At 67.5% G+C, this 56983-nt stretch carries 53 protein-coding genes, 1 tRNA gene and 1 pseudogene (1 of these 55 cut by a window edge); 27 read left to right on the top strand and 28 right to left on the bottom strand.

Translation table 11 applies throughout. The features are described from left to right. Positions 1-511, top strand: a pseudogene (locus AC1DES_RS15605) (DUF320 domain-containing protein); the annotation flags it as partial. Positions 512-823: 312 nt separating this feature from the next. Here AC1DES_RS15605 and AC1DES_RS15610 read toward each other — a convergent pair. From AC1DES_RS15610 to AC1DES_RS15625, 4 genes are all read right to left on the bottom strand, one after another. Beyond that, a complete protein-coding gene (locus AC1DES_RS15610; RefSeq protein WP_476896620.1) occupies positions 824-3154 on the bottom strand; it encodes a glycoside hydrolase family 65 protein in 2331 nt (776 codons plus the stop codon). Between the two features lie 71 nt (positions 3155-3225). Further along, the gene (locus AC1DES_RS15615; protein WP_476896621.1) at positions 3226-3969 is read right to left on the bottom strand and encodes an HAD family hydrolase; all 744 of its coding nucleotides are present in this window, start codon (positions 3967-3969) and stop codon (positions 3226-3228) included. Positions 3970-4167: 198 nt separating this feature from the next. Beyond that, a complete protein-coding gene (locus AC1DES_RS15620; RefSeq protein ID WP_476896622.1) occupies positions 4168-5178 on the bottom strand; it encodes a LacI family DNA-binding transcriptional regulator in 1011 nt (336 codons plus the stop codon). Positions 5179-5336: 158 nt separating this feature from the next. Beyond that, positions 5337-5954, bottom strand: a complete 618-nt coding sequence (locus AC1DES_RS15625) for an alpha/beta hydrolase (protein ID WP_476896623.1) — start codon at positions 5952-5954, stop codon at positions 5337-5339. A gap of 302 nt (positions 5955-6256) precedes the next feature. On the opposite strand from AC1DES_RS15625, the gene AC1DES_RS15630 reads away from it, so the two are divergent. The 7 genes from AC1DES_RS15630 (at position 6257) to AC1DES_RS15660 (ending at position 12443) form a co-directional block, all read left to right on the top strand. After that, complete coding sequence (locus AC1DES_RS15630) at positions 6257-6520, top strand: DUF6458 family protein (protein WP_476896624.1); 264 nt, start codon at positions 6257-6259, stop codon at positions 6518-6520. Positions 6521-7189: 669 nt separating this feature from the next. Next, entirely contained in the window at positions 7190-7996 is an 807-nt protein-coding gene (locus AC1DES_RS15635) for a DeoR/GlpR family DNA-binding transcription regulator (RefSeq protein ID WP_476896625.1), read from the top strand. Beyond that, the gene (locus AC1DES_RS15640) at positions 7993-8979 is read left to right on the top strand and encodes a 1-phosphofructokinase family hexose kinase (protein WP_476896626.1); all 987 of its coding nucleotides are present in this window, start codon (positions 7993-7995) and stop codon (positions 8977-8979) included. The genes AC1DES_RS15635 and AC1DES_RS15640 overlap by 4 nt, the downstream gene beginning before the upstream one ends. Before the next feature lie 2 nt (positions 8980-8981). Beyond that, entirely contained in the window at positions 8982-11060 is a 2079-nt protein-coding gene (locus AC1DES_RS15645; protein WP_476896627.1) for a PTS fructose transporter subunit IIABC, read from the top strand. Positions 11061-11132: 72 nt separating this feature from the next. Beyond that, on the top strand, positions 11133-11411 hold the full coding sequence (locus tag AC1DES_RS15650; protein WP_476896628.1) for an HPr family phosphocarrier protein: 279 nt from the start codon (positions 11133-11135) through the stop codon (positions 11409-11411). 244 nt (positions 11412-11655) lie between these two features. Beyond that, positions 11656-12159 (top strand): SRPBCC family protein, encoded by a 504-nt coding sequence (locus AC1DES_RS15655; RefSeq protein ID WP_476896629.1) that lies wholly within the window; start codon positions 11656-11658, stop codon positions 12157-12159. A gap of 2 nt (positions 12160-12161) precedes the next feature. After that, positions 12162-12443 (top strand): DUF7218 family protein, encoded by a 282-nt coding sequence (locus AC1DES_RS15660; RefSeq protein WP_476896630.1) that lies wholly within the window; start codon positions 12162-12164, stop codon positions 12441-12443. Positions 12444-12475: 32 nt separating this feature from the next. Here AC1DES_RS15660 and ku read toward each other — a convergent pair whose 3' ends face one another. Beyond that, entirely contained in the window at positions 12476-13441 is a 966-nt protein-coding gene (gene ku / locus AC1DES_RS15665; protein ID WP_476896631.1) for a non-homologous end joining protein Ku, read from the bottom strand. A gap of 40 nt (positions 13442-13481) precedes the next feature. Between ku and AC1DES_RS15670 the strand changes: the two genes are divergently transcribed. Next, positions 13482-16019: an ATP-dependent DNA ligase gene (locus AC1DES_RS15670; protein ID WP_476896632.1), complete on the top strand. Its 2538-nt coding sequence runs from the start codon at positions 13482-13484 to the stop codon at positions 16017-16019. A 37-nt stretch (positions 16020-16056) separates the two neighbouring features. On the opposite strand, the gene AC1DES_RS15675 is transcribed toward AC1DES_RS15670, so the two are convergent. After that, positions 16057-16317, bottom strand: coding sequence for a hypothetical protein (locus AC1DES_RS15675; RefSeq protein ID WP_476896633.1), 261 nt, complete (start codon positions 16315-16317; stop codon positions 16057-16059). 85 nt (positions 16318-16402) lie between these two features. Continuing rightward, positions 16403-16660: a hypothetical protein gene (locus tag AC1DES_RS15680; protein WP_476896634.1), complete on the bottom strand. Its 258-nt coding sequence runs from the start codon at positions 16658-16660 to the stop codon at positions 16403-16405. 408 nt (positions 16661-17068) lie between these two features. Here AC1DES_RS15680 and AC1DES_RS15685 point away from each other — a divergent pair, with 408 nt between their 5' ends. Then, the gene (locus tag AC1DES_RS15685) at positions 17069-18670 is read left to right on the top strand and encodes an MFS transporter (protein ID WP_476896635.1); all 1602 of its coding nucleotides are present in this window, start codon (positions 17069-17071) and stop codon (positions 18668-18670) included. Between the two features lie 169 nt (positions 18671-18839). Continuing rightward, on the top strand, positions 18840-19901 hold the full coding sequence (locus AC1DES_RS15690) for an FUSC family protein (protein WP_476896636.1): 1062 nt from the start codon (positions 18840-18842) through the stop codon (positions 19899-19901). Between the two features lie 33 nt (positions 19902-19934). Here the strand turns inward: AC1DES_RS15690 and AC1DES_RS15695 are convergent, their stop codons facing one another. The 8 genes from AC1DES_RS15695 to AC1DES_RS15730 form a co-directional block, all read right to left on the bottom strand. Beyond that, complete coding sequence (locus AC1DES_RS15695; protein ID WP_476896637.1) at positions 19935-20717, bottom strand: SDR family NAD(P)-dependent oxidoreductase; 783 nt, start codon at positions 20715-20717, stop codon at positions 19935-19937. A gap of 35 nt (positions 20718-20752) precedes the next feature. Beyond that, entirely contained in the window at positions 20753-21559 is an 807-nt protein-coding gene (locus AC1DES_RS15700) for a hypothetical protein (RefSeq protein WP_476896638.1), read from the bottom strand. A 115-nt stretch (positions 21560-21674) separates the two neighbouring features. Beyond that, positions 21675-22019, bottom strand: coding sequence for a GNAT family N-acetyltransferase (locus tag AC1DES_RS15705; protein WP_476896639.1), 345 nt, complete (start codon positions 22017-22019; stop codon positions 21675-21677). After that, the gene (locus AC1DES_RS15710; protein WP_476896640.1) at positions 22016-23347 is read right to left on the bottom strand and encodes an acyltransferase family protein; all 1332 of its coding nucleotides are present in this window, start codon (positions 23345-23347) and stop codon (positions 22016-22018) included. Before AC1DES_RS15710 ends, AC1DES_RS15705 begins: the two co-directional genes overlap by 4 nt. Positions 23348-23489: 142 nt before the next feature. Next, positions 23490-24365 (bottom strand): class II fructose-bisphosphate aldolase, encoded by an 876-nt coding sequence (locus AC1DES_RS15715; protein ID WP_476896641.1) that lies wholly within the window; start codon positions 24363-24365, stop codon positions 23490-23492. Next, complete coding sequence (locus tag AC1DES_RS15720) at positions 24365-25831, bottom strand: GntP family transporter (protein ID WP_476896642.1); 1467 nt, start codon at positions 25829-25831, stop codon at positions 24365-24367. The genes AC1DES_RS15715 and AC1DES_RS15720 overlap by 1 nt, the downstream gene beginning before the upstream one ends. An 87-nt stretch (positions 25832-25918) precedes the next feature. Continuing rightward, the gene (locus AC1DES_RS15725; protein WP_476896643.1) at positions 25919-26818 is read right to left on the bottom strand and encodes an NAD(P)-dependent oxidoreductase; all 900 of its coding nucleotides are present in this window, start codon (positions 26816-26818) and stop codon (positions 25919-25921) included. 45 nt (positions 26819-26863) lie between these two features. Continuing rightward, positions 26864-28366, bottom strand: a complete 1503-nt coding sequence (locus AC1DES_RS15730) for a four-carbon acid sugar kinase family protein (protein ID WP_476896644.1) — start codon at positions 28364-28366, stop codon at positions 26864-26866. Between the two features lie 160 nt (positions 28367-28526). Between AC1DES_RS15730 and AC1DES_RS15735 the strand changes: the two genes are divergently transcribed. After that, positions 28527-29237: a FadR/GntR family transcriptional regulator gene (locus tag AC1DES_RS15735; RefSeq protein ID WP_476896645.1), complete on the top strand. Its 711-nt coding sequence runs from the start codon at positions 28527-28529 to the stop codon at positions 29235-29237. 20 nt (positions 29238-29257) lie between these two features. Here the strand turns inward: AC1DES_RS15735 and AC1DES_RS15740 are convergent, their stop codons facing one another. After that, complete coding sequence (locus tag AC1DES_RS15740; protein ID WP_138767747.1) at positions 29258-29515, bottom strand: metal-sensitive transcriptional regulator; 258 nt, start codon at positions 29513-29515, stop codon at positions 29258-29260. Between the two features lie 404 nt (positions 29516-29919). On the opposite strand from AC1DES_RS15740, the gene AC1DES_RS15745 reads away from it, so the two are divergent. From AC1DES_RS15745 to AC1DES_RS15765, 5 genes are all read left to right on the top strand, one after another. Continuing rightward, a complete protein-coding gene (locus AC1DES_RS15745; RefSeq protein WP_476896646.1) occupies positions 29920-30708 on the top strand; it encodes an SGNH/GDSL hydrolase family protein in 789 nt (262 codons plus the stop codon). Between the two features lie 52 nt (positions 30709-30760). Then, positions 30761-30970, top strand: a complete 210-nt coding sequence (locus AC1DES_RS15750; protein ID WP_463900988.1) for a dodecin — start codon at positions 30761-30763, stop codon at positions 30968-30970. A gap of 80 nt (positions 30971-31050) precedes the next feature. Next, positions 31051-32022, top strand: a complete 972-nt coding sequence (locus AC1DES_RS15755; RefSeq protein ID WP_476896647.1) for an aldo/keto reductase — start codon at positions 31051-31053, stop codon at positions 32020-32022. 136 nt (positions 32023-32158) lie between these two features. Continuing rightward, on the top strand, positions 32159-32422 hold the full coding sequence (locus AC1DES_RS15760; protein WP_476896648.1) for a GlsB/YeaQ/YmgE family stress response membrane protein: 264 nt from the start codon (positions 32159-32161) through the stop codon (positions 32420-32422). A 107-nt stretch (positions 32423-32529) separates the two neighbouring features. Then, entirely contained in the window at positions 32530-32952 is a 423-nt protein-coding gene (locus AC1DES_RS15765) for a hypothetical protein (protein WP_476896649.1), read from the top strand. 38 nt (positions 32953-32990) lie between these two features. Here AC1DES_RS15765 and AC1DES_RS15770 read toward each other — a convergent pair whose 3' ends face one another. Next, positions 32991-33842 (bottom strand): putative protein N(5)-glutamine methyltransferase, encoded by an 852-nt coding sequence (locus AC1DES_RS15770; protein ID WP_476896650.1) that lies wholly within the window; start codon positions 33840-33842, stop codon positions 32991-32993. A 255-nt stretch (positions 33843-34097) separates the two neighbouring features. On the opposite strand from AC1DES_RS15770, the gene AC1DES_RS15775 reads away from it, so the two are divergent. After that, positions 34098-35135: a lactonase family protein gene (locus tag AC1DES_RS15775; RefSeq protein WP_476896651.1), complete on the top strand. Its 1038-nt coding sequence runs from the start codon at positions 34098-34100 to the stop codon at positions 35133-35135. Between the two features lie 85 nt (positions 35136-35220). On the opposite strand, the gene AC1DES_RS15780 is transcribed toward AC1DES_RS15775, so the two are convergent. The 3 genes from AC1DES_RS15780 to AC1DES_RS15790 all read right to left on the bottom strand — a co-directional run bounded on the left by AC1DES_RS15780 (position 35221) and on the right by AC1DES_RS15790 (position 36374). After that, on the bottom strand, positions 35221-35388 hold the full coding sequence (locus tag AC1DES_RS15780) for a hypothetical protein (RefSeq protein ID WP_476896652.1): 168 nt from the start codon (positions 35386-35388) through the stop codon (positions 35221-35223). A gap of 259 nt (positions 35389-35647) precedes the next feature. Then, entirely contained in the window at positions 35648-36148 is a 501-nt protein-coding gene (locus AC1DES_RS15785; protein ID WP_476896653.1) for a MarR family winged helix-turn-helix transcriptional regulator, read from the bottom strand. 153 nt (positions 36149-36301) lie between these two features. Continuing rightward, positions 36302-36374: transfer RNA gene (locus AC1DES_RS15790), tRNA-Lys, on the bottom strand. Between the two features lie 183 nt (positions 36375-36557). On the opposite strand from AC1DES_RS15790, the gene AC1DES_RS15795 reads away from it, so the two are divergent. From AC1DES_RS15795 to AC1DES_RS15805, 3 genes are all read left to right on the top strand, one after another. Next, positions 36558-37214 carry a hypothetical protein gene (locus AC1DES_RS15795; protein ID WP_476896654.1) on the top strand — a complete coding sequence of 219 codons (657 nt, stop codon included), beginning with the start codon at positions 36558-36560 and terminating at the stop codon, positions 37212-37214. Positions 37215-37550: 336 nt separating this feature from the next. Beyond that, a complete protein-coding gene (locus AC1DES_RS15800) occupies positions 37551-38168 on the top strand; it encodes a DUF47 domain-containing protein (RefSeq protein WP_476896655.1) in 618 nt (205 codons plus the stop codon). A 1-nt stretch (position 38169) separates the two neighbouring features. Next, positions 38170-39189, top strand: coding sequence for an inorganic phosphate transporter (locus tag AC1DES_RS15805; RefSeq protein ID WP_476896656.1), 1020 nt, complete (start codon positions 38170-38172; stop codon positions 39187-39189). Between the two features lie 15 nt (positions 39190-39204). Here the strand turns inward: AC1DES_RS15805 and pstB are convergent, their stop codons facing one another. The 4 genes from pstB to pstS form a co-directional block, all read right to left on the bottom strand. Next, the gene (gene pstB / locus AC1DES_RS15810) at positions 39205-39984 is read right to left on the bottom strand and encodes a phosphate ABC transporter ATP-binding protein PstB (protein ID WP_476896657.1); all 780 of its coding nucleotides are present in this window, start codon (positions 39982-39984) and stop codon (positions 39205-39207) included. Positions 39985-40033: 49 nt separating this feature from the next. Beyond that, on the bottom strand, positions 40034-41143 hold the full coding sequence (gene pstA, locus AC1DES_RS15815; protein ID WP_476896658.1) for a phosphate ABC transporter permease PstA: 1110 nt from the start codon (positions 41141-41143) through the stop codon (positions 40034-40036). Further along, positions 41144-42076 carry a phosphate ABC transporter permease subunit PstC gene (gene pstC, locus AC1DES_RS15820; protein WP_476896659.1) on the bottom strand — a complete coding sequence of 311 codons (933 nt, stop codon included), beginning with the start codon at positions 42074-42076 and terminating at the stop codon, positions 41144-41146. A gap of 197 nt (positions 42077-42273) precedes the next feature. Next, positions 42274-43395, bottom strand: a complete 1122-nt coding sequence (gene pstS, locus AC1DES_RS15825) for a phosphate ABC transporter substrate-binding protein PstS (protein WP_476896660.1) — start codon at positions 43393-43395, stop codon at positions 42274-42276. Between the two features lie 253 nt (positions 43396-43648). On the opposite strand from pstS, the gene AC1DES_RS15830 reads away from it, so the two are divergent. The 5 genes from AC1DES_RS15830 to AC1DES_RS15850 all read left to right on the top strand — a co-directional run bounded on the left by AC1DES_RS15830 (position 43649) and on the right by AC1DES_RS15850 (position 50436). Next, positions 43649-44776 carry an FUSC family protein gene (locus AC1DES_RS15830; RefSeq protein ID WP_476896661.1) on the top strand — a complete coding sequence of 376 codons (1128 nt, stop codon included), beginning with the start codon at positions 43649-43651 and terminating at the stop codon, positions 44774-44776. A 44-nt stretch (positions 44777-44820) separates the two neighbouring features. Further along, positions 44821-46194, top strand: a complete 1374-nt coding sequence (radA, locus tag AC1DES_RS15835) for a DNA repair protein RadA (protein WP_476896662.1) — start codon at positions 44821-44823, stop codon at positions 46192-46194. A 205-nt stretch (positions 46195-46399) separates the two neighbouring features. Continuing rightward, positions 46400-46747: an SHOCT domain-containing protein gene (locus tag AC1DES_RS15840; protein WP_476896663.1), complete on the top strand. Its 348-nt coding sequence runs from the start codon at positions 46400-46402 to the stop codon at positions 46745-46747. After that, entirely contained in the window at positions 46747-48261 is a 1515-nt protein-coding gene (locus AC1DES_RS15845; protein ID WP_476896664.1) for a multicopper oxidase family protein, read from the top strand. Before AC1DES_RS15840 ends, AC1DES_RS15845 begins: the two co-directional genes overlap by 1 nt. Before the next feature lie 90 nt (positions 48262-48351). Then, positions 48352-50436, top strand: coding sequence for a heavy metal translocating P-type ATPase (locus AC1DES_RS15850; RefSeq protein WP_476896665.1), 2085 nt, complete (start codon positions 48352-48354; stop codon positions 50434-50436). Positions 50437-50977: 541 nt separating this feature from the next. Here the strand turns inward: AC1DES_RS15850 and AC1DES_RS15855 are convergent. After that, complete coding sequence (locus AC1DES_RS15855) at positions 50978-52180, bottom strand: fatty acid desaturase family protein (protein WP_476896666.1); 1203 nt, start codon at positions 52178-52180, stop codon at positions 50978-50980. Between the two features lie 13 nt (positions 52181-52193). Next, positions 52194-53267 carry a ferredoxin reductase gene (locus AC1DES_RS15860; protein WP_476896667.1) on the bottom strand — a complete coding sequence of 358 codons (1074 nt, stop codon included), beginning with the start codon at positions 53265-53267 and terminating at the stop codon, positions 52194-52196. A gap of 97 nt (positions 53268-53364) precedes the next feature. On the opposite strand from AC1DES_RS15860, the gene AC1DES_RS15865 reads away from it, so the two are divergent. Beyond that, positions 53365-54567 carry a PucR family transcriptional regulator gene (locus AC1DES_RS15865; protein ID WP_476896668.1) on the top strand — a complete coding sequence of 401 codons (1203 nt, stop codon included), beginning with the start codon at positions 53365-53367 and terminating at the stop codon, positions 54565-54567. A 107-nt stretch (positions 54568-54674) separates the two neighbouring features. Here the strand turns inward: AC1DES_RS15865 and AC1DES_RS15870 are convergent, their stop codons facing one another. Together AC1DES_RS15870 and AC1DES_RS15875 are read right to left on the bottom strand one after the other, a co-directional pair. Further along, positions 54675-56048, bottom strand: a complete 1374-nt coding sequence (locus AC1DES_RS15870) for a protein kinase domain-containing protein (RefSeq protein ID WP_476896669.1) — start codon at positions 56046-56048, stop codon at positions 54675-54677. Between the two features lie 181 nt (positions 56049-56229). Then, positions 56230-56983, bottom strand: partial view of a peptide chain release factor 3 gene (locus tag AC1DES_RS15875; protein ID WP_476896670.1) — the end only. The gene runs 860 nt beyond the window's last position; only the last 754 of its 1614 coding nucleotides appear in the window; its start codon lies beyond the right edge, outside the window; it ends in the stop codon at positions 56230-56232.

Raw genomic sequence — 56983 nt, forward strand, 5'->3', positions numbered from 1 at the left:
CACCGGCTCCGACGGTGTGCTCTCCGGCACCCAAATCGTGGCACCGGTAACCGCACCGGTCACCCCCGGCGCGACCTCGGTAGGCGTACTCGGCGCCCCGACCGCACAAACCAACGGCACGGCAGGGACCGCCGGACAGCCGGCAACCGACCCGGCCCAAAACCCCGGCACCGACGGTGTGCTCTCCGGCACCCAGGTCGAGGCGCCGATCTTCGTTCCCATCTCCGCCGGAGCGGCATCGGTGGGTGTGCCAGGTGATTCCGCGGCCGCCGTTGCCGCGCCTCCGGTGGTCACTCCCACAGTGGTGAATCCTTCGGTGGTCGCTCCCCTTGTATCTGCCCCGTCGATCGCCTCTGCGGGATATGAAAAGGCTGCGATGGTGGCGTCCGCTCCCCTTCGTGCGGCGACACTTGCCTACACGGGTGCCAGTACGGGCATGGTGTGGGTGGCCTTCGTGCTCCTGGGCGCGGGTCTACTCGTGACGCTGGGTGTGCACAGGAAGAAAGCCTAGCCGCAACGGTGTCCGGCGGGACGGAGCTTCCGGTCCCGCCGGATCCTGGCGCGATACCGAGCTGTTCGCCTTCGACATAGGACTAGGCGGCCTGGTTCGAGGCCTCACGCCCGGGGCGGGTCCGGGCATGAGGTACCGGACCAGGGCGCCCTAGTTGCGTCATCGTCGATGAACGCACCGACGGTAGTGTGCGCACGGCGCAGCAATTACCGCGTGCACAGATGGCGACCCGGTTCAGGGGAAACCTCCGTCTCCGGTCCCCCTCCCAGCCAACCAAAGCGTCAGAGCGAAGCGAGCCAAACCAGACGCGGCTCAGACGCGGGCGCGTACTACCGGGATCGACGCCGTCGGAAGTCCGCTGGGGAAGACCGTGGGTTCGGGGGCGGCCACGGGGGCCAGCGGTATCCGGACGGGTTCGGCGCCCACGGTGACGAGTTCGCCGCGCACGTCGATCTCCAGCGGTGCGCCGTCCTGGATGCGGAGGGTGATGGATGACGGGTCCAGTTCGACACGCAGGAGCCGGCCCTGGATTTTGAGGTGGAACTCGAGTCCGTCCCATTCGGCCGGCAGCCGCGGGTCGAAGTACGGCACGGCGCCCTGGTCCCGCAGCCCGGCGAAGCCGCTGACCAGCGAGCTCCACACCCCTCCGGTGGAGGCAATGTGCACGCCGTCGATCGTGTTGCCGTGGGTGTCGTCCAGATCGATGAACAACGCGTGGGTGAAGTGGTCCAGCGCGGCCTTGCCGTAGCCGACCTCGGCCGCCATGATGCCCTGGACACACGCGGAGAGGGTGGAGTCGCCGGTGGTGATGGGATCGTAGAAGTCGAAGGCGCGGCGCTTTTCCTCGGCCGTGAAGTCCTGCCACTGCAGGAACATCGCCAGCACGGTGTCGGCCTGCTTCAGGACCTGGTGCCGGTAGATCACCAGCGGGTGGAAGTGGAGCAGCAGCGGGTACTTGGACCGGGGCGTGGTCCAGTCCCACGGCTCCAGGGTCATGAAGTCGTTGTCCTGCGAGTGGACCTGGAGGTCCTCGTCATAGGGCAGCTGCATCCGGTTCGCGGCCTGCTCCCAGAACTCGCGTTCGGCGTCGTCGATCTCGGGGTGATCCAGCGCGGCCGCCGCGCGCAGGTTAAAGCGGGCCATGACGTTGGTGTACAGGTTGTCGTTGACGACGGCGGTGTACTCGTCCGGGCCGGTCACGCCGTGGATGTGGAAGAGTCCGTCCTTGCCGAAGAAGCCCAGGGACACCCACATCCGGGCCGTTTCGATCAGCAGCTCCGAGCCCAGGGTGTCCTGGAACTCCCGGTCCCCGCTGGCCCAGATGTAGCGGTTGGTCGCGAAGGCGATCGCGGCGGCGATGTGGAACTGCGCGGTGCCGGCCGCATAGTAGGCGCTGGCCTCCAGGCCGTTGATGGTGCGCCAGGGGAAGAGGGCGCCGTCGACGCTGAGTTCTTTGGCACGGATCTTGGCCTCGGGCAGCAACGCGTGGCGGAATTCCAGGACCTGCCGGGCGTTGCCCGGGTTCGTGTACGTCAGGTACGGCAGCAGGTACACCTCCTGGTCCCAGAAGTAGTGGCCCTCATAGCCCGAGCCGGAGACGCCCTTGGCCGGGATGCCGGCGACGTCGGCGCAGGCAGTGGCCTGGGCGAGCTGGAAGAGGTTCCAGCGGATCCCCTGCTGCAGCCCGGTCTGGCCGCGCAGCACGATGTCGCTCGTGGTCCAGTACCCGCGGTAGTGGGCCTCGCTTTCGGCGAAGATCTCACCGACCGGCATGAGCCCGGCCTCCGCGGCGTCGGCCAGGTCCTCAACGGCCTGTCCCACCGCGTAGCTGACGCTCTTTTCCAGCAGGAACGGCTCATCCGGGCCGACGGCGAGCACGTAGCGGACACTGCTGTCGTCCTGGTCCACCCGGGTGTCGAAGGGCTGGACCCCCGCCGAGGTCCAGTGGTCCACGGCCATGCCGAGCCGCTGCCTGGACTCGGCAGCCTCCCAGGACAGGCGCAGCGAGCCGTCGCCGCCGTCGAGCCGCACCGGCAGGAGCACACGGCCGGCGTGGCGGCCGGCGCGGCGCGGATCATGGGCGGAGTGGTCCTCCACCGGCTGGTCCTGGCGGTTGATCACCGAAGACGTGACGTCGGCGGAGATGTCCCGGTCCGCGGCGAGTTCCAGGGAAATGCCGAGGGCGCCGCGGGACTCGTAACCAACGGCACGGCGCTCGGTGGTGGTCACCGTGGCACCGGAGCGGCACTGCCAGGTGATCCGGCATTCATAGACGCCGGTCGCGAAGTCGACCGAGCGCCGGTAATCCAGCACGGTGGATTCATCGAGGCTGAGCGTCTCGCCGTCGATGATGACCGTGAAGTTGTTGGCGTCCGGGACGTAGAGGATCCGCTGCCCGGTGCGGGCGAAGCCGTACGCGTTCTCGGCGTGCTTGATGTCCCAGGTCTCGTGGAAGCCGTTGATGAAGCTGCCCGGAAGTTCGGCGTCGGCGGCCGCCCAGTGGGCGCCGCGGATGCCCAGGTGTCCGTTGCCGAGGCTGAAGAGGGTTTCGAGCGTGCCGGCATTCCCGGGGAGGTGGACGGTTTCCACGAGCTGCCACGGGTCGTTGGGGAACCGGGCGCGGTCCGAGGTGATGAGAGCCATGGTGGAGGGGTTCCTTCGGGCAGGTGTTGTGCGGCGGTTGACGTGGCGGGGCGGGGCGCGGGTGCGGAGGGTTAGAGCAGTTCGGCGAGGTCGTTGACCACGACGGTGGCGCCGGCGGCAAGCAGGGTCTGCCGGCCCGCGCCCCGGTCCACGCCGATCACCGAGTGGAAGCTCCCCGCGCTGCCGGCCTGGACACCCGAGACGGCATCCTCGACGACGACGCATTCCTCGCCGGGCAGGCCCAGCAGCCGCGCGGCGTATTCGTAAGTGGCCGGGCTCGGTTTGCCGGGCAGCCCTTCCGCGACCGCGACGACGCCATCGACCACGACCGGGAAGTAATCGGACAGTTCTGCGGCCTTGAGCACTGCCGGGGCATTGCGGGAGGAGGAGACGACGGCGAGCTTCAGTCCCCGGGCCAGAGCGGCCTCGATGAACCTCACGGATCCCTCGTACGGCTTCACGCCGCCGGCCTCGACGATGTCGTTGAAGACCTTGTTCTTGCGGTTGCCCAGCCCGTGGACGGTGTCGTGGGCGGGATCGTCGTCCAGCGGTCCTTCCGGCAGGACAATGTTGCGTGAGGCCAGGAAGTCCCGGACGCCGTCGAACCGGGGCTTGCCGTCGATGTGGTCGAAGTAGTCGCTTTCGCGGTAGGGCGCCGCCTCGGGGACCGAGCGCAGGAAGCCGTCGAAGAGATCCTGCCACGCGCGCTCGTGCACGATCGCCGTGGGCGTCAGGACGCCGTCGAGGTCGAAAAGGATGGCTGAAGCGCCCGCCCAGCCCGGACGGGAAGCGGTGCTATTGGAAAGCTCAGTCATGGAACAAAGTCCTTTCAGACGGTGGGCAATCAAGTCGGTGGTCTTCTGCAGTGGAGGTTCTGGGCGACGGCGGGCGGCCGGGCCGGGCGGTGCGGGGCCTGCTGGCGCTGGCGTGCTGCCGGGCATGTGCCGGGCTCGGCGAGCGTTCGGTTCAAGGAGCATCGGGTTCAGCGACAGTCCGTTTCAACGAGCGCCCGTTCAACGACGGCGTCGGGTGCTCTTGCGCTCCACCAGCCTGGTATCGAGCACGTGGCTTGACGGGGGATTCGGTAGCCCCGAGCTGTGGAGTCTTTCGATCAGCAGGTTGGCGGCGAAGGCCCCCTGATCGGCCACCGGCTGGGCGATTGTGGTCAGTCCCAGGAACCAGCTCATCTGATGATCGTCTATTCCTATGATGGACACGTTCTTCGGCGCTGACAAACCGAGATCCCTCAGGGCCATGAGTGCGCCGAAGGCTGTTTCGTCGCAGCCGGCGAAGATTGCGGACGGCATCCTGCGGTTTTCGACCAGCTCGGTCATGGCCCGGCGGCCGCCTTCGATACTGAAGCCGGCGTCGATCACCAGGTCCGGATCAACCGTCAGATCGTGCTCGACGAGAGCGCCTTCAAAGCCCCTCAGCCGCTCGCCGGCCGTGATGTCGGAGGGCTGGCCGGCCTCGCTCCCGGACAGGATGGCGAGGTCCCAGTGGCCCAGCCCCAGAAGGTGGTTGGTGGCGGCGCGGGCCGCTTCCTCGTTGTCGATGCCTACGTTGTCCCACGGCACGTCGTCCATGCCCACGCTCGCCACGGCAAGACCGGAGCCGGCCAGGGCGGCCATTTCGGCTTCGCTGAGGGCGATGTTCAGGAGCAGGACACCGTCCACGCGCTGAGAGAGCCCCGCGACGTCGTCGAAGAGCTTCCGGTGCACGCTGGGCTGGTTCCGGAGGCTGATGAGCACCGTGTCAAAGCCGCTGTCCGCAAACACTTCCTCGGCAGCTTCCACAGCCTGGGCAAAAAACCAGGCGGTCGCGGTGGGGGCGATGATGGCCACGGAGCCGGTTTTTCCGCCGGCCAGGCGCGACGCCGCCGAGGATGCCTTGTAGCCGAGCTTGGCGGCCGCATCCCCGACCCTGGCCTGGGCCTGTTCGGAGACATTGGGCAGGTTCCGGAGCGCCCGGGAGACGGTGCAAATGGAGAGTCCGGCGAGCGCCGCGACATCCTGGATGGTCACGCGCGTGGTCCTGGCCTGCATCTCGGGCCCAGCCCTTTCTTCCCCCGGAAGTAGTAGGCCGGTGAACATGGCCGAAGTCGAGTGTAAACGCTTACAAAATTGGTATGCAAGTGGATTAATAGAGAAACTCCGTCCGGCCTGGCCGAAGGGCCGCCGGTTCAGCGCAGCACGTAGTGCCGAAGGAACGCGCTGACGTCCACCAGCTCGGCTTTTGAGATCGCATGGCCCATTCCCGGGTAGGTCCGCGCCGTGAGCTGGGTGTTGTGGTGCAGCCATTCTTCAGTGTGCTCCGTGGCGGCGTCGTTGATCACGACGTCGTCCTTGTCCCGGCCCCAGAAGAACGGCGGCCGGGACCCGAAGGATTCGCTCATGGCCAGGAGCTCGTTGTCCAGGACGAAGCCGGAGAGCCCGACGACGGCACGGAACTGCTCCGGCCGGAGCCGCAGCAGGGTGCTGGCCATGGCCATGCCCTGCGAATACCCCAGCAGGCTGACACTGCTGTGCCGGGCCTTGACGGAGTCGATCCACGCCAGCACGCCGGTGGTGCTGGAGATGACGTCGGCAAAGTCGTGGGTCAGGAAGTAGTCCAGAAGGAACCACCCGTAGTGGTCCCCGATCACCTTCGGCCCGCGCAGAGCGGCGCAGCTGAAGTCCGGCGGGAGGGAACCGAACAGGTCGGTCATCCGGGATTCGTCCGTGCCGTAGCCGTGCATCATGACCAGCAGCGGCGTGCCGGCGCGCTCATTCTCCGGCCGGGACCAGACGACTGTCTCCATGGGCACAGCCTAGCCAGTCGCCGGACCCGGGCACCGGCCATCCCTCCTCCGATTCTGTGCCCCGTCCGCGCACTATCCGGTGATCCGCTACGGAATCAGACCGCCGCGGCGTGGATCCGCGCCGCCGTCGTCCGAAAACGCCGCGGAATCGTCGCCCTGAGGGCCGCGGGGCGCACGGGGCGTGGAAGTTTCCCGGCGGGGCGTGGGCCGTTTCGTTGAAACAGCGCGGGCCGGGCTGTAGCGTGACGCTGGACAGCATGCTTAGCATTTCCTACCCGTGCACAGACACCAAGGAGCAAGACATGAGAATCGGTTCCGCCATCTTCCTCATCGCCATCGGCGCCATCCTGGCCTGGGCCATCGCGCCCGGCCTGATCCCTAACGTGGACCAGACCATGATCGGCTACATCCTCATGGTTGTCGGAGTCATCGGGCTGGTCGCCTCCCTGGTCCTCGCCAACCCCGGCCGCGGCCGCACGCGCCGCGTCAGCGAGACCCGATCAATCGTGGACCCCAACACGGGCGAGACCATCACCCGCAATGAGAGCCGCGACGCGGGCTTGTAGGCCGCCGCTCTCCGGAGCCATCATCCCGGAAGCCGGGCCTGACCAGTAGGGTCGGGCCCGGCTTCAGTCATTTCATGGGGCCCCCGCCAGCCCGGCCCGCCGCACGCCCGGCCGGCCACTGGACATGCCCACCCCGCCACGGGACATGCCCCGCTTTCAGGCTGGGGCATGGACATGATCCCAAATTGCCCGCTCCCCGGCCCGACCACTGGACATGTCCCCCGCTCCCCGGCCCGGCCACTGGACATGCTCGCCGATCCCGGCCCAGTCACTGGACATGTCCTATGCTCCAACGCGCTCCCCGGCCCAGTCCCAGCGAGAGCACAGCCCCCGGAGCGAGGCATGGACATGATCCCAAATTGCCCACTCTCCGGCCCGACCACTGGACATGCTCCCCCGATCCCCGAAGCGAGGCATGGACATGATCCCAAATTGCCCACTCCCTGGCCCGACCACTGGACGTGACCCCCGCTGCTGACCAGACCAGTGGACATGTCCCGTGGCGCGAGGCTGCCACTTCTGCGTTCTTGTGGTTTTCATTGACAAACCAACACGAACAAAGATAAAGTCAAATAATTCCACTTCATGTGATGCGAGTCACGGAAGCGGCCGAGGATTCGGAACGCAGTCGCAGGCAGCAAGCAGAAGACAGTACGCAATGGAGGGTAAGTGTTCGCCGAGGAACGCCAACAGCTGATCGTGGGGCTGATCTACGCCAGTGGCCGCGCCAGCGTCACGGATCTTGCCGAGCGTTTCAGCATCACCACCGAAACTGTTCGCCGGGACCTCGCCGCCCTCGAAGCGGCAGGCAGCGTCCGGCGCGTCCACGGCGGCGCAGTCTCCCCGGACCGGTTCAGCACCACCGAAGAAAGCATCCTCGAACGCACCGTCCAGCGGCAGCCCGAGAAGATCCGCATAGCCGAGGCCGCCCTGGCCCTCATCCCCCAGGGCCGCGCGGGCAGCATCCTGATCGACGCCGGCTCCACCACCGAAGCCCTCGCCGAGCTCCTCGCCGCCCGCACGGCCGGAGCCACGACCGGAGCCGCGGCATCCGACGCCGAGCTGGTGGTCATCACCCACGCACTGCCCATTGCGGCACGACTGTCCGGGGAACCCGGAATCGCCCTGCACCTGCTGGGCGGAAAAGTCCGCGGCATCACCCAGGCTGCGGTCGGCCAGTCCACAGTGGAGGCCGCGCGCCGGATCCGCCCGGACATCGCCTTCATCGGCACCAACGGAATCCATGCAGCCTTCGGGCTGAGCACGCCCGATCCTGAAGAAGCCGCCGTCAAGGCTGCCTTCGTCCAATCAGCGCGCCGCATCGTGGTGCTGGCTGATTCCTCCAAACTGGACGCGGAAACGCTCGTCCAGTTCGCCTCGTTGAAAGATCTGGACACCTTGATCACAGACTCGAAACCCAGCCGGGAACTCGCCGATGCCCTTGCGGAAGCCGGAGTGGAGGTTGTGGTCGCATGATTGTCACGCTGACCGCCAACCCCAGCCTGGACCGCACAGTGGCACTGCCCGGTCCCCTGCTCCGCGGCGAGGTGCAGCGCGCCGTCTCCGTCCGCCAGGAATCCGGAGGCAAGGGAGTGAACGTCTCCCGCGCCCTGGTGGCCTCCGGACTGAAGACCATCGCGGTACTTCCCGGAGCGGAGGCCGATCCCGTGCTCGCCGGGCTCCGGGACAGCGACGTTCCCTTCGCGGCGCTGCCGATCGGCGAGCCGCTGCGCAGCAACGTGGCGCTCACCGAGCCCGGCGGGGTCACCACCAAAATCAACGAACCCGGACCGGCGCTGAGCGAGGACCAGCAGGAAGCCCTGATCGGGCTGCTCCTGGACGCCTCCCGCGGCGCCAGCTGGGTTGTCCTGGCCGGTTCGCTCCCCCCCGGAGTTCCGGTCGAGTTCTACGCAACCGTCACCCGACGGCTGCGGTCCATGCACGACGGCACCGATGCGCCGCGCATCGCCGTCGACTCCTCCGGCGAACCCCTCGCCGCAGCGATCTCCGGCGATGCCTCGGGAAAGCCGGACCTCCTCAAACCCAATGCCGAGGAACTGGCGGAACTGGCTGCGGCAGCCGGGTACGCCACCCATAAATCCGCCGAGGAACTCGAAGCCGATCCGGAGGCTGCCGCGGCAGCCGCCGCCGCCGTCGTGCGTTCCGGAGTGGGAGCCGTGCTGGCAACCATGGGTTCCAGGGGTGCCGTGCTTGTAACGGCCGACGGCGCGTGGCTGGCCACGCACCCGCCGGTCAAGGCTGTCAGCACCGTCGGCGCCGGCGATTCCTCGCTTGCCGGCTACCTGCTCGCCTCCAGCCAGGGCGCCGCCCCGGCCGATTGCCTCCGTCAGGCGGTGGCCCATGGTGCCGCCGCCGCTTCCCTGCCGGGCTCCACTGTCCCGGCAGTCAACCAAACCACCCCTGATGCCGTAACCATCACGGCCCTCCGGAAGGATTGACAGTGACACAGCTCATCACAACCGAACTGGTCGAGCTGGACCAGAACCTGGGCAGCTCGCCCGAGGACGTGATCCGGCACCTGGCAGGCAGAGTTGCAGCCAACGGACGCGCCACCGAAGTCGAAGGCCTCTTCGCCGACGCCTTCGCCCGGGAGTCCAAGACCGCCACCGGCGTCCCCGGCGGCATCGCGATCCCGCACTGCCGTTCGACGGCGGTCACGGAACCGACGCTGGCCATGGCACGGCTGTCCCAGCCCGTCGATTTCGGCGCCAAGGACGGTCCCGCGGATCTCATCTTCTTCATCGCCGCTCCCGAAGGCGCGGACCAGGACCACCTGAAGCTCCTGTCCAAGCTCGCCCGGTCCCTGATCAAGAAGGACTTCACGGCCGCGCTGCGTGCCGCGTCCTCGCCGACGGAAGTCGTCGAGCTTGTGGAGGGGGCACTTGCGGACAAGCCCGCAGCCCACGCCGCTGCTGCCGCCGATGCCGCACTTTCCACGGCCAAGGCGCCCGCCGCCGGTGCCGCCGGCGCTGCTGCCGCTGGCATGGCCGCCGGCGGCCGGGGCCCCAAGCGCCTCGTCGCCGTCACAGCCTGCCCCACCGGCATCGCCCACACCTACATGGCTGCCGATTCGCTCGTGGCCGCGGCCCGGGAAGTCGGCATCGACCTGCAGGTGGAGACCCAGGGCTCCTCCGGCGCCAAACCGCTGGACCCGGCCGTGATCGCCGCGGCCGACGCCGTGATCTTCGCAGTTGACGTGGACGTCCGCGGCAAGGAGCGCTTCGCCGGCAAGCCGGTCATCAACGCACCCGTCAAGCGCGGCATCGACGAACCGGACAAGATGGTCCAGGAGGCCCTCGCCGCCGCCGACAACCCGAACGCCCGCCGCGTGCCGCACTTCGGCGCTGAGGAGCAGGCTGAGACCGAGGCCATGGAAAAGGGCGAACACATCGGCCAGAAGCTCAAGAAGGCCCTGCTCACGGGTGTCAGCTACATGATCCCGTTCGTGGCAGGTGGCGGCCTGCTGATCGCCCTCGGCTTCCTCATGGGCGGCTACCTGATCACGAAGTACGCGGATGCGATCGTTGTGGACAACAGCCTCTTCAACCTGCCGACCCAGTTCCCGGACAACGCCTGGGGCCCGCTGGGCGCCTACATCGGCGCTGTCCTGTTCAAGATCGGCGCCCTGTCGCTCGGCTTCCTGGTTCCGGCCCTTGCCGGCTACATCGCCTACGGCATCGCTGACCGGCCGGGCATCGCGCCGGGCTTCGTCGCAGGCGCCGTGGCCGGGTTCATGGGTGCCGGCTTCCTCGGCGGCATCGTCGGCGGCCTGCTCGCCGGTTACATCGCACACTCGATCGGCCGGATCAATGTGGCCCGCTGGCTGCGCGGCCTGATGCCCGTGGTGATCATCCCCCTGCTGGCCTCGCTCGTCGCGTCCGGCCTGATGTTCCTGATCCTGGGCGGACCGATCGCCGCCATCAGCAAGGGCCTGAGCGGCTGGCTGTCCGGCCTCACCGGCGCCAGCGCGATCGCCCTCGGCGTGATCCTGGGCCTCATGATGTGCTTCGACCTCGGCGGACCCGTCAACAAGGTTGCCTACTCGTTCGCCGTCGCCGGCCTGGGCGCCGCATCCATTACCAACCAGGCGCCCTGGCAGATCATGGCCGCGGTCATGGCCTCGGGTATGGTTCCGCCGCTGGCCATGGCGCTCGCCACGGTCCTGGACAAGCAGCGCTTCAGCCTGGCCGAACGTGAAAACGGCAAGGCGGCCTGGCTGCTGGGAGCCTCGTTCATCTCCGAAGGAGCCATCCCCTTCGCCGCCGCCGACCCGCTCCGGGTCATCCCGGCCAGCATGCTCGGCGGGGCAATCACCGGAGCCATCTCGATGGCATCCGGAGTCGGTTCCAAGGCACCACACGGCGGCATCTTCGTCTTCTTCGCCATCGACAACTTCGTGATGTTCGTTGTCTCCATCCTGGTCGGAACCGTCGTGACCGCATTGTCCGTCCTGGCACTCAAGCGCTGGGCAGTCAAGAAGTCCGTTGATACGGTGGAAGCGGTTCCCGTAACCGTCTGAGCCGGTCCAGGAATCATCCCCGAAACTGAAGTCCACAGCTGATAGTCCCAAAGCTGAAATCAAGGAGCAGAAATGACCGAACGTAACGCCACCATTGGCAGCCGAGTCGGGCTGCACGCCCGCCCGGCCGCCATCTTCGCCGAGGCAGCAGGCGAGTTCGATCTCGAAATCACCATTGCCCGCCTGGGCGAGCCCGAAGATGAGGCCATGGACGCTGCAAGCATCCTGTCGCTGATGAGCCTGGGCGCATCGCATGGCGAGGTTGTGGTGTTGCGTGCCGAGGGTGAGGGCGCCGACGCGGCGCTGGAACGCCTCGTCCAGATCCTCGAGACGGATCACGACGCCGCATAGCGTCACCTTCTCGCGGCATTCGCCCGACAGAATCCCGGTCCTGCCCGTTGCGGCGGTACCGGGATTTTGCGTTAACGGTAGGGCGGGTCGATCCGGAAAGGAAAACGCGGGCTCGTGGTCCACGGACTGCCGTAAGCAACCTTACTGAATCCTTGTCACGGCGCTCCCCCGCCGATAGTTTGGAAAGCGCGGCGCCGTTGCAGCGGGCCGCCGAAGAAATGACTCCCCGGCCAAAGGAGACCCCATGGCAAGCGTCCACGAAAGCATTGAAGTCGATGTCCCCGTGTCTACGGCGTACAACCAGTGGACGCAGTTCGAAACTTTTCCAGTCTTCATGACGGGCGTCGAGGCGGTGGAGCAGATCGACGAGACCTCGCTCCATTTCAGCACCGACATCGCAGGCGTGCGGCGCGAATACGGGGCCCAAATCATCGAGCAGACGCCGGACCGGAAGATCGCCTGGGTCAGCACGGACAAGCCGCGCAACGCCGGAACGGTGACGTTCGAATCCTTGGGGCCCGAGCGCACACGGGTGAACGTCGAGCTTGAGTGGGAACCCGAGGGCATCGTGGAAAAGGCCGGGTCAGCGCTCGGAGCCGACCACCGGCAGGTCAGCGCGGACCTCGGCCGGTTCAAGGAGTTCATCGAATCCCGCGGCATCGAAACCGGGGAGTGGCGTTCCGCCGTCGACCAGGGGGAAGTCGCCGAAGACAACCCGCCCGCCGCCGAACCCCGCGAACCGAGGTAACCGTGCCCACGAGGAAGACCGCCGGGGCTGAGGGCCCCAGTATCAAGGACCCGGAGCTCTACGAGGAATTGCGGGCCGACGGCGCGTCCCGGCAAAAAGCCGCCCGTATCTCCAACGCAGCCGCCAAGCGCGGACGCTCCGCGGTGGGCCGGAAAGGCGGCCGGGCCGGTGACTACGAGGACTGGACCGTCCCCCAGCTAAAGAAACGCGCCAAGGAGATCGGTCTGACCGGGTACTCGGCGAAGACGAAGAACGAGCTCATCTCCGCGCTCAGGAACTCCTGATCCCGGTGGCCGCCGGGTGCCGTGCCGACGCCTCAGGCCTCCTTGCGGGTGCTTTTCGCGGCAGCCTTGGGTCCCGTTTTCGGTGCTGTCTTGGCGGGCGTCTTCGCGGCAGTTTTGGGTCCGGCCTTCGCTGCCGCCCGGGATGCGGTTTTCGGGGCCGCCCTGGAGCCGCCCGCAGCCTTCGAAGAAGGGGCCGCGGCGGCGGTGCCGCCCCCGCGCTTCTTTTCCAGGCTGCGCTTGAGCGCCTCCATGAGGTCGATCACTTCGCCGCTGCCTGCCTCGGCGGCGGGCACCCCGAAGGTTTCCTCGGTATCGAGGGACTCTCCCTTTTCCAGTTTCGCGTCGATAAGCTGGCGCAGCTGCAGCTGGTAGTCGTCCGTGAACTGCTCCGGCTCAAAGTCGGCGGCCATCGACTCCACCAGGGCCGCGGACATTTCGCGTTCCTGGGCCGAGATGCGGATGGAGGTTTCGAGGGCCGGGAAGCTGGCCTCCCGGACCTCGTCGGCCCAGAGCAAGGACTGCAGCACCAGCACGTCATCGCGGATCCGCAGGGCCCCCAGCCGGGTCTTCTCCCGCAGCGCGAACTGCACGATCGCCACCCGGTCCGTGTCTTCGAGGGCGCGGCGCAGCAGCACGTAGGCCTTGGGAGACTTGGAATCCGGCTCGAGGTAGTAGCTCTTTTCGAACATCATCGGGTCGAGCTGATCGGCAGGGACGAACTGCACGACGTCGATCTCATGGCTGTTCTCGGCCGGGATGGACTTGAGCTCCTCGCGGCTGAGCACCACTGTCCGGCCCTCGTCCTCGTAGGCCTTGTCTATGTCCTCATAGTCCACGATCTTGCTGCAGACCTCGCAGCGGCGCTGGTAGCGGATCCGCCCGCCGTCGGCGTTGTGGACCTGATGCAGGCTGATGTCGTGGTCCTCGGTGGCGCTGTAGACCTTGACGGGGACGTTGACCAGCCCAAACGCTATCGCGCCTTTCCAGATGGCTCTCATGGATCAAGTGAACATCACAGTTGCACGGAGGAGAAGTCCCATGCCTGAACGGACACCAGCAAGAAGCCGGGAAAGGGTGCGCGTTGACGGCCGTGAGCTGGTGGTGACCAACCTGGACAAGGTCATGTATCCGGAGACCGGGACCACCAAGGCCGACGTCCTGGCCTACTACGCCGCTGTGGCGCACGTGCTGATTCCGGCCGCCGCCAACCGGCCTGCCACCCGCAAGCGCTGGGTCCACGGCGTCGGAACGGCCGAAGCCCCGGGTGAGATGTTCTTCCAGAAGAACCTGGACCATTCGACGCCGGGCTGGATACCTCGCGCATCGGTTACGCACAAGGACCGGACCATCCAGTATCCGCTTGTCAACGACCCCGCCACCCTGGCCTGGCTGGCCCAGTCCGCCGCCCTTGAGATCCACGTCCCGCAGTGGCGGGTGGATTCACACGGTAACGCTACGAATCCGGACCGGCTGGTGCTGGACCTCGACCCCGGCGAGGGTGCCGGGCTGGCGGAGTGCGTGGAAGTCGCCATGCTGGCCCGCACCATCCTGCGCGATGTAGGCCTCGATCCGGTTCCGGTAACGAGCGGAAGCAAGGGGATCCACCTCTACGCGCACCTCGACGGCACGCAGACGTCCGAGCAGATCTCAGAGTTCGCCCATGAACTGGCGCGTTCGCTGGAAACAGACCATCCGGAACTGGCCGTGAGCGACATGAAGAAGACCCTCCGCACCGGCAAAGTCCTCGTGGACTGGAGCCAGAACAGTGCTGCAAAGACCACGATCGTCCCGTACTCGCTGCGCGGCCGGCTGCACCCCATGGTGGCGGCGCCGCGCACCTGGCGAGAACTCGCCTCCGCCTCCCTGCATCAGCTGGACTACCGGGAGGTCCTGAAACGCGTGCAGGCCGGAAAGGACCCCTTCGCCGCCATCTCGGGAGCCTCCGCTTCCGGACCCGCACCGGATCGCCCCGGACACGCCGCCGGCCACGGTTCCCCCGACGGCGACGGCGGCCACTCGGACCCCCGGCTGGAGAAATACCGCACCAAGCGGGACGCGGCCCTCACCCCGGAGCCGTTCACGGCAGAGCGGCACCACGAGGCCGACGCCGGCACGCTGCGGGAGAAGTTCGTCATCCAGGAGCACCACGCCAGCCGGCTGCACCACGATTTCCGGCTGGAGCGCGACGGCGTCCTCGTGTCCTGGGCCCTCCCTAAAGGCGTCCCGACGTCCAAGGCCAAGAACCACCTCGCCGTCCAGACCGAGGACCACCCGATGGACTATGCGGACTTCGAGGGCACCATCCCCAAAGGCCAGTACGGAGCCGGAACCGTCAGCATCTGGGACCACGGGTACTACGAATGCGAGAAGTGGATCGCCGGCAAGGAGGTTATCGCCACCCTCACGGGAGCGGACGACGGCGGCCTTGGCGGCACCCGCCGGTTCGCCCTGATCCACACCGGCCAAGGCAACGACCAATGGCTCATCCACCTGATGGACCCCCTCGGGTCGAAACAAACGCACCCGGCGCCGGCGTCGGAAACATCCGGCGCCGCGGCGGGCGGTACCGCGGCTGACCCCGCCGCCCGGGAAGGCACTGACAATGCCGGATCTGCGGCTCCTACCGGCCCGGACCTGGGCCCGATGCTGGCCAGCGCCGGCACCACCGCGGATCTGGCCGGCAAGGACTGGCAATTCGAACTCAAATGGGACGGCCTGCGGGCCCTGGTTGTGGGGGATGCCTCGAAGGTCCGGCTCATCAGCCGCAACGGCAACGACATGTCTGCCACCTACCCGGAACTGACGGACCGCGCGTGCTGGCCGGACGGGAACTTCGCAGCTGACGGGGAGATCATCGCCGTCGGACCCGCCGGTCGGCCCGATTTCGGGCTGCTGCAGGGGCGCATGAAACTCACCAAAGCCGCCGACGTCGCAAAGGCACAGGTGTCCACGCCGGTGCGGCTGATGCTGTTCGATCTGCTGTTCGACGGCCGCGCTGATCTTCGCCGCCTGCCGCTGCGGGAACGCCGGACGCGCCTGGAGAACTTCTTCCACCCTTCGGGATGCCCGGTGGAACTGTCTGAGGTCATCGACGGCGACATCGCGCACATCCTGGCGAGCGCCGAGGAGTTGGGGCTCGAGGGGGTAATGGCCAAGCGCACCGACGGCCGCTACGTCGGGCAACGCAGCCGGTCCTGGCTCAAGCTCAAGTTCGGACGCACCCAGGAAGTGGTGGTCGGCGGCTGGCGTCCGGGAAAGGGCGAGCGCGAGAACTCCGTGGGCTCACTGCTGCTCGGGATTCCGGACGGCGCGAAGCTGCGATACGTCGGGCGGGTGGGCAGCGGCTTCAGCACGCGCGAACTCAAGGAGCTACGGCAACAACTCGACGCCCTGCCCCGGAAAACCTCCCCTTTCGGGGAGGTCCCGGCGGCGGACGCCTCGGATGCCCACTGGGTGTCAGCGAAGCTCGTTGGAGAAGTGGCCTACGGGGAATGGACCGGAAGCGGGAAGCTCCGGCACCCGGTGTGGCGCGGCTGGCGGCTGGACAAGAAGCCGGCGGACGTGGTGCTCGAATAATGCCGGGCCCGGCTCAGCTTTGCGCCGGACCGGCCTGTCACTTGTCGTGGTGAGGGATGTCCGGGCGGCTGGTCCGGTGCTCGGCAGCCTCTGAAACCTGCTGGCTCTGCCGTCCGCGGACCTCATCGCGGTCCTTCGGGTGGCGGTGCTTGCCGCTGCCATCCGGCCACGAATGCCCCTCGGATGCGGGGGGCGGAAGCTGATGCACCGGCTCGGGACCAGGGGCCTCATCCATGGACTCAGCCAAGTGGCTGGCCACACCAGGCTCGATCTCTTCTCCGGAGTGATGATCTGCCATTGCTCTTCCTTTCCGCCGTGCAATTACCGCTGTGAAATGAAGTGTCCACCAATCGTAGGTCGGCACGCATGAGAAGTCTGTAGCGCTACCAGCGGACTTTCTTTTCCGGCGGTCCCTGCTTTCCGCTGGCATGGGTCGGCTTGTGGCTGTGCCCGACGCTTTGCGAGCCGGCACCGCCCCTCGATTTGCTGGCAAGCATTTCCTTCTGGGCATCCGTCAGCCGGGATCGGACGCCTTTCGCTGCCTCCGGGGTGGCCTGCGTTTCGGTGTCGTCTCCGGCCACTTGGGGCGTTGTTCCCTCAGGAGTTCCCGGATCGGTTTTCTCGGTGTTGTTGCCAGTCATGGATTGCTCTCCTAGTGTGGCGTGTCGTCGGCGGTCCGCTGGCTTCAACCCTAAGCGCTTTCCGGGCTCCTTGGATACCCCGCATCTTCGGTCCGGCGCGGGGCTCAACCGCCCGCAAACGGACCGGCAATCGGGGCCCGGGCCGGCAGTTTTGGCCCCAAAAACAGCCTTAAGCGCCCTCGGGAGAAAAAACTTTGGCCGCGGCGCCGCCCGCCGCCGCAGTTCCCAGCAATGGAGCGGTGAAACCGCGGAAAGGATTCTTCCGGCTGGGCCCCGATCCGGAGCCAAAACACCGGATCATACGGCATCGAACTCGGAAACGCCATGGAAATCGCGTAAAATTGAGAGCCTGCCCAGAGCGGGGCAGCTACAAGTCGCAAGCAAATGACCTCCATAGGAGTCGCCCAAATGCCCACAGACCGAAGCACGACCGACTCTTCAGCAGGCGTGATGAACGCCAGCGGAACCAACCAGTTTGCACCCGAGCGTGCAAAGAAACCGAAGCTAAGGACCCGCCGTCGACTCAAAGAGTCCGACGTCAACGTTGTCGACCAGCCGATGCTCAAGAAAGCACTCGGCGGCACCATCGTGGGAAACACCATGGAATGGTACGACGTCGGCGTGTTCGGCTACCTGATCACCACCATGGGACCGGTATTCCTGCCGGAGGCGGACAAGTCCGTCCAGACGCTGTTCCTTCTTGGCACCTTCGCCGCCACGTTTATTGCCCGCCCCCTCGGCGGAGTCATCTTCGGCTGGCTCGGCGACAAGATCGGCCGCCAGAAGGTCCTTGCCACGACCCTGATGATCATGGCCGCGAGCACCTTCGCCGTCGGCCTTCTCCCCGGGTATGCACAGATCGGCATCTGGGCGGCCGTCCTGCTGGTCCTGTTCAAAGTCATCCAGGGCTTCTCCACGGGCGGCGAATACGCCGGCGCCACAACGTTTGTGAGCGAGTACGCCCCGGACAAGCGCCGCGGCTTCTTCGCCAGCTTCCTGGACATGGGCAGCTACCTCGGCTTCGCCATCGGCGCCGCCCTTGTATCCGTGCTCCAGCTGACCCTTGGCCAGGACACCATGGAGCAGTGGGGCTGGAGGATTCCGTTCCTCGTCGCCGGCCCGCTGGGCCTGATCGCCGTCTACTTCCGGAGCAAGATCGAGGAATCGCCGCAGTTCCAGGCGACCCTGGATGCCCAGGAAGAGCTCGCCAAGGACGCAACTGCCGGTGACGCCGCCGCGACCAAGGGGCCGGTGGGCATCGTGAAGGCCTACTGGCGCTCAATCATCGTTGCGATGATCCTGGTGGCCGCCGCGAATACGGCCGGCTATGCCCTCACGTCGTACATGCCGACGTACCTCACCGAGTCCAAGGGCTATGACCCCATCCATGGCACCCTGCTGACGATCCCCGTGCTCGTCATCATGAGCCTCTGCATTCCGCTGACCGGCAAGCTATCCGACCGGATCGGCCGCCGTCCCGTCCTGTGGATCGGTGCCATCAGCACTGTTGTACTTGCAACGCCTGCGTTCCTCCTGATCGGCGTCGGCAATATCTGGTCAACACTGGGCGGTCTTTCTCTGATCGCCTTCCCGGTGACGTTCTACGTGGCCAACCTCGCCTCGGCGCTGCCGGCCCAGTTCCCGACGTCGAGCCGGTACGGCGCCATGGGCATCGCCTACAACTTCGCCGTGGCCATCTTCGGCGGGACCACGCCGTTCATCGTTGCCGCACTGATCAGCGCCACGGGAAATGACATGATGCCCGCGTACTACCTGATGGCCACCTCCGCCATCGGCGCGGTAGCAATCTACTTCCTGAAGGAATCGGCCCAGATGCCGCTGCCGGGTTCCATGCCCAGCGTGGACACCCAGGCCGAGGCCCGGGAACTGGTCGCGAACCAGGACGAGAACCCGCTGATCGACCTTGAGCACATGGACATGCCGTTCGCTGCTGCGGCCCCGGAATCCGTGGCCGGTCCCGACTCCGCCAAGGTGCCGGCCCGGACCTGAGCGTGATCTAGTCCGGAGCCCCGCCTGGAGAGGACTGCCCTGCGTGTTTGTTCCCTTTGGGGGAAGCACGCAGGCAGGCCTTTTCGGGCATGTCCGTCCCCTTGAGTCCGTCCCCGAACGCCCAGCCACCTGCCCAGCCGTCTTCCATCCGGAGAGGGGAGAGACCTCCTTGCAGTCCCTTTTGCGCCACGTCCGCACCCTGCACAGCTTCGCGCCAGCGAACCAGGACCGCGTCTCGGCCTGGCGTGTGGCATTAAGTGTGGCGGCGCCGTCCCTGGTGCTGCTGGCCGCGGGACGGCCGGACCTTATCATCTACGCCGTCTTCGGCGCCCTGACGGGAATGTACGGCCGCTCCGAGCCGCACCAACTCAGGCTCCGGCACCAAGGCCAGGCGGCCTTCCTCCTGCTGGCGGGGGTGGGGGTCGGCGTTTTCCTCTCGGTCAACCACCTGCATTCCTGGGCCCTCGTGGCCACCGAGGCCGTCCTGTCCGGTGCGGGATCGCTGTTGGCCGACCGGGTGGGTCTCAAGCCCAACGGTCCGTTCTTCGGAATCCTGGCCCTGGGCGCGTGCGCGTCCATCCCCACGTCCGTCCCGTGGCCGGCCGCCGTCGGGATCGCCGCCGCGTCCTCCGCTTTTGCTATGCTCGTCGGCTTTGGCGGCTGGGTGCGGAACCGCACGTGGCACCGGGGCCTGGAACGGGATGTCCGTCCGCTGCGTGGCGCACGTCGCCGGGCGGCGTGGATCCATGCTGCCCGCTATGTCTCGGCGGTCGGGGGCGCCGGCACCGTGGGGGTCCTCAGCGGAAGCGGCCACCCGCACTGGGCCATGGCGGCGGCAGCAGTGCCACTTGCCGGGGCGGATATGCCCAGCAGCGTCTACCGTGGACTCCATCGCATTGTCGGCACTCTCCTGGGCCTGGTTGTGGTCGCAATCGTGCTGTTCCCGTGGGCAGGGTCCCCGCTCAGGGCTTTCCCAGGGTCCGAGGCCGCGGTCCTGGCCCTTCTGGTGATCGTCCTGCAGTTCACAACGGAACTGTTCATGACCAGGCACTATGGCCTCGCCATGGTCTCCTTCACGCCCGTGATCCTGCTGATGACCCAGCTTGCGGCGCCCGCCGATCCCCACGTCCTCGTGACCGAGCGCGCCGTTGAGACTCTGCTCGGAGCCGTCGTGGGCATCCTCGTGGTGGTGCTGATCCGCAGGCGGCCGCGCCGCGTCTCCGGGATGTGACCCAACGCCGGGCCGCCGGCCGGATGCCCTCTGCTACTTGGGGCGCCGGGGCGGACCTGCCACCAACCGTGCCGGCAGCAGCCGGGCGGCCGAGGCCACGACCTTGTAGCGCTTGCTGGGAATGGAGACCGCTTTGCCCTTTTCGTTGTCTGCCAGGCCCTCCCGGACCACTTGTCCGGCCTGCAGCCACAGCCAGCGCGGGGCAACACCGGTGTCCATGCCCATCCGGTCGTGGAATTCCGTGCGCGTGAACCCCGGGCACACTGCCGTCACCTTTACGCCCTGCGGGGAGTACGCCATATTGGCCCAGCGGGAGAAGCTGAGGAGCCACGCCTTCGCCGCCGAGTACGTTCCGCGGGGCAGGAATGCCGCCACGCTCGAGACATTGACGATCCTTCCGGACTTCCGCGCCAGCATGCCCTGCAGCGCCGCATGGCAGAGCTCCATGGCGGTCTCAACGTGGAGCTTGAGGTGCCGTTTCTCCTCGGCGATGCCGTTCTCCTCGAAGGAATGAAGCAGCCCGATGCCGGCGTTGTTGACAAGAATTTCCACCGGCCGCGCGGGGTCCGTGAGCCGTTCGACGACGGCGGCGACGCCGGCGTCGTCGGTCAGGTCGGCGGCGATCACTTCGGTGCTGATGCTGTAGCGCTTCTCCAGTTCCCCGGCTGAAGCTTTCAGCCGGGTGGCGTCACGGGCCACGAGCACCACGTGGTGTCCCTGTTCGGCGAGCTGCCGGGCAAACTCCGCCCCGATGCCCGCGGTTGCTCCGGTGACCAAGGCGGTGGTGCCAACTGTTTTCGCGGTGACTGGGTTCATAGCGACAGCCTATCTGGGCCGGGCGCGGCGCCGGGTCAGGCCAGCGCGGTCCCTGCCGCCAGCTCGTCTTCCGCCGGGCCGGTCCCTGCCGCCAGCTCGTCTCCTGCCGGGCCGCCGGCGTCCGTCAGGTGACGGTTTTGAAGCTCTTCGGCGGCGAGCTCGTACCAGGTGTGGGCGCCGAAGGACGGCGTGGGCGTATCGAGGTGGCGGTACAACGCGTCGGCGAGTTGGCACAGCGCGGTGTCCGAGAGCGCCCGGACCGTGGCCGCAGGATCGAGGGTGCCCTCGAAGTAGTCAGGCAACGCCAACCCGTTGATGAGTTCGTAGTCGTCGGCGCCGCTGATTTCCGCCGCAAGCGGGTTGTTGGCCTCCTCCCTTCCGGCGTCAAGGATTCCGACATTCAACATTCCGCCCGCAAGGGGCCGTGCGGGTTCGCCGGGCCTGCCGACTCCGGGGCTGATCTGGCGGATTTCGGCGTCGAGTCCTGCGAGGACTTCTCCGTCAGCGCCGACGTGGAGGAGGCAGATGGGCAGCTCTGCGGGCTCGTCCAGGACCAAGCGGAACTGCGCGGTCGGGCCGGGGGCGGCAGTGTCCCCGGCATCGGGGCCTCGCTGGGATCCGGCTTCCGCCAGGCGGCGCAGGTCCAGCAGCACTTCCGGGTCCAGATGGGACGCGCCGTGCAGGTCGACGACCACATCAACCCCTGCCCCGAGGCGGCCTGCCCGCCGCACAATGTGCATCAGGGTGCCGGAATCGGACTGGGTGACGCAGCCGGTGACTTCGAGAGTCACGTGTCCGGGATCGACGTCCACACGGACAAGTACACGCAGTTTATGGTTCACAGGGTTCTCCAAAGGACTCGTTCAAGAGCCAGCTGCATAACTCTGCTAGAACCTTACGAGGTTGTCGTTCGGGTCACAAGCCTGCCGGTTGTCCCAGACCTTGCAGTGCCCGGGTTCAAGCTCCTTCCGGCGGGCGTTCCGGCCAGTCGACGCACTGGTTGTAGGCATCGTGCTTGCGCAGGTACCGGTACATGAAAGGGCAGTCCGGGATGATTCTCTTACCGGAAGCAACAACGTCGTCGAGAGCGAAATGGGCCAGCACCTTCGCAAGGCCCTTTCCCTGGAATCGCTCCGCCGTGTCGGTATGGATGAAGTCGATGTGGCCGGGCCTGTCGATGAACCGGATCTCGACGGCGAGCTTGCCGCCAACGTGGAGCTCATAGCGGTGCAGCTCATCGTTCCGGGTCGTGGAGACGTCCGGGCTGAACGTGTCTTCAATTGCTGCCGAGTTCTCCGTCATGGTTCGACATTGGCACTTAAAGGCGGGTGTGGCAATGGCGGTCCGGAACCGGGCGGGGCGTCCGCCGCCGTCCGGGCAGGGACGCGGCCGAGCAGCACGGTGGCGAGGGCGAAACACGCCGCTCCCCCGCCGAGAAGTCCCAGACTGAGTCCGTTGAGCGCTGCGTCGGACACCGGAATGTAGACGACGACGGCGGCGGTCAGCACCGCGGCCGCCGAACGGCTGCGCGAGTGGGCGGACGACGTCGGACGTTCCTCCAGCCGGCCGAACAGCGCCAGGACCGGTATCAGCAGCAGGACGACGGCGAGCAGCACCAGTGGCCGGCTCCACCACCACGCTGTGGTCCCTCCGGCTGGCTGGGGAACCCTGGTCAGCAGCAGGAGCCCGGACATGGCCGCGAGTAAAGGCAGGTGCCACAGGTAGACGGTCATGGACCGGCGGCCGGCAACCGCCACCAGTTGCCGCACCCAGGCAACCGAGGCCAGCCGGGCCAGCAACGGCCGGAAGAGCTGCAGGGCAGCGGCCTGCGATATTCCGAGGAACAACAGGCTCAGGTTGGGCGGATTGAGGTTGACCAGCATGTTTCCGGAATACAGTCCCAACAGGACCAGCAGCCCCAGGCCCAGGTTGCTGGCCGCCATGATGCCCACCAGGGTGGCCCGCCCCAGCGCCAGCAGGCCGTCGGCGATGATGAAACCGAGCTGCTGCACGGCGCACCAGAGGAAGATCATGTTGGCGTAGGCCAGCAGCGGCAGCACGCCGCGAAGGCAGTCCACACTCACCACGAGCGCCGTGAGCCCTGCCAGGGTCAGCCATGGCGCGCGGGAGTGCAGCGCGGCCAGGAGCGGGAGGTTCAGTTGCGCCGCCAGGTAGGCAGCCAGGAACCACAACGGCATTCCAGCCCCTGACGCGAGCAGCTGGACGACCTGCGGATCCACCCCCGCCAGCCGCGCTGCCCACAGCCCGGTAAACATGAAGGCCAAGAGCACAGCCGCCGGACGGATCAGGCGCAGCAGCCGGGACTGCATGAAATCGAATGCGTTGCCGCCGCGGGCGCGGAGCCGGCGCCAGGACTGCAGCCCGGTGATGCCGCCGGAGAGGAAGAACAGCGGCATCACCTGCAGGACCCAGATGACGGGCTCAAACCAGTGCTCGTTTCCCAGCGTGTTTTCGCTCGTAACGGTGCCGTCCGGGTGCAGCACCGGACTGACCATCATGGTGTGTCCCACCACCACCAGGGCAAGGCAGAAGAACCTGGCGAGGTCGATCGCCTGGTCGCGCTCCGGAGCGATGCCCGGAACGGTGTCCCGCTGTCGTGGAACACGCATTGCGCCCCTTGCCTGCGAACGCGGCCGCCTGGTGTGCTGCGTAGATTTCATTGTCGGCCCTGCCGGGGCCAACAGCCAGCTTCGGCCCCGGCCTGCACCGGCAGGGTTCGACGGGGCCAGGAGGTGCTGGGGGACAGCAGGGTCAGCGGGACAGCGTCGCCAGGGCGTTGGCCGCGAAAGTCCTGGCCTCGGCGTCCCACCGGCCGAGGAGGCCCAGGAGGTTCTCGCCGTCGGCCCGGTGCGCGGCGGCCTGCTCCTGGAGCATGGCGAGCACGCCGGTGCGGAGCTCGGTGTTGAAATTGACCTTCCCGACGTTCATCGCGGCCGCCTTGACAAGTTCAGCGGCGGGAATTCCTGAGGCCCCGTGTAGTACCAGCGGAATGCGGGTGCGCACGGCGATGTCCTGCAGGACGTCCCAGCGCAGCCGCGGCTCGCCCTTGTACTTCCCGTGGACGTTGCCCACTGCCACGGCCAGCAGCTGGGCGCCGGTGCGCGCCACGAAGTCCTCCACCCGGGCGGAGTCGGTGAGGCCGGCTCCGCCGGCGTCGGGCGCGGCGCTCCCTGCGGCGTCAGCGCCGAAGGCACGGTCCTCGTCCCCCGCGATGCCGCCGAGTTCCGCCTCGATCACGACGTCGGCGCCTTGTCCTGCCAGGGCCTGCCGGACGTCGCGGACCAGGGCGATGTTGTCCTCGTACGACAGGGACGATCCGTCCACGAGCACTGAGTCCGCCCCCGCCGTGACGGCGCCGGCAATCACCTGCGGATCAGCGGCGTGGTCCAGTTGCACGGCGATCGGAACGCCGGCGCCGTCGGCGAGTCCGCGGAATGCTGCGATCAGCCGGAGCCCGTTGGCAGTGGCCGCCGTCTTCGGCGCCACCAGCAGGATCGCCCCGCGGCCGGCTTCCTCGGCCGCGGCGACCACGGCCAGGGCCGTCGTGAAGTCATAGCAGGTGAAAGCGGGGACAGCCGAACCCTGCTGGAGCGCTGCGAGAACCAGGTGATCGAGTCGGGTCCGCATCAGATGCCCAGTCCGCCCACCAGGATCCAGGCCACGAAGGTCAGGGCGAAGCCGGCGAGTCCCAGCACGGTGGTGAGGACGGTCCAGGTCCTGAGCCCGTCGGCGACGGTCAGCCCGTAGTACCGCACGACCACCCAGAAGCCGGCGTCGGTGACGTGGGACAGGCCCAGGGATCCGAAGCCGATGGCGATCACGATCACGGCGATCTGCGCAGGGGTGTAGCCGCCGTGGGCGACGGCCGCGGAGAGCAGGCCGGTGGTGGTGACGATGGCGACCGTGGCCGAACCCTGGGCGGCGCGCAGGGCCAGCGAGATGATGAAGCCGAGCAGGAGCAGGGGCACACCCAGCGTGTCGAGGGTCTCGGAGAGCGCCGCGCCGATCCCGGAGACCTGCAGGACGCCGCCGAAGACACCGCCGGCGGCTACCACCATGAGGATGGACGCGATCGGCGGAAGGGCGCCTTCGAAGATCTCGCCGGTTTCCTTCAGGGACCATCGGCGGCGGACGGCGAGGAGGAAGAAGGACAGGACCACTGCCACGAGGAGCGCCAGGAACGGGTTGCCGACGAAGGCGGCGACGCCGTACCAGTAGTCCTTCTTGTCGATCACGAGCGTGCCGAGGGTGCCGAGCAGGATCTGCGTGATCGGAGCGGCGATGAGGAAGATGATCAGGCCCGGATGCGGCGGGGCGACGGCGTGGTGACCGGGTCCGGCGTGGCCGGTTCGGACCAGCGAATCGGAGCCGAATTCGTCAACCTGCGCCTTGACGCCCGGCAGCAGGTCGAAGTCCTTGCGGTTCAAGATGCCCGCCACCCAGTAGGAGAGGAAACCGAGCGGCACGCAGATGGACAGGGAGATCAGGGCGATCAGGCCGATGTCGGCGCCGAGCACGCCCGCACCGGCGACAATGCCCGGGTGCGGCGGGACTGCCACGTGGATGGAGAGCATGATGCCCGCCATCGGCAGTCCGAATTTCACCGGGTGCAGATTGGCGATCTTGGAAAAGGCGTAGACGATCGGGACGAGCACGATGATGCCGACCTCGAAGAAGACCGGGATGGCGACCAGGAAGCCGACGGCGGTGAGGGCCACGGCAACGCGCTTGGCGCCCAGTTTCCGGGTGAAGTGGTCCGCGAGGGACTGCACGCCGCCGGAGACCTCGATCATCCGGCCCAGCACGGCGCCGAGGGCGATCAGGATCGCGACCTTTCCGAGGGTGCTTCCCACACCGTTGGATACGACGGTGAACACGTCTTTGAGCGGGATTTGGGCGGCTACGGCCACCAGGATGCTGACGGCCAGCAGGGCCACGAACGCCTGGATCTTGAAGCGGATGATCATCAGCAGCAGCAGTGCCACCGCAGCAACGGCGATGGCCAGCAGCAGCGGAGTACCCAGCTCCACGGCCGGCTTGATGACGGGCGCGTCGGCGGCGCGCACAATCACGGAATTGAACAGGGGTGTCATGCGCGGAGGTCTCCTTTGACGGGAAAGCGGGGAAGGGACCGGCAGCGGCGGAGGGGATCCGCCGTCGCCGGGCGCGGGATTTTCTTTTTAGGCGGTGCGCTTGGTGGGCGCGAGAACCTTGATGACGGCGGAGTCATCGGCGGCGGCGAGGCCTTGGGCTTGGCCCAGGAGGTAGAGCTGTTCGGCGGCGGCGGCAACCGGGGCGGCAAGGCCGGCGGCGCGGGCGGCCTTGCCCACGATCCCCATGTCCTTGACGAAGATGTCGAGGCGGCTGAGGACCTCGGCGCCTTCCTCGGTGTAGGCCTCCAGGATGCGGGGTCCACGGTTGGAGAGCATGAAGGAGCCCGCGGCGCCGGCTTCGAGTGCGGCCAGGGTCTTGGCCTGGTCCAGGCCGAGGGCGTCGGCCAAGGCCATCGCCTCGGCGGCCGCGGCGATGTGGACGCCGCAGAGCAGCTGGTTGACGGTCTTGAGGGCCTGGCCGTCGCCGGGCTTGTCGCCAACCACGGTCAGGGTGGAGGCGAGGAGTTCCAGGACCGGGCGGGCGGTTTCGAGGGCGGCGGGCCCTGCGCCGACGACGATCAGAAGGTCGCCTTCGCCGGCGCGCTTGGGTCCGCCGGAGAGCGGTGCGTCAACCAGTGCCACGCCGTGTTCGGCGAGGCGGGCGACGGTGGCCGGGATGGCTTCGGTGCCGACCGTGCTGGTCAGGATGACGACGGCGCCCGGCTTCAGCACGGAGGCGACGCCGTTCTCGCCGAAGAGGACGTCATTGAGCTGTTCGCCGTTGCGCACGGCCAGGAGCAGGGCGTCCGTTTCCTGGGCGGCTTCACGGGCGGAGGCGAAGGTCCGGACGCCGGCCTCTTCGGCAAGCCGGAGGCGAGGCTCGGCGATGTCAAAGCCGTGCACTGTCAGCTGGGTGGCCAGGCGGGTGGCCATCGGCAGGCCCATGGCGCCAAGGCCGAGGACGGTGACTTTGTATTCTGCGGTCATGGTTTTCTCCATTGAAATCGGGGGATGGGGCGAAAGGAAAGGGGCTCAGAAGGTGTTGCTGAGCTTGCGGGTGACCTGCGCCAGGGAGTCGTCGTCGCCGACATTGCCGGCGAAGACGATGTACGGAATCCCCTTCGCGGGTCCGTCGACCGGCTCCCACAGGCTCACGATGCCCGGCAGCATGGGGCCGCGGACGATCGCATGCCGGATCTCCAGGCCGTGCGCTGCAACGTCCGAGGACGTGATGCCGCCCTTGGCGATCACGAAGCGCGGGGGGAAGGCCTTGAGCGTGCGGTTCACCACCGCGACGACGGCGGCGGAAACCGTGCGGGCGATCCGCAGGCTTTCGGCGGCGTCGGCAGCCTTGACCAGTGAGCGGCTGGTGTGCACGATCACGTCGCCGTTGCGCAGGGCTGCCACGACGGTGTCAACGACCGCGTCCAGGTAGCTTCCGGCGTTGTCGCCGAGGAGCCCCGCAACGTCGATCTCCACAATGCGCGCCGCGCGGTGTTCTGCGGTGAGGACGTTGAGCTGGCGCGTCGTGACGCCGACGTGCGAGCCGACGACGATCAGGCCCCCCGCCTCCGACGGCGTGTTGCCCGCGTAGGCTTCTTCGCCGCTGAGCTCGGTGCGGATTTCCTGGCCGATGCGGGCCCGGACAAAAGGCGGTCCCACCCGGTACAGCAGCTTTTTGCCGCGGCGCTCGGCTTCCGCCAGGCCCAGGGCCAGGGCGCGGAGGTCGTATTCGGTGACGATGTCCGCCACGATCGGGGTCGAATCCGTGGCGGAGTCGAGGGCGTCAGCAATGGCCTTTGCGGACGCGGACGGGTCGCCGTCCGGCCCCGCGGCACGGATGATGTGCAAGTCCAGCACGATCACCGACTCTGCGGCGAACCGGCCCTGTGACTTCTCCTCGACGTACTTGGCCATTTCCGAATTGGCGAAGCCGAAGCTGGCATCCCGGGCGAACTCCGTCTCGGCCACCGGGGCGAGCTGACCGGCCTCGTCGCCGGTGCCGCGCATGTAGTGCACGCCGCCGATCGTGACGCGGCCCGCGTCCGGGAACGCCGGGACAATCACGACGCCGTCCGTCTCCTCGCCGCCGACAGCCTTGATGGTGGCCGCAATGACATCGGGTTCCAGCGGGTAGTGGCCGCGGAGGGTGGAGTCGCTGCGGCTAACGAAACTCAAGCGCAGCCTGGATCCGGCAGGGTCCGACGCTGCTGCCACGAGGGCATTCCGGACCACTTCCTCGTTGCGCGCCGCCGCCTCTGCCGGGTCGAGGCTCCGGGTGTTGGTCAGCACATACACGGCGCCCGGACGCCGGCCGTCGATTTCGTGTCCGAATGCCCACGTGAAATCGGCGACCTCCCAACGGGTGAGGACCGGGAGGTTGGCGACGGACTGCGTTCCGGTGGGATCGTCGTCGAGAACCACCAGGATCCGGGGGAATTCTTCGGATGCGGCGGCCACGCTGTCGGCCACGAGCCGGGCGGGAATCTGTACCTCTGCCGGGAAAGCGGCCAGCACATCTGCTTCGAGGATCACTTTGCACTCCATTGTGTAAATCTGCGGGATGCGAGTAACCGCAGGACGTTATTTGTAAGATGTCTGACATCTGACTACTGAATGCTAGTGTGGCATACGGCACAACGACACGCAAGTAGACTTGGCACTCAAGCAGAACCGGGTCGCTGGATGGGGAAAATTGGCTAGGAAATCGTTGGTCGGCGTGGTGGCGGATGAACTGCTCGACCGGATCATTGCCGGCGAATTCCCGCCAGGGTCAAGCGTCCCCGGGGAGCTGGAGCTGAGCGCCCGGCACGAGGTCAGCCGCATGACGGTGCGCGAGGCGATGAAGACCCTCGAAGCCCAACGGATCCTGAGCGTGGAGCGCGGCCGTGGCACGTTCGTGAACCCGCTGAACCGCTGGGCCTCCCTTGAGGCCGTGCTGCGGGCGGCGTCGGAAGGCAAGAACGATGCCTCGGCGGCAATTCAGCTGATTGAGCTCCGCCGGATGCTCGAAACCGGCGCCTGCGAACTGGCCGCCGGGAGGATCACCGACGCCGACATCCAAGCGCTCCATCGCCTCGTGGCAGCGATGCGGCTGGCACATGGAGGCAACGATGTTGCCGCGTTCGTCAACGCTGACCTGGGCTTCCACGACCTGATCCTGCAGGCCTCCGAAAACGTCTTTGTCGCAGTGTTGTTCGAACCGTTGCACCGGGTTCTGGAAAAGCGCCGGACGGAGACCTCGAAGGTCCCCGAAATCCAGGAGCACGCAATCGGACACCACCAGAGGATTGTCGATGCACTGGCATCCCGCGATCCGCACTTGGCCCGCGACGCGATGGATGCACACATGCAGCAGACCCTCGATGACCTCAAGACCTACGTGCTGGCGGACCGTCCCGCCTGACGCCTGTGCCGGCGGACCGCCTACGCGAGGGAGAGGAAGAGCTTTTCCAGTTCCGCCCGGTCCAGGCTCGGGTCCTCCTGCTGCATGCACTGCTGCAGGCCCGTGGCGATGATGGAGAATCCGGCCTTGTCCAGGGCGCTGGAGACCGCGGCCAGTTGGGTGACGACGCTCTTGCAGTCGCGGCCTTCTTCGATCATCCGGGTGACCGCCGCAAGCTGCCCCTGGGCACGCCGAAGCCGGTTGATGACTGACTTCATGTCGGTGGGATCGAGTTCCATGTGGTACCTCCGGGAGCAGCAGGGTCTATTCCATGGTATACCCCCCTCAGTATTTGCCATACCCCAGGGAGTATGCACGCGACGGACCGGGCGCCGGCGAGGCCGTCCGCGTTCTGCCGGCCCGCGAAGGCAGCTGCCGGTTCGCGATGGCGCCCTGCCGGTCGCTACCCGGACCATCAGCCGCGGGGGTCTGCGGCGGTAGGGGCATAAGCACCTAGCGCGGCAGGCAATATCGGCGTATTGCTGGTCGTGTGAACGCCTCCGGGTTCCTCGAACCGGGCGCCGGCGAGGCCGGTGCCAAACGCCCCGCCGCCGGGCCATCGGGTTCAGGGGCGTGGAGTTCAGGGGCACGGAGTCCATGGGCGCGTTCATGGACCTCCCGCCCGTGGGGCCGGTACGTTGCCATGGGCGATTCATTCACGGCGGGAATCGGCGACCCGGAACCGCTCAGCCCCGGCGGCGTCAGGGGCTGGGCGGACCGCATCGCCGAGGAGCTCAGCGAGGGACGCGGCGATTTTGCGTATGCCAACCTGGCCGTCAGCGGCCTCGTGCTGCGCCAGATCATCGACCAACAGCTGGGCCCCGCCATCGACCTGAAGCCGGACCTCGTGACGCTTTCGGCCGGCGGAAACGACCTCGTGTTCCACCGCGGCGATCCCGACCGGATGGCCGCCGCCCTCGACGCCGCGGTGGCAGCGCTCAGCGCCACGGGGGCCACAGTCGTGCTGTTCACGGGGCCGGATTGGGGCGAGACGCCCTTGTTGGGCCATACCCGCGGCAAGGTGGCCGTGTTCAACGAAAACATCCGCACCATTGCCGCACGCCACAACGGCGTCATTGCCGACTTGTGGACGCTGCGGCAGTTGGCTGATCCGCGCATGTGGGATCCCGACCGCCTGCACTTTTCGCCGCTGGGACACCACACAATTGCCACGATGGTGCTGGAGACCCTCAACGTCCCCCACAGCCTGATTCCCCTTGAGCCCAAGCCGATGCCCCACGGCAGCTGGCGGGAAAGCAAGGCCGGAGACCTGGCCTGGGTGACGCACTACCTGCTGCCCTGGATGATGAGCCGGATCAGGCCGCGGGCAGATGATCCACCCCTGATGGCCAAACGTCCGGAGCCCGGACCCGCCGTCGGGGCAACAACCGCGGGCACTGCACCCCTAGTCCGGCCGGGATCCGTCGGCTAGTCTGCAGGAACGGCCCGCTGCCGGGCATCGATGGCGATCACGAGGAGCAAAGTTGTCTAACCACACTTACAGCATTTCTGAAATTGTCGGAACCTCGAACGAGGGCGTCGACGCCGCCGTCCGGAACGGAATCGCCGAGGCCGCAAAGACCCTGCGGAACCTTGACTGGTTTGAGGTCAAGGAAGTCCGCGGCCATCTCGAAAACGGCGCGATTGCCGACTGGCAAGTAACCATCAAGCTCGGGTTCCGCCTGGAACGCTGACGTCCGCCTCCGGAGTGCCGGCCCCGGTCCGGGGCCGCCGCACCGAGCGGGCCGGCGTCGTTAACCAGGAGGGACAATCCATGCGGTACACACATCTGGGCCGCTCGGGCCTGACAGTCTCCCGGCTCTGTTTGGGCACCATGAACTTCGGTCCCCAGACCGGGGAAGCGGACGCCCATGCCATCATGGATTCGGCTCAGGAATCCGGCATCAACTTCTTCGATACCGCCAACGTCTACGGCGGATCGAGCCGCCGGGGGTGGAGCGAAGAAATTATCGGCCGATGGTTCGCCAAGGGCGGCGAGCGCCGTGAACGCACGGTACTGGCCACGAAGCTTTTTGGCACTATGGCGGACCGGCCCAACGAGTCCAAGCTGTCAGCGCTGCACATCCGGCGGGCGCTCGACGCGAGCCTGAAACGGCTGCAGACGGACTACATCGATCTCTACCAGTTCCACCACGTGGACCGGAACGCACCTTGGGACGAGATCTGGCAGGCCATCGAGGTTGCGGTCCAGCAGGGCAAGATCCTGTACTCGGGCAGCAGCAACTTCGCCGGGTGGCACATTGCCCGGGCCCAGGAAACCGCGGCCCGCCGCAATTACAACGGCCTGGTCAGCGAGCAGTCCATCTACAACCTGATCACCCGCGACGTCGAACGTGAGGTCATTCCCGCCGCCGAGGAGTACGGGCTGGGGCTCATCCCGTGGTCCCCGCTGCACGGCGGCCTGCTGGGAGGGGTGCTCAAGAAAGAGGGCGACGGCGTCCGCCGCACCACGGGCCGCGCCCTCGAAACCCTCAAGACGCACCAGGCCCAGATCCGGCGGTATGAGGACTTCGCCGACGAACTCGGCGAGGAGCCCGGGGATGTGGCACTTGCATGGCTGTTGCACCAGCCCGCCGTCACCGCGCCGATCATCGGTCCGCGAACCCGGGAGCAACTTGACGCCGCAGTCAGGGCCCACAAGCTCAAACTCGACGCTGGCGCGCTCACTCGCCTTGACGAGATCTTTCCGGGGCACCGGACCGCTCCGGAAGACTACGCCTGGTAAATTCCCGGGCTGCGGGGGCTGGCGGTTTCGACGCCCGGGTGGCACTTTAATACTAAGCATGATTAGTATTAGGGCAGAAGGATGAAGCGCACCCGGCAATCCGGGTGCCTCCTCAATGAAGAAGGAACGAAACAAAATGGGTTTTTTCGCATTTCTGATTCTGGGCCTCATCGCCGGAGCAATCGCTAAGGCAATCCTCCCGGGACGTCAGGGCGGTGGCATCTTCATCACGCTGCTGCTCGGCGTTGTGGGCGCCATTCTCGGCGGCTGGATTGGTGGCGCGCTCTTCGGAACGGGCCTCAACGAGTTCTTCTCTCTGTCGACCTGGCTCCTGGCCATCGGCGGAGCGATCATCGTCCTGCTCGTTTACGGCATGATCACCAAGCGCTCCGCCCGCTAAAGCGGAGTGTGACCGAAAACCGGTTCCGGAAATCTTCCCGGAGCCGGTTTTTTGGCACCTAGCCAACGTCTTCACTTCTCAACGTCTTCACAAGGCAGGAGTAACGCATGAAAGGCAAGATTCTCTTCGGCGCCGGAATCGCCGCCGGCTACGTTCTTGGAGCCCGCTCCGGGCGTGCAGCATATGAAAAGCTCAAGGCCAGGGCCGCAGCCCTCTGGGAGAGCAAACCGGTCCAGGACGGCATGGCGGCCGCCACAGAAGCGGTCAAGGACAAGGCCCCCGAGGTGACAGACCAGCTCGCCGAAGCCGCCCGCCGTGCCGGAACCGTCATCAGCTCGGCCGTGCGCCGCGACGCCGCACCGGACCAGGGCGCCGGCAACGGGAACGGGAACGGGACCACCATCCCGGTCGCCCCGGATATCCACTCGGATCCTGCCCGCTCCGACGCGGACGGACAGGACTGGTCTGACGAAGGCGGGGCCACCCCGGCCGGGGCCGCCACCAACGTCGATCCGGACAAGGCTTCCTAACAAGTCCGGAGCAGGAGCACGCTTCGCAGCGGCGCGCCTTAACGGCCCGCGGAGGTCCCCGCAGGGACGGACGTCCCTGGCGGGACCGCCACGGCCCCGACAACCACCGTGGCGTCCAATTCCGCGGAGCCGAGGACCTGGGCGGAGAGGCCGCTGCGGAGGAAAATCTCCGCGGTCCGCATCGCCTGATGCCGGCTGGTCTCGATGATCAGGTGCCCGCCCGGCGCCAGCCATTGCGGCGCCCCGGCAGCGACCCGGCGCTGTACGTCCAGCCCGTCGGCACCGCCGTCGAGGCAGACCCGGGGCTCGTGCAGCCGGGCTTCCGGCGGCATTGATCCGATCGCGGACGACGGCACATAGGGAGCATTGACGGCCAGGAGCGCGACCCGTCCCCGCAGCCGGACCGGGAGCGGAGCATAGAGGTCCCCTTCATGGACGCGGCCGCCCGCGGGGAGGACATTCCGGCGCGCACACGCCACCGCGACGGGGTCCACGTCGGAGGCGTGCAGTTCCACCGGGCCGGCCAGGGAGGCGAGCGCCGCCCCGACCGCGCCTGACCCGCAGCAGAGGTCGACGACGACGGGCACGGCACCGCCGCCGTCGAACGTCTGCAGGAGCCGTTCGGCCTGGCGGACGAGGAATTCCGTGCGGCGGCGGGGCACGAAGACGCCGGTATCGACGGCGATCCGCAGGCCGCAGAACTCTGCCCAGCCCAGGATGTGCTCGAGCGGGAGGCCCGAAACCCTGCGGTCCAGCATTGCCTCGAGCCGCTCCGGCGTCTGCGCAGCCTCAACGAGGAGGAGTGCTTCTTCTTCTGCGAAAACGCAGCCCGCTGCCCGGAGCCGGGCGACGATGACCGGCTCAGGGGCGCGCGCTGTGGACGCGGACATGGGAGCGCCTATGCCTCTGCTGTCAGGCGCTCCCGCAGTCATTCAGCCACGGCCTGACGTCCGGCAGCAGTCGGAGACCAGCCTTGCTGACGGTGCTTGTGGCGTCGCAGGAATGGGAACCCCTCCTTAGGCTGTTGCTGGAATTCCCCATGCTATCGAATGCAGGCTGTCGCGTCCCGCGGTGGAGCGGGCACCCAGGAGCAATGGCAGCTAGCCGACGTCCAACTGTCCGGATGGGGCTGGCAGGATAGGGGCATGGCACCAACACCTTCGCAGGATCTCTTCTGGACCGGCTCCTACACGGCGGACGGAGGCGGCAGCGGGACGGGAATCGGCGCGGTTTCGGCGGCTCCCGATGGCACGCTGCACTGGCGGGGTGTCGCGGCTGAGGCTGATTCGCCGTCGTTCCTGGCGGTCCACCCCTCCCTTCCGGTGGTCTACGCAGTGGCCGAACAGGCGCAGACCGTCCGGGGCTACCGGCGGTCGGGCACCTTCGGACTGGAGCCTGCAGGTCCGGCGTGGCGGGCCGGGGAAGCCGCGTGCCACGTCGCCGTTGACCCTTCCGGGCGTTTCCTGGTGGTGGCCTGCTGGGGCGACGGCCAGGTGCTGCTGTACGGGCTGGACGGTGACGGCGGTATCACAAGCCGGTTCGCGGCCGTTCAGTCCCGGGACCCCTATGACGCGGGACGGCCCAGCCGCGCGCATGCGAGCCTGATGCTCGCAGACGGCCGGGTGATGACCACGGACCTCGGCCACGACCTGCTGCGAATCTGGCACGTCCGCGCGGGGCACGGCCTGGCCCTGGACCATGAGGTGGTCTTGCCGCGCGGCAGCGGTCCCCGCCATCTGGTCCAGCATGCCAGCGGCCGAGTGTTTGTTGTGACCGAGTATTCAATTGAAGTGGCCGTCGCGGCGCCGTCCGCCGAACCGGGCATCTTCGAGCTGGCATTCGTCGGTCCGGCCACCCACGGCGGGGCCCTGGCCGGTGACGCGGCGGCGGAGATCGCCTTGGCCGCCGGTGGCGGGCACGCGTATGTGGGCGTTCGGGGATCCAACCGCATCAGCGTCCTGGAGGCAACGGCCGGCGGGACCGCCCTCCACCCCGCGGCTGATTTCCCCAGTGGCGGAGACTGGCCCCGGCATCATCTGCTCCGCGACGGCTGGCTGCACGTGGCCCATGAGCGCTCGGGCGATATTGTGAGCTTCCCGCTGGACCAGGCAAGCGGGCTTCCTGGCCGACCGGCGAGCCGGCTGGAGCTGGACTCCCCCACGGCGCTGATCGCAGCGCGGTAAGAGCCGGCGCGGTTTCAGCCGGCGCGGTGTCAGCGGGCGGGCTGCGGAACCGGCGCCGTTGTGCCGGCTGCCGGAACGGGCCGGTTCATCGCCCCTGCCAGGAGTAGTCGGCCAGAGCATCGGAGGTATGGACAATGCCGTCGAGCTGGAAGCCGCATCGGCATCGCCAGAGGGGCGGCAGGTTGACGGGCTCGTCCGAGGTCTCAAAGGTGTGGGCTGACATGGCACCGAGTGCCGGAGACTTCCATTCCATGGCCGTGCCGCAGTGGCGGGGTGCAGGACCGTCGGGAGGCCACGAAGCGGCGGAAGGACGTGCTGCAGTGATGGATTCCGTCCGCGTGGATTCTGTCCGCACCGGCCCGGGCAGCAGGCCCAAAGCCTGGCCCGAGACTCCGGGGAGGGGCGCCGAGCCGGCAACGGCTCCTTCTAGCCAACGATTATCAAACACAAGTACTAAGCATACATATAACTAGCCAAGCTAACTATCTGAACGACCCAACCGCTCGCTTGAACTACTGCGGCCGGCGCTCAGCAATCGCCTCGCTCATGCGCCGGAGAAATTTGATGACAACGCGGGCTTCCTCGGCGCTCAGCTCTTCGGCTACGGCCATCATCCGGCGGTGCATGTCCCCGAGCGTCGCCCGCACCTCAGAGTCCGTGGCCCCGGTGGGGACAATCACGAGGGAGCGCCTGTCTGTGGGGTGCGGTTCACGGCGGACGTGCCCGCTGGCCACGAGCCTGTCAATCAGGGTGGTCGTGGAGGCCGTGGTGATGCCCAGGGCGCGGCTCAGGTCCTTGGGTCCCACTCGCCCACCGCCGGCGCGGGCCCGCAACAGGTATCTCAGGGCAAGGAGGTCCGTCTCTCCCATGCCCATGGATTCACGAGTGGACCGCCGCGTGGCGGCTTCCGAAATCCGGTAGTCCCGCAGGGCCCGGAGTACCGCGTCCGGCGGATCAAGCCGGTCATCGGGGCCGTACCAGAAACCGGAACCGGGCGCACTGTGCGAGTTCATCGGGCAATCCTAGCCGAACTGACTACTAGGCCGTCTTGCAATTCGCCTGCCAATTCCACCCACAAAGAGGCACTGCCCGGCGGCCGGGCCACAAAAAACCCCGGCTCCCTGCAAATGCAGGGAACCGGGGTTTTCCACTCTTCGCTAAAAGAGTGGGCCCTGTGGGGATCGAACCCACGACCCACGGATTAAAAGTCCGATGCTCTACCAACTGAGCTAAAGGCCCGCACTGACGTCTCCAAAAACCGCGGACAAGTCCGGGGTTTTAGAGCGTAACAGCCCAGTCCATTTCTGGACGTTAACACTGTACCCCAGACCGCAGCCGGGTTTTGCACGGCGTCTGCGCACCGGCTTTCCGCCCGTGAGGAGCATGCTCGACCCCCGGACAGCACTGGAGTAGCGTGGTGGCATGAGCGAGCAAGCAGGATCCAGCACCCCCGGACCGCCCCGGCACCATAAGCCGAAGCCTTTCGCGCCCATCGATTTCGAGCCGTTTGCCGGCGGGGCGGATCCGGCCCGCGTGTCCGAGGCCGCCCATCTGGCCGCGCAGGCGCTCGTGCGCCGCGGGCGGGACAGCGACGACCCCAAGGTCACCAGGCGCCTGGTCAAGCTCGCCGACGAGCAAGGCCTGGAGGCCATCGCCGAGATGTGGGCCGAAAGCCCGGCCCGTTCCCTTCCCGGCGCTTTGTGGCGCCTGTATGCCCTGCGCGCCGCAACCATCCAGGATCCGGAGAGGATCTCCGTCTACTTCAAAGCGGGCAAGGACACGGCCCAGGTTTCCCATGTGGTGGCCGGTGCCGCCGAGCCGCCCGGGGCGGACGAAATGAAGCTCATGGCCGACGCCATCCTTTCCGGCGCTTTCGACGGCGAGTTCGACGTCGCGCTGGAACGCTCCGCCGCGTTCTGCCGCGTGGTGGCACTCGGCCAGGCGACCCTCGCGGACGGCGCGGAACACAGCAACGAGAACCACGCCAGCAAACTGACCCGCAATTCGCACCTGCTGGTCAAGACCGCCGAGGACCTCGAACACGCCGCCAACGCGTGGCGCCTGGGCGAGCTGGACTGAACTTTCCGGGGAGGCCGATACGCACGCCGGCGCCCGAGTGTCAATGTTGACTTGCAGCAACCCACGTAGAAAACTGAAATCGGTGCCGAACCGCGAAACCCCCGGGCTTCAACATTTAGCCGCCTAGAGCGGCCTACCGCCGAGAGGCGTATCCGGTTCGGCACCATTTTCATGCCTTCCCGGATCCCCGCTGGGACGACCGTCACATTGGCCGCAGGGCTGCCCGGGCCGGGGCGTCGCTGACGGTAAAGTAATCCTCATGCGCGGGTCATCGTCAAGTCACACGGCCGGCAGTCCACATTCGAGAACCTCCCTCCCGAAGACCGGTGACACTACGTGAAGCTGCGCCTATTCCCCCAGGAGCCCGCCGGGCTGAACCTGCTTTCCTCGATGGCACGCCAGATCGTGCTGGCAACGGGAACGCTTTCGGAAATACTGGGCGCACCCGTGAGTGAACACGCGCGGCTCGTGGAGGACATGCACAATCACGAGGCCAAATCCACGGAGCTGCACTTTGCCCTCCTGACCCACATGCGGACCAGCTTCGTGAACCCGCTCCCCCGCGAGGACATGTACGCCCTGTCCCGCTACCTCAACGAGGCGATGGAAAAGCTCGACGCTGCCGCCGAACTCGTGTCCCTCTACAAACTGGAGCGCCTGCCGAGGCGTGCCGCGGACCAGTTGGAGATCATCAGCCGGCAGGCGGAGCTCACGGTCGATGCGATGCGGAAACTCAACAACCTGGACGACCTCGAGGACTACTGGATCGAAATCCTCCGCCTGGCCAAGCGCGCCGAACGGACCCACCGGGTCTGGGTGGCGGACATGCTCAACGACATGAAGTCCGCCCAGTACGCGCGCAACCGCGATATCGCGAACCAGCTGGTCGAAGTGACCAAGGACATGCGGCGGATCGCGACCCAGGTGGGCAGCATCATCGTCAAGGAATCCTGACGTGACCGTCCTCTTCTTTGGCCTGGTGGTGGTCTCCGCCGGGGCCTTTACCTTTCTCAACGGCTTCCGGGACGCCTCCACCTCGGTGGCCCTCGCTGTCCGCACGCGCGCCCTCACCCCCACGGTCGCGGTGCTGCTGGCGGGGCTGTTCAACTTCATCGGCGCCGGCCTCAGCGCGACGCTGGCCCTGGAGGTCAGCCGCACCTGGGTCACCCTGCCGCGCGGGGACAACGGCCTGACCATCCTTCTGGCCGGGCTCCTCAGCGCCGTGCTCTGGGGCATCTACACGTGGTGGCGGGGCATCCCCTCCTCGTCCACCCACGCGCTGGTCGGCGGCCTGGCCGGCGCCGGCGTCGGGAGCGTGGCGGTGGGCGGCCCCGCCGTCCTGGGCGTCGACAACTCCCTGCTGTTCCAGGTGGTCCTGCCGCTGCTCCTCTCGCCGGTGATCGCCTTCGCGGGCGCCTATCTGCTCGTCTGGCCTGCAACATGGGCGGCGCGCTATACCCCGCCGAACGTCGTCAACAGCAGATCCCGGCGGGCACAGGCCATCGCCGCCGGCGCGGTCGCGTTCGGCCACGGACTCCAGGACGGCCAGCGCACCAGCGCCGTCGTGATGCTTGCCCTGCTGGCCTCCGGGCTGTCCGACGGCGCCTCCATGCCCCTGTGGGTGGCGCTGTTCACCGTTGTCCTGATGACGGCGGGGACGCTGGCCGGCGGCTGGCGGATCTCCTACACGATCGGCTACCGGCTGACCCGGATCGATCCGCTGCGCGGATTCGTCGCCCAGCTCTTCAGTTCAGTAATGCTGCTCCTGGGCGCGATAGGGCTGCACTGGCCCCTTTCCACGACCCACACCGTGACGGCGGCGGTGCTCGGTGCCGGCGCGAACCAGGGTTTCCCGGCCACCAACCGGAAGTTCGTAGTCCGCATCCTGGTGTTCTGGTTGCTGACACCGATCCTCACCGCTGCGGCGGCGTTCGTGCTCCAGCTGGCGCTCTCGCCTCTCGCCGGCCGCCTTTAGCGGCCGCGGCCGGGGCTACCCGAAGCGTCCGGAAACGTAGTCCTCGGTGGCTTTCTGGGTCGGGTTACTGAAGATGGTGTGGGTGTCGCCGTATTCGATCAGTTTGCCCGGCTTGCCGGTGCCGGCAATGTTGAAGAAGGCCGTCTTATCGGAGACGCGCGCGGCCTGCTGCATGTTGTGCGTCACGATCACCACGGTGTACTGGTCCTTGAGCTCGTTGATGAGATCCTCGATGGCCAGCGTGGAGATCGGGTCCAGGGCGGAGCACGGCTCGTCCATCAGGATCACCTGGGGTTCCACGGCGATCGCGCGGGCGATGCACAGGCGCTGCTGCTGCCCGCCGGACAGGCCCGACCCGGGCTTGGCCAAGCGGTCCTTGACCTCGTTCCACAGGTTGGCGCCGCGCAGCGAACGCTCCACCAGGGCGTCGGCCTCGCCCCTGGAGATCCTCTGGTTGTTCAGTTTCACGCCCGCCAGCACGTTGTCCCGGATGGACATGGTGGGGAACGGGTTGGGGCGCTGGAACACCATTCCGATCTGCGAGCGCACCGTGACGGGATCCACGCCGGGACCGTAGAGGTTGTCCCCGTCCAGCAGCACTTCGCCTTCGACGCGGGCGCCCGGAATGACTTCATGCATGCGGTTCAGGGTGCGCAGGAATGTGGACTTGCCGCAGCCTGAGGGGCCGATGAAGGCGGTGACGGACTTGGCGTCGATGTTGATGTTGACGTCTTCGACGGCGAGGAATTTGCCGTAGTAAACGTTCAGGTCCTTGACGTCGATGCGCTTAGACATGGTGTTCCTTCACTTGCTGGAGGTGGGGAGTGCGTGCGCTGGCAGGAGCCTAGCGGCCGGCTTTGGGGGCGAAGATGCGGGCAACGAGGCGGGCACCCAGGTTGAGCAGCATCACCAGGATGATGAGGACCAGGGCCGCGCCCCAGGCGCGCTGGGAGGACGGCTCCGGATTGGACGGGGAGGTGGGGTTCAGGATCTGCGTGTAGATGAAGGTGGGCAGCGAGGCCATCCAGCCGCCGAAGACATTGTTGTTGATCGACGTGGCGAAGCCGGCGGTGACCAGGATCGGGGCGGTCTCACCGATCACCCGGGCGATCGCGAGCGTGACGCCCGAGGCGATGCCGGAGATCGCCGTCGGGATGACCACCTTCAGGATGGTCCGCCACTTGCGCACGCCGAGGGCGTAGGCGGCCTCGCGCAGCTCGTTGGGGACGATCTTGAGCATCTCCTCGCTCGAACGGACCACCACCGGGATCATCAGCACCGACAGTGCGACGGCGGCAACGGCGCCCGTCTTGGTGCCGGGCCCGACGACTGCGAAAAAGAAGGCCGCGGCGAAGAGGCCTGCCACGATCGACGGGATGCCGGTCATGACGTCCACGAAAAACGTGATGGCACGGGCCAGCGGGCGGTCCTCGCCGTACTCCACCAGGTAGATGGAGGTCAGCAGCCCGACGGGCACGGAGATCACGGTCGCGAGCAGGGTGATCTGGATGGTACCCATCAGGGCGTGGTAGATCCCGCCCAGGACGGGGGCGCCTTGCTCGACGGCCTTGTTGTCGAACGAGCCGGTGACGCCGTTCATGGAGGTGGTCAGGAAGCCGGGGTTCGTAAGGCCCGGAAGCCCGTTGACCAGCACCGTCCAGATCACGGAAATCAGCGGCAGCAGTGCGATCAGGAACGCACCCACCACCAGGCAGGTGGCCAGCTTGTCCTTGGCCCGGCGGGAACCTTCCACTACGGCGCTCCAGCCGGCCAGGCCGGCCGTGAAGAGGATGGCCGAGACGATTCCCCAGCCGAAGGCGTTGAAACCGATCAGGGCCAGGATGGCCGCGCCGAGAACGAGGGCGAGTACCAGGACGATGTAGGGCGCGGCCTTGGGCAGCTGGCCCTTGGTAAGGGCGGAGCGTTTGCGGACCGGGGTCAGGGTGGAGGTCATTTAGTTGGCTCCCGAGAATTCTTTGTGCCGGGTGATGATCCAGCGGGCGATCATGTTCACGCCCAGGGTGATGACGAACAGGACCAGGCCGGCGGCGATCAGCGTGCTGACCTTCAGGCCGCTGGCCTCGGGGAAGTTCAGGGCGATTTCGGCGGCGATGGTCTGGTTTCCGGACTGGATCAGGCTGGCGGTGAGGACGCCGGAGGACAGCACGAGTGCGACGGCCATGGTCTCGCCCAGCGCGCGGCCCAGGCCCAGCATCACGGCGCTCACAATTCCGGGGCGGCCGAACGGCAGCACGGCCATGCGGATCATTTCCCAGCGGGTGGCGCCGAGGGCCAGCGCGGCTTCTTCGTGCAGCTTGGGGGTCTGCAGGAAAATTTCGCGGGACAGGGAGGTGATGATCGGCAGGACCATGACGGCGAGGACGATTCCGGCGGTCAGGATCGTCTTGCCGGTTGCGGAGGCGGGTCCCTGGAAGATCGGCAGCCAGCCCATGTTGTTGGCGAGCCAGGTGTAACCGGGCGAGATCTCCTTGGCCAGGAACGCGGCACCCCAGGCACCGTAGACAACCGAGGGAATGGCGGCCAGGAGATCGATGACATAGCCGAGGGCGGAGGCGAGCCCGCGCGGCGCAAAATGCGAGATGAAGAGTGCGACGCCGATCGCGACAGGCGTTGCGATGACAAGGGCGATGAGCGCGGCGATGAGCGTGCCGATGACGATCGGCCAGATGTAGGCGAAGAAGCCCTGGCCGCCCTGGATCTTATCCGGGGAGGCAACAAGGGCAGGGATCGCCTGGATGACGAGGAAGAGCGCCACACCGAAGAGCACGGCAAGGATCAGGCACCCTGCGGCCAGGGTGGCTGCGGAAAAGACTTTGTCTCCGGCGCGGCCTGCGCCCCGGGACGAGGTCAGGGAGGTGGTGGTCACTTCACGGTCCTTCAGCTTCGATCGGGACCGGCTGCCGGCTGCGAATCTCTCCGCCGCCGGCACCCGGGAAATCCTTGGTGGTTCGAACAAATGCGTCGGTTCCCTGCTCCGGTGCGGCTGTCTGTGACAGCCGTGTCGGAACAGGGAACCTGGGTCAGGCTGGTGTTTCCACTATGCCTCTTGGCGCGGGGTTATCCCTAGGCCTTGGCCTTGATGGAGTCGATCGCCTTCAGCGCCTTGTCCTGCAGGGCCTTGGACAGCGGAGCGGACTTCGCGGAGTCAGCGGCTGCCTTCTGGCCGGCGTCAGAGACGACGTAGCTCTCGAAGCCCTTGACGAGGTCAGCGGTTTCCTGCTTGTCGTAAGTGGTGCAGACGACGTGGAAGGAGACGAGCACGATCGGGTAGGCGCCCTCGATCGTGGTGGTGCGGTCCAGCTTGATGGAGAGGTCGTTGGCGCTGCGGCCTGCAACCGGCTTGCCGGCGTCCACTGCCTTGGCGGCGGCGTCGGCGGAGATCGTGGTGAAGGACGAGCCGACCTTGATCTGGGCGGTGCCGAGCTTCCCGCTCACGGCGGAGTCGTCCGCGTAGGTCACGGCCCCGGGCGTGTCGGTGACGGTCTTGACAACACCGGAGGTGCCCTTGGCGTTCTCGCCCTTGAGCGAAGCGGGCCAGACGCCGGCTGCCTTGTCGCTCCAGACGTCGGGAGCAGCAGCGGCAAGGTAGTCGGTGAAGTTCGAGGTGGTGCCGGAATCGTCGGAGCGGTTGACCGGGGTGACCTTGAGGTCCGGCAGCTTGGCGTCCGGGTTCAGGGCGGCGATGGCCGGGTCGTTCCACTTGGCGATCTGGCCGCGGAAGATCTTGGCGACCATGGCGGCGTTGAGCTTGAGTTCCTTGACGTCGGGCAGGTTGAACGCCACGGCGATCGGGGAGACGTAGACGGGTATGTTGATGGCCCCGTCGGTGCCGCACTTGGCCTTCGAGCTCGCGTACTCATCGTCCGTGAGGTAGGCGTCGGAGCCGGCGAACTGGGCCGAACCGTCAAGGATGGCCTTGCGGCCGGCGCCGGAGCCGTCCGGGGAGTACTGCACCGAGGCACCCTGGTTCGCGGAAGCGAAGCTGGTCTTCCACGCGTCCATTGCTGCACCCTGCGCGGTGGAGCCGACGCCGGTCAGGGTGCCGGTGACCTTGGCGCCAGCCGCCGACGGTGCTGCCGACTGGGCGGTGTTCGTTGCATTGTCCGAACCACAAGCGGTAAGCGCGAGTGCGCCGGCTGCGATGACAGCGATAGCCGCGTGGCGGCCGAAGCGGAGTGCCTTCACTGGGTGTACCCCTTCCAGGGATTTTCTGTGCCTGCCGGCCGGAGAAGGCCGCGGGCAGGGATGCGTACGGTTTGTACCTTTACTGAAGGTAGGTCGCCCAGATGAAGGGAATTGCCGTCCAAAGTGAACACACGGTTAACGACGCCGGGACATTTGCTTACAAGTGCCGCGTTCCCATTGCATCCGGCGCCGCCCAGCCGTACTGGCTGTCGCAGGTGACCGGCAACCGCGGCCAGCAAATAGACTGGACGGCATGGCCTCCGCTACTGGACTCTCCGCAAGCGCACGATTCCTGCGCGGCCGGGTCCGCACCGGCATTGTCCGGAGCCGGAACTCCCTGCTGCCGGCCGTCCAGATGACCGCCTGCGCGGTCGGCGCGTACGCCTTCGCCGAATATATCCTCGGCCACACCGGGCCGCTGTTCGCTGCCACGTCATCGCTGATTGCCCTCGGGTTCTCCCGCGATCCCAGGCTCCGCAGGGTCGTGGAGGTTGGCCTGGGCTGCACCATCGGCATCGTTGTCGGGGACCTGCTCCTGCACTGGCTCGGCGCGGGCATCTGGCAGGCCGCCGTCGTGCTCCTGTTCTCCATCCTGCTGGCCCGGTTCCTGGACAGCGGTACGATCTTCACTACGCAGCTGGGGCTGCAGTCGCTGCTGGTGGTGCTGCTGCCGGCGCCGGCCGGCGGACCGTTCACGCGGAGCATTGACGCCGTGGTGGGCGGGACCTTCGCGTTGCTGGTGACGATCCTGGTCCCGAAGGACCCGCGCCGCGAACCACGCAACGATGTCAAGAAGCTCCTGCACGAACTCGCCGAGGTGTTGCGGGAATGCGCCTCCGCCCTGAGCCACAGCGATTCCACCCAGGCCTGGCATGCGCTGATCCGCGGACGCAACTGCCAGCCCCTCGTCGACGCCATGCGGCAGTCCCTCCGCGCGTCCGGGGAAGTGGCCACCCTTGCCCCGGCGTACCGGCGGCACCGGGAGGAACTGGACCGGCTGGAGCAGTCCCTTGATTACATCGATCTGGCCCTGCGCAACAGCCGGGTCTTCGCACGCCGGCTGACAAGTGCCATCAACCATGCCGCGCTTTCGGATGAGGCCACCCAGAACATCGCCGAGGTGCTCCAGGAAACGGCGACGGCGGTGGACGATCTCTCGGTCGGCCTGGCGGAAATCCACGACGGCGTCCGGCGGGCGCATCTGCGGACCGCCAGGGTGGACCTCAGCGAAATCGCCGGCAGGCTGCATCCGCGGCTGCTGGACGTCCAGCGGCTGGAAGGTGAAACGGTGGTCATGCTGTTCCGTCCGCTCATGGTGGACCTGCTCGAAGCGACCGGGATGGATCCGAACGAGGCAAGGGACATCCTGCCCCCGCTGTAGCGCCCGCAGCCGTTGATGTCGGCTGCCCCGGATAGTGTGGACCAATGGCTACGAAGACTTCCCGGGCATCGAAGGCACCGGGGTACAAATGCGCTGAATGCGGCTGGACGACGGCCAAGTGGGTGGGCCGCTGCGGCGAGTGCCAGGCCTGGGGCAGCGTGGAGGAGACCGGCGCCGCCGTGGCGCGCACGACGGCGGCCACGACCGTCCTCGAGCCGGCCCGTCGGATCGCCGACGTCGACGCCACCACCGCGGCCTTCCTGCCTACCGGTGTTGACGAGCTCGACAGGGTGCTGGGCGGCGGGCTCGTTCCGGGCGCAGTCATCCTGCTCGCCGGCGAACCCGGCGTGGGCAAGTCCACGTTGCTGTTGGACGTCGCGGCGAAGTTTGCCCGCACGGCACAGGATGTCCTCTACATCACGGGCGAAGAATCCGCGGCGCAGGTGAAGCTCCGCGCGGACCGGATCGACGCCGTCGCCGAATCCCTGTACCTCTCCGCCGAAACCGACCTCGGGCAGGCCCTGGGCCAGGTGGAGAAGCTGGAGCCCCGGCTGCTCGTGGTGGACTCGGTCCAGACCCTGAGCAGCGCCGACGTGGAGGGCAGCGCCGGCGGCGTTTCCCAGGTGCGCGAGGTTGCAGCCTCCCTGATCGCAGCAGCCAAGCGCCGCAACATGACCACGCTGCTCGTGGGGCATGTGACGAAGGACGGCTCCATCGCCGGGCCGCGCCTCCTCGAGCACCTCGTGGACGTGGTGTGCCAGTTCGAAGGCGAGCGCCACTCCCGGCTAAGGCTCCTCCGCGCCGTCAAAAACCGCTACGGACCGACCGACGACGTCGGCTGCTTCGACCTCAACGAGGATGGCATCGTGGGCCTGGCCGACCCCAGCGGCCTGTTCGTTTCGCGGACCAAGGAGCCGGTGTCCGGAACCTGCATCACGGTGACCCTGGAAGGGCGCCGCCCGCTCCTGGCCGAGGTCCAGTCCCTGCTTGCCGAGAGCGCCAGTTCGCAGCCACGCCGGGCCACGAGCGGGCTCGACAGCTCCCGCGTCGCGATGCTGCTTGCCGTGCTGCAGCAGCGCGCGGGCTGCCTGTTGCACAAGGACGACTCCTACGTGGCGACCGTCGGCGGCGTGAAGCTCAGCGAGCCGGCCACGGACCTCGCCGTGGCGCTGGCCGTGGCCTCGGCCAAGGCCAGGAAGCCCCTGCCGCAGCGGCTCATAGCTTTCGGCGAGGTGGGCCTGGCCGGTGAGGTCCGCCCGGTGCCCGGCATCAACCAGCGCATCCAGGAGGCCCACCGGCTCGGATTCACCCATGCCGTGGTTCCCGCGAGCCCCAATGGGCCCGGGCCGGTCCCCGCCGGCTTCTCGGTCCGCGAAGTCGGTCACCTTGCCGAGGCTCTCGGGCTGCTGATCAGCTAGCCGGCCTGTGGCGGCCCTGTGCGGTTGCTTCGGTTCCCGACTGCCCGGAGCCGGGCGGGATTCCCGGGTTTGCCGGGCCTTCCGCGCCCTCCTGCCGCAGGCAACTGGGCAGGAGCGCTGGCTGACCATGACTTAGTGCCCTAGTCCAGTCCTCACAACAGGCGCACCATGGAATGAGGGGCGGGCACCGGCGAAGGGATCGGCCATGATGTGGGGCTACGGAAACGGCATGGGCTTCGCGTGGCTCTGGGGGCTGCTGCTGCTGATCGGGATTGCGGTGTTGGTGCTGCTGGCGGTGCGCATTTTCACGGGTGGAGTCGGGCGCGGCGGCCCTGATCATTTGGGCCAAGGCCACTTCGGTCCGGGACCCTACGGCCCGGGTCCCGGGCCTGGACAATACGGCCCACCCGGCTCGGGACCTCCCTCCGCAGGACCGGGCTCCCCGGGCGGACGGAGCCAGGCACGGCTGATCCTTGATGAACGCTTCGCGCGAGGGGAACTCACCGCGGAGCAGTACCGCGAGAACCTGAAGGTGCTTGGCGAGGAGCCCTAGTGCAGCCCATCAGCCGGCGCGACGCCTTCCTCCTCGGCGGGCTCGGGCTGGCCGGCACCGTGGCGGGCGGGGCGGGCTTGTGGGTTGCCCTGGCCCTCCCGCCGCACACCGGCACGGCGGCGGGCCCTGGCGAGGAACTGCTCCAACCCCCGGAATTGCGGAGCGCCGGCGGTAAGCTGCAGCTTCGACTGGAAGCCGGCCCCGGCCAGTACCGGCTCGGCGGACGCCAGGCCTCTGCATATGGATACAACGGCAGCCTGCCCGGGCCCACGCTCCGGCTTCGCGCGGGCGACGAGCTCAGCATCCGGTTCGTCAACAGCCTGGACGAGGACACAAACCTCCACCTGCACGGCCTCCACGTTTCTCCGGCAGGAAGTGCGGACAACGTCTTCGTCACTGTCAGCCCCGGGGCAAGCTTCGACTACAACTACCGGTTGCCGCCAGACCACCCGCCGGGCATGTATTGGTACCACCCGCACCACCACGGTCTCGTGGCGCGGCAGATTTTCGGCGGGCTGTTCGGGGCGATCATCGTCGAGGACCCCGAACCGATCGAATCGGCCACCGAACGCGTCCTGGTGGTCTCCGATACCAGCCTCGACGGCGGCGGAAATGTCCGGGGCGTTACGCCCATGGAGCGCGTGGCGGGCCGGGAGGGCGAACTCCTCCTCGTCAACGGCCAGAGCAACCCGCTGCTCAGTGCACGGCCGGGGGCGCGTGAGAGGTGGCGCATCGTCAACTCGTGCGTTACCCGCTACCTCCGGCTGCGGCTGGACGGGCAACAGATGCAGCTTCTGGGCATGGACTCCGGCCGCCTCCCGGCGCCTGCGTCCACGACGGAACTCCTGCTGGCCCCGGGAAACCGGGCGGACCTGCTGGTGACCGTGGCCGCCGGAGAGTCCGTACTGCGGGCCTTCCCCTACAATCGCGGCTCCATGCCGGGAATGACGGGGCAGGGCATGCGCAGGCAGGACCCCGGCGCCCGCGGACCCGGCTCCCGCGGGCCCGGCGGCGGAGAGCCCGGGACCGGGTCCGCCCTGGCCACCCTGCGGGTTGGCGGGGAAGCCGCACCCGCGCCGACAGCCGTGCCTGCCCAGAAGGCGCCGCAAGATCTGCGGTCCTTTACTGTCGACGCGCGCCGGCAGCTGACCCTGGCCATGGTTCCCGACGGCGGCATGGGTGCCGGGATGATGCGTTTCACCATCGACGGCCAGGGGTTCAGCGGGGCCAGGACGGACACCGTGGCGGCGGCCGGAACCGTGGAGGAGTGGACCGTAATCAACACCAGTCCGATGGACCACCCGTTCCACTTGCACGTGTGGCCGATGCAGCTCATCGAGGACAACGGCACGTCCGTGGATGCGCCCGTCTGGCGGGACGTCGTCAATGTGCCGGCGAATGGACGGGTCACCGTCAGGATTGCCTTCCGGGACTTCGCGGGACGTTCCGTGTACCACTGCCACATCCTGGACCACGAGGACCTGGGCATGATGGGAGTGATCGAGGTCCGCTGACCGTGGCGAAACCACTCTTGCCAAAGATACCCCCCGGGGGTATGTTGAATTCATTCCGGCACCACAATGAACTTCGCCAAGGAGTGCTCCATGGACCACCAGGGCCGACAGGCCACCAAAGCCCACGCCGGCCACCACCACGAGCCGGCCATGAACGGCATGGACGACGAGCACATCGTGCACACCCAGGGCCAGCATGCCGGCCACAGCGTCGCGATGTTCAAGAACCGGTTCTGGCTGACCCTGGCGCTGGCCGTCCCCGTGGTCTTCTTCAGCCCCATGTTCGGCAGCCTGCTCGGCTACGAGCCCCCTGCCTTTCCAGGCTCCGCGTGGATTCCCCCGGCGGTGGGAACGGTGATCTTCTTCTACGGCGGCGAGCCGTTCCTCAAGGGCGGCCTGAACGAGCTGCGCTCCCGCAAGCCGGGCATGATGCTGCTGATCGGTATGGCCATCAGCGTCGCCTTCATCGCCTCATGGGTCACAAGCCTGCGGCTCGGCGGGTTCGATCTCGATTTCTGGTGGGAACTGGCGCTCCTGGTGACCATCATGCTGCTGGGCCACTGGATCGAGATGCGCGCGCTTGGCTCGGCACAGGGCGCGCTGGATGCCCTCGCCGCCCTGCTCCCCGACGAGGCCGACCGCATCACCGGCACCGGCACCGAAACCGTCAGCGTGTCCGAGCTCAAGGCCGGCGATGCCATCTTGGTCCGTTCGGGCGCTCGGATGCCCGCGGACGGGACGGTGATCGAGGGTCAGGCCGAATTCGACGAATCGATGATCACCGGGGAGTCAAGAACCGTTCTCCGTTCGCCCGGGGATCCTGTTGTGGCCGGCACCATCGCCACGGACAACAGCCTCCGGGTCCGGGTGACGGCCATCGGCGAGGATACTGCCCTGGCCGGAATCCGGCGGCTCGTGGCCGAGGCGCAGGCGTCGTCCTCCCGGGCCCAGGCCCTGGCCGACCGGGCGGCTGCGTTCCTCTTCTACTTCGCTGCAGGCGCCGGCGTCTTCACCTTCATCGCCTGGACGCTGCTGGGCAGCGTCTCGGATGCCGTCTCGCGCACCGTCACGGTGCTGGTCATCGCCTGCCCCCATGCGCTGGGCCTTGCCATCCCCCTCGTGATCGCCATCTCGACGGAACGGGCGGCGCGGGCCGGGGTGCTGATCAAGAGCCGCATGGCCCTGGAGCGGATGCGCACTGTCGACGTCGTGCTCTTTGACAAGACCGGGACGCTGACCAGGGGCGAGCCGGCCGTGAAAGACGTAGCCGTCGCCCCGGGGGTGGACCGCGACAGCCTGCTGGCCCTCGCGGCAGCCGTGGAGGCCGACAGCGAGCACCCCTTGGCCCGCGCACTCGTTGCCGCCGCCCGGGAACGGGGACTTAAGATCCCGACGGCGGACGGGTTCACTTCCCTGACCGGGCGCGGCGTCCGCGCCGTGATTGACGGCAGGGCGGTCCATGTGGGCGGACCGGCCCTGCTCCGGGAGCTGGGCCTGCAGGAGCCGCAGGCTTTGGCCACCACCACCGGCAGCTGGATGGACCGGGGCGCCGCAGTGCTGCACGTCGTCGACGGCGGCGCCGTCCTGGGCGCCATCAGCCTCGAGGACGCCGTGCGCCCGGAGTCCCGCCAGGCCGTCCGCGCCCTGCGGGACCGCGGCCTGAAGGTGGCCATGATCACCGGCGATGCCCGGCAGGTGGCCCAGGCCGTCGCGGCCGAGCTGAACATCGACGAGGTGTTCGCCGAGGTCCTGCCCGCGGACAAGGACAAGAAAGTGGCTGAGCTCCAGGCCCGCGGGCTGAAGGTGGCCATGGTGGGCGACGGTGTCAATGATTCCCCCGCGCTGGCACGGGCCGAGGTCGGGATCGCGATCGGCGGCGGCACCGACGTGGCGATGGAGTCCGCCGGAGTCGTCCTGGCCGGCAACGATCCCCGGGCGGTACTCTCGATGCTCGATCTGTCCAGGGCGAGCTACCGGAAGATGTGGCAAAACCTCGTGTGGGCCACCGGCTACAACGTCATCTCGGTACCGCTGGCGGCCGGAGTTCTCGCCTTCGCCGGGATCGTCCTCTCCCCCGCCGCGGGCGCCGTGATGATGTCGGCGTCGACCATTGTGGTGGCCCTGAACGCCCAGCTGCTGCGCAGGCTCAAGCTCAATCCGGCCGCCGTCAGCTGAGCTCGAAACCTGACGGGAAGCAGGCCGCCATGCCGGAGACCAACCGCCGCGATCCGTCGTTCGGGAGGTCCTATGCCCGCGTGGGTGCTCGCATGGACGCCCGCGGGGCAGCGGAGCACCGCCGGCGCCTTGTGGAGCCGGCATACGGCGTCGTCGTCGAAATCGGGGCAGGCTACGGGGCCACCTTCGCGTTCTACCCTGCCGCGGTGACGGGCGTGCTGGGACGTCCGCTCGGCACACCGCGCGCTTGGGGTCGCCGAAGACCTGGTCACCCCGCTGTGGAGCCGGATGGCCGGCGGATGCCACCCGAACCGCGACACTGCCGCCATGATTGCCGGGGCAGGCCTCGCCGTGCAGGCCCTGGAGCGCTTCGGCTTTTCGGTCCTTCCAGGCAACCCGCGCCTGGCCCACGTCCTGGGTGTGGCGAGCAAGCCCTGAGCCGACCCCGGATCCGGCGTACAAAGGGCACACAAAGGGCGCCTGCCGCGATGGCAGACGCCCTTGCGTCAATCATTCAAACCCGGTGGTTGGGCCTGGGGACTTAGGCCTTCGTGGGAGGCAGGGCCAGCTTGAAGACCTTTGCCCAGGTGGAGCCGACCTGCTTCAGCAGCGGACCCGTGGTGTAAGGCAGTCCGTAGCGCTTGCAGATCTCCTGCACCTTGGGCGCGACCTCGGCGTACCGGTTGGAGGGCAGGTCCGGGAAGAGGTGGTGCTCGATCTGGTGCGAGAGGTTGCCGCTCATCAGGTGCATGAACTTGGACCCGGAGATATTGGCGGAGCCGATCATCTGGCGGACGTACCAGTCGCCGCGGGTTTCACCTTCGACCATCTCTTCGGTGAAGGTGTCGGTGCCGTCGGGGAAATGCCCGCAGAAGATAATCGCGTGCGCCCAGACGTTCCGGACGGCGTTGGCGGTCAGGGTGCCGTACAGCGCCTGCTTGCCCGAGCCGGTCAGCATGGCCACGGCCGGTGTGGCGGCATAGTCCTTGGTGAACTGCTTCAGGGCCTTGAGCCCCAGCGCCTTGAGGTCCCGGGTCATGGCCTCCTTGCTCTTCTTGCCCTCCTGGTAATCAGGCAGCTCAAGATCATAGAGTGCGATGCCCCATTCGAAGACTGGCGCCAGGATCGCGTTGTACAGCGGATTGCCCAGATTGAAGGGCTTCCATTCCTGGGAAGGATCCATCCGCAGCAGGTTGTACCCGATGTCATTGTCCTTGCCCACGACGTTCGTCCAGCGGTGGTGCAGGTCGTTGTGGGTGTGCTGCCACGATCGCGTCGGGGTGACGAAGTCCCAGTCCCAGGTGGTGGAGTGGATGTCCGGGTCCCGCATCCAGTCCCACTGCCCGTGCAGGATGTTGTGGCCCAGTTCCATGTTTTCCAGGATCTTGGCGAAGCTAAGCATCGCCGTGCCGGCGAGCCAGGCTGCTTTGTGCTTGCTCACCAGCAGGGTGGCGCGGCCGGTGATCTCAAGCCCGCGCTGGACCTTGATCACCCGGCGGATGTACGCCGCGTCGCTGGCGCCCCGTTTGGCGAGCACCTCGTCTTTGATGGCGTCGAGTTCGCGGCCGAGCTCGGCGACCTGCTCGTCAGAGAGGTGAGCCGCCGCAGCCGGACGGACCAGCGGGCTGCCGGTCTCCGCCAGGGCACCGGGCCGCGGCTTTGCGGCCGCGGACGGCTTGCCTTGTGGATCGTCGCCCTTGGGAGCTTCCTCGGAAACGTCAGGCTTGTCGGAAACAATCGTCATGCGGTGGTGCTCCTTAGAGGTCGAGGTTAACGGGGCCGGCGGCTGCCGACACGCACGTCTGGATTAGTTGGCCGGGCCCGCCGTGGACCTCGTCCGTGCGCAGGTCACGGACTTGGCCGGCCCGGAGGGGGATGAGGCAGCTGTGGCAGATGCCCATGCGGCAGCCGCTCGGCATCAGGATGCCGGCGTCCTCGCCGACGTCGAGCAGGGGCGTGTCGCCGTCGGCTTCGACTTCGCGGTCGGAGGCCTCGAAGGTGACCAGCCCGCCGTCGTGCCCGTCGCCGCCGGCGAGCTTGGTGCTGAAGCGTTCAATGGTGAGGGTGGCTTCCGAAGAGGGCTCGGCGGTTGCGGTCTCAGACTCCCAGAGTGCCTCGGCGTCGTCGAGGAAGCCTTCGGGACCGCAGGCGTAGGCTGCGCGCTGGCGCCAGTCCGGGCAGAGCCGGTCCAGCTCATCGGCCGAGCCGAAGTCCATGCGTCCGAGCTCCCCCGTGAACCAGTGCGTGACGCGGAAGTTGGGGAACTGGTCCGCGAGCTCGGCGAGTTCCTCGCGGAAGATCGCGTCCGCCGGCGTCCGGGCCGTGTGGATAAGCACGACGTCGGAGTCGGGACGGTGCGGCACGAGCGTGCGGATCATCGACATGACAGGGGTGATGCCGCTGCCGGCGGTGAGCATCAGCAATGGCCGGGGGTGCTCCGGCAGGACGAAGTCGCCCTGGGGAGGGGCCAGGAAGAGGACGTCGCCGGGCTTGGTGTTGCGCACGAGGGCGCCGGACACGGCGCCCATGTCGGTCACCGTGATGGCCGGGTCTTTGCCGGCCGGGGCGCTGAGCGAGTAGGACCGCCAGTGGCGGACACCGTCGAGCTCGACGCCGATACGGGCCCACTGACCGGCAAGGTGTGCTTGCCAGCCGCGGCCGGGACGGAAGAAAATGGTGGCGGAATCGGCCGTTTCAGGGACCACCCGGGTGACCACGCCGCGCAACTGGCGGGCGGAGAACACGGGGTTGAACAGCGACAGAATGTCTTCTGGAGCTAGCGGGGTGGTCAGTAGAGATGCGGCGCGCGCCAGCTTACGGAGCCGGATCATGTATCAACCATATGTCAGATTGCGTCATAATTCTTCACTCAGGGCATACGATCGGATCTAGGAAACTATCCCCACGGAACAACTTTTGGGATTTTCGATGAACAATTCCCCAGCCCGCGGATCCACGACCCCCGCCTACGATCCCCCGTGGCTGGCCCTGCCGCGGGAGGTCAGCGACATGCTGCGGCCCATGATGCCCGGCATTGTCGAGGCCATCATCGAGGCGGTCCCCCAGCTGGTGCCCGCCTACGCCCGGCCCATCGAGGGGCGCTTCGGCCGCGGCCTGCGGCGCGGGGTGGCGGCCGCGCTGGACCGCTTCCTGCAGCTGCCCGGGACCAGGCTGCCCGCGCTGTCCGAGGAGAGCCGCCTGCTCGTGGCAGGGCTGGGAAGCGGGGAATTCCGGCAGGGCCGGAGTATGGACGCGCTGCTGAGCGCCTACCGCATGGGTGCCCGGGTGACTTTCCGGGAGATGTCGCGGGTGTCCGTGGAGCACCATCTGGGCCAAAGCGTAGTGGTGGATCTGGGTGAGTCGATTCTTGCCTACATCGACGAGCTGTCTGCGGTCAGCGCCGAGGCCTATGCCTTCGAGCAGTCCGAACGCGCCGGGGCCGTGGACCGGCGCCGCACCGAACTCCTGGACCTGCTCCTGCTCGGCCAGGCCGACGAGGCGGCACTGCGGCAGACCGCAGCCATGGCGGACTGGTCTTTGCCGCAACGGATGGCGGTGGTGACGCTGCCGCTGGACCGGGCGGCCGGCCTGCGCCTGCGGCTCGGGCCCGGGACATTGGTGATCGAACGCGAGACGGACGCCGTGGTCCTGGTTCCGGCGGGCAAGTCCAAGGCCGCACGCGCCGAGCTGGACCGGGCCCTGCAGGGTCGCGGCGCGTCGGTGGGCCCTGCCGGAGGCTGGGAGAAGGTTCCGGATTCGCTGCGGCTGGCTGTGCTGGCGGCGTCGGTGCTCCCGCAACGGGACGGGCCGGAGGACCCGCCGATCTGGGCCGATGAGCACCTGGCGCAGGTCATCCTCGGGGCCGAGCCCTCTGCCATCGCCGAGCTGGCCAACCGCCGGCTGGCCCCGTTGGAGGGGCTCCGCCCGGCGCAACGGGAGCGGCTGGCAGAGACCCTGCTCTCCTGGCTGCACCACTGGGGCCAGCGCGGTCCGGTGGCCGCCGAGCTCGGCATCCATCCGCAGACCGTAGGCTACCGGGCCGCGCAGTTGCGGGAGCTGTTCGGTGACGCGCTCGAGGATCCGAAGGCACGGTTCGAGCTGGAGCTGGCGCTGCACGCGGGAAGGCGCTAGGCGCCGCTGTGCTTGCCCGACGCCGGGCCCCGCCGGGTCGCCGGCGGGCAGGTGCCGGGCCCCGCCCGCCGCGGCGGGTACGCGGCGGCCCGCCCGCCGCCGTCGGCCTAGACGGCGATCGCCTGCCGGCTGTGCAGGCGGAGCTCAAGATCGTTCATTACGATCGCGGCCAGGTCCTGCAGCGTCCGGGCGTCCTCAGGTGTGAACTCGCGCGGTTCACGGTCAAGGATGCAGAACGTTCCGAGGTTGTAGCCGTCCGGGGTGCGGAGGGGTACGCCTGCGTAGAACTGCAGCCCGAATTCCCCGGCCACGAGCGGATTGGCCAGCGTCAGCGGATTAATCCTGGCATTGCGGATGATCCAGGGATCGTTCTGCAGGATGGCGGAGGCACACAGGCCCGGATCCCGGCCGATCTGGGTCGCGTCGGTGCCGTGGTGGGACTTGAACCAGATCCGGTCATGGTCCACGACGCTGACAATAGCCACGGGCACCGAGAATAACTTGGCAGCCAGGGCCGCGACGCGGTCGAAGGCGCCGTCTTCGGGGGTGTCCAGGATCCTGTACCGCCGCACAGCCTGCATCCGGCCTTCTTCGTCCGTCATCAAAGGCGTGGCACCGCCGCGGTGGCGGCCGGTTCCGTGGATGACTTCCTGCCGCAGCGCCAGCGAAACTTCCCGCGCCAGCGGCCGGTCTGCGGGTTCCCGCGCCAGCATGGACGTCAGGAGCGCCACCCATTTGGGGGCGAGTTCCTGTGGAATCTGGGGATCGCGGAGCAGCCTGGCCAGTGCGGACTGGACAGGAGCGCCCGGGTACGCCATTTGGCCGGTCAGCCCCTCCAGCAGGACCAGGCCCAGGGAGTAGACGTCGCTGGCCGGCCCGGCAGGCTCGCCGGAGGCCTGCTCCGGGCTGAGGTATGCCGGAGTTCCCGAGCTGTCCCCCGGGTCGCCGCGGTGACCGTCCCGGACGGTGACGGCGACGCCGAAGTCGCTGAGCTTTGCCCGCGGCCGGCGGTCGTCGTCGCTGTAGTCCACGAGCAGGATGTTGGCCGGTTTGACGTCGCGGTGAATGATGCCTTGATGGTGGATATGCGCCAGGCCGTCGGCGAGGTCGTGGCCGATCAGTGCCATGTGGGCGGGGGAGAGCGGGCCTTGGGCCGTGCGGGTGCGGAGGTCCGGTCCGCGCACCAGCTCCATGACGAGGTAGTCCCGCCGCTGCTGTGGATCGCTCAGGTCCGCGCCGGCGTCGAAGAGCGTCACCAGGGCGTGGTGGGCCATTCCGGCGAGGATCCGGATCTCTTCGCCCTGCCGCCGGCTGCGCTCGGCGTCGACGACGGCTCCGTCCCGGAAGAGTTTGATGGCCACTTCACGCTCGAGGAGCTCGTCGGTGGCTCGGTACACGCTTGATTGGCTGCCACGGCCAATGAGGGATTCGATCCGGTAGCGCCCGCTGAGCAGGTATCCGGGTTCCATGGTGGTGGTCAAGACGTGTTCGTGGTCCCTTGAAAGTGGGGTCCGCCCAAGGCTTCGGGAGGATCCGGCCCAAAAAGCCGGTTGGATCCCGGCACCCGCATTATTAGCAAGCATACTTATGGTAACCCGGGGATGGGATTTGTGAAGTCCTGCAGGGCGGCTGTCTGTTGCCGCCAAACAAGGGGTGGTCCGCCTACTTGGCGGGGTTGTGCGTGCCGATCGGAACCAGGGTCAGGTCCGGGAGGTTCTTCTCGATCCGGCGCAGCGCCCAGACGTCGTTGAACAAGGCGAGGTATTCGCCGTCGGAACGCAGCAGCACCTCGGCGCCGGTGACGTTGGCGAGCGCCGGCATGGCGTCCGCCGTCGTGATCCGGGCCAGCGAGTACGGCAGCCGCTCCAGCCGCATCGGGGCGCTGAAGTCGTGCGCCATCCGGTCCTCCACCACTTCAAACTGCATCGGGCCCACCGCTGCGAGCACCGGAGCCTGGTCGCCGCGGATGTCGGAACGGAGCACCTGGATGACGCCCTCGTGTTCGAGTTGATCGATGCCGCGGCGGAACTGCTTGAAACGGCTGGGGTCGTTGGACCGTGCAACCTGGAAGTGCTCCGGGGCGAACAGCGGGATGGCCGGGAACTCCACCGGCTGCTCCAAGAACAGGCTGTCCCCGACGCGCAGCGAGGAGGCATTCACGAGGCCCACGACATCCCCGGGGAAGGCTTCGTCGATGACCTCGCGTTCGCGGCCGAAGACCTGCTGGGCGTACTTCGTGGCGAAGGACTTTCCCGTCCTGCCCTGGGTGACCACCATGCCGCGTTCAAAGATGCCGGAGCAGACGCGGATGAAGGCCACGTGGTCCCGGTGGGCCTTGTTCATGCCGGCCTGGACCTTGAAGACAAATCCGGCGAAGGGCGCAGCGACGGGGCGGGCGGCGCCGTCGACGTCGGGA

Source organism: Arthrobacter sp. 05T442 (genome assembly GCF_056395945.1).

Excerpts from the sequence above, each read along its gene's own strand:
- AC1DES_RS15610 (WP_476896620.1), bottom strand. The coding sequence starts at position 3,154 with ATGGCTCTCATCACCTCGGACCGCGCCCGGTTCCCCAACGACCCGTGG.
- AC1DES_RS15615 (WP_476896621.1), bottom strand. The coding sequence starts at position 3,969 with ATGACTGAGCTTTCCAATAGCACCGCTTCCCGTCCGGGCTGGGCGGGC.
- AC1DES_RS15625 (WP_476896623.1), bottom strand. The coding sequence starts at position 5,954 with ATGGAGACAGTCGTCTGGTCCCGGCCGGAGAATGAGCGCGCCGGCACG.
- AC1DES_RS15630 (WP_476896624.1), top strand. The coding sequence starts at position 6,257 with ATGAGAATCGGTTCCGCCATCTTCCTCATCGCCATCGGCGCCATCCTG.
- AC1DES_RS15640 (WP_476896626.1), top strand. The coding sequence starts at position 7,993 with ATGATTGTCACGCTGACCGCCAACCCCAGCCTGGACCGCACAGTGGCA.
- AC1DES_RS15650 (WP_476896628.1), top strand. The coding sequence starts at position 11,133 with ATGACCGAACGTAACGCCACCATTGGCAGCCGAGTCGGGCTGCACGCC.
- AC1DES_RS15655 (WP_476896629.1), top strand. The coding sequence starts at position 11,656 with ATGGCAAGCGTCCACGAAAGCATTGAAGTCGATGTCCCCGTGTCTACG.
- ku (WP_476896631.1), bottom strand. The coding sequence starts at position 13,441 with ATGAGAGCCATCTGGAAAGGCGCGATAGCGTTTGGGCTGGTCAACGTC.
- AC1DES_RS15670 (WP_476896632.1), top strand. The coding sequence starts at position 13,482 with ATGCCTGAACGGACACCAGCAAGAAGCCGGGAAAGGGTGCGCGTTGAC.
- AC1DES_RS15675 (WP_476896633.1), bottom strand. The coding sequence starts at position 16,317 with ATGGCAGATCATCACTCCGGAGAAGAGATCGAGCCTGGTGTGGCCAGC.
- AC1DES_RS15680 (WP_476896634.1), bottom strand. The coding sequence starts at position 16,660 with ATGACTGGCAACAACACCGAGAAAACCGATCCGGGAACTCCTGAGGGA.
- AC1DES_RS15685 (WP_476896635.1), top strand. The coding sequence starts at position 17,069 with ATGCCCACAGACCGAAGCACGACCGACTCTTCAGCAGGCGTGATGAAC.
- AC1DES_RS15695 (WP_476896637.1), bottom strand. The coding sequence starts at position 20,717 with ATGAACCCAGTCACCGCGAAAACAGTTGGCACCACCGCCTTGGTCACC.
- AC1DES_RS15705 (WP_476896639.1), bottom strand. The coding sequence starts at position 22,019 with ATGACGGAGAACTCGGCAGCAATTGAAGACACGTTCAGCCCGGACGTC.
- AC1DES_RS15710 (WP_476896640.1), bottom strand. The coding sequence starts at position 23,347 with ATGCGTGTTCCACGACAGCGGGACACCGTTCCGGGCATCGCTCCGGAG.
- AC1DES_RS15715 (WP_476896641.1), bottom strand. The coding sequence starts at position 24,365 with ATGCGGACCCGACTCGATCACCTGGTTCTCGCAGCGCTCCAGCAGGGT.
- AC1DES_RS15720 (WP_476896642.1), bottom strand. The coding sequence starts at position 25,831 with ATGACACCCCTGTTCAATTCCGTGATTGTGCGCGCCGCCGACGCGCCC.
- AC1DES_RS15725 (WP_476896643.1), bottom strand. The coding sequence starts at position 26,818 with ATGACCGCAGAATACAAAGTCACCGTCCTCGGCCTTGGCGCCATGGGC.
- AC1DES_RS15740 (WP_138767747.1), bottom strand. The coding sequence starts at position 29,515 with ATGGAACTCGATCCCACCGACATGAAGTCAGTCATCAACCGGCTTCGG.
- AC1DES_RS15745 (WP_476896646.1), top strand. The coding sequence starts at position 29,920 with ATGGGCGATTCATTCACGGCGGGAATCGGCGACCCGGAACCGCTCAGC.
- AC1DES_RS15755 (WP_476896647.1), top strand. The coding sequence starts at position 31,051 with ATGCGGTACACACATCTGGGCCGCTCGGGCCTGACAGTCTCCCGGCTC.
- AC1DES_RS15760 (WP_476896648.1), top strand. The coding sequence starts at position 32,159 with ATGGGTTTTTTCGCATTTCTGATTCTGGGCCTCATCGCCGGAGCAATC.
- AC1DES_RS15765 (WP_476896649.1), top strand. The coding sequence starts at position 32,530 with ATGAAAGGCAAGATTCTCTTCGGCGCCGGAATCGCCGCCGGCTACGTT.
- AC1DES_RS15770 (WP_476896650.1), bottom strand. The coding sequence starts at position 33,842 with ATGTCCGCGTCCACAGCGCGCGCCCCTGAGCCGGTCATCGTCGCCCGG.
- AC1DES_RS15775 (WP_476896651.1), top strand. The coding sequence starts at position 34,098 with ATGGCACCAACACCTTCGCAGGATCTCTTCTGGACCGGCTCCTACACG.
- AC1DES_RS15780 (WP_476896652.1), bottom strand. The coding sequence starts at position 35,388 with ATGGAATGGAAGTCTCCGGCACTCGGTGCCATGTCAGCCCACACCTTT.
- AC1DES_RS15785 (WP_476896653.1), bottom strand. The coding sequence starts at position 36,148 with ATGAACTCGCACAGTGCGCCCGGTTCCGGTTTCTGGTACGGCCCCGAT.
- AC1DES_RS15795 (WP_476896654.1), top strand. The coding sequence starts at position 36,558 with ATGAGCGAGCAAGCAGGATCCAGCACCCCCGGACCGCCCCGGCACCAT.
- pstB (WP_476896657.1), bottom strand. The coding sequence starts at position 39,984 with ATGTCTAAGCGCATCGACGTCAAGGACCTGAACGTTTACTACGGCAAA.
- pstA (WP_476896658.1), bottom strand. The coding sequence starts at position 41,143 with ATGACCTCCACCCTGACCCCGGTCCGCAAACGCTCCGCCCTTACCAAG.
- AC1DES_RS15830 (WP_476896661.1), top strand. The coding sequence starts at position 43,649 with ATGGCCTCCGCTACTGGACTCTCCGCAAGCGCACGATTCCTGCGCGGC.
- radA (WP_476896662.1), top strand. The coding sequence starts at position 44,821 with ATGGCTACGAAGACTTCCCGGGCATCGAAGGCACCGGGGTACAAATGC.
- AC1DES_RS15840 (WP_476896663.1), top strand. The coding sequence starts at position 46,400 with ATGATGTGGGGCTACGGAAACGGCATGGGCTTCGCGTGGCTCTGGGGG.
- AC1DES_RS15850 (WP_476896665.1), top strand. The coding sequence starts at position 48,352 with ATGGACCACCAGGGCCGACAGGCCACCAAAGCCCACGCCGGCCACCAC.
- AC1DES_RS15855 (WP_476896666.1), bottom strand. The coding sequence starts at position 52,180 with ATGACGATTGTTTCCGACAAGCCTGACGTTTCCGAGGAAGCTCCCAAG.
- AC1DES_RS15860 (WP_476896667.1), bottom strand. The coding sequence starts at position 53,267 with ATGATCCGGCTCCGTAAGCTGGCGCGCGCCGCATCTCTACTGACCACC.
- AC1DES_RS15865 (WP_476896668.1), top strand. The coding sequence starts at position 53,365 with ATGAACAATTCCCCAGCCCGCGGATCCACGACCCCCGCCTACGATCCC.